This window comes from Streptomyces sp. 130, assembly GCF_007096885.1.
In the GTDB taxonomy this organism is placed as follows: Bacteria; Actinomycetota; Actinomycetes; order Streptomycetales; family Streptomycetaceae; genus Streptomyces.
Map to the genome: position 1 here is coordinate 171,742 of NZ_VJNO01000003.1, position 53,907 is coordinate 225,648.

57 protein-coding genes (1 of these 57 only partly in view) are annotated in these 53,907 nt (G+C 73.3%); 32 read left to right on the top strand and 25 right to left on the bottom strand.

All coding sequences use genetic code 11. The annotated features are described in order from the left end of the window. Both FKN01_RS04665 and FKN01_RS32440 read right to left on the bottom strand, forming a co-directional pair. A protein-coding gene (locus FKN01_RS04665; RefSeq protein ID WP_143616646.1) for an ABC transporter substrate-binding protein crosses the window boundary here: on the bottom strand, positions 1 to 694 show its 5' portion. The gene continues 350 nt to the left of window position 1, outside the view; only the first 694 of its 1,044 coding nucleotides appear in the window; it begins with the start codon at positions 692 to 694; its stop codon lies beyond the left edge, outside the window. A gap of 79 nt (positions 695 to 773) precedes the next feature. Further along, positions 774 to 941: a hypothetical protein gene (locus tag FKN01_RS32440; RefSeq protein ID WP_185992742.1), complete on the bottom strand. Its 168-nt coding sequence runs from the start codon at positions 939 to 941 to the stop codon at positions 774 to 776. A 268-nt stretch (positions 942 to 1,209) separates the two neighbouring features. On the opposite strand from FKN01_RS32440, the gene crtI reads away from it, so the two are divergent. From crtI to FKN01_RS04680, 3 genes are read left to right on the top strand one after another with little or no spacing between them, the layout of a single operon-like run. After that, a complete protein-coding gene (gene crtI, locus FKN01_RS04670; RefSeq protein WP_143616648.1) occupies positions 1,210 to 2,757 on the top strand; it encodes a phytoene desaturase family protein in 1,548 nt (515 codons plus the stop codon). Continuing rightward, positions 2,744 to 3,736, top strand: coding sequence for a phytoene/squalene synthase family protein (locus FKN01_RS04675; RefSeq protein WP_143616650.1), 993 nt, complete (start codon positions 2,744 to 2,746; stop codon positions 3,734 to 3,736). The genes crtI and FKN01_RS04675 overlap by 14 nt, the downstream gene beginning before the upstream one ends. Next, the gene (locus FKN01_RS04680) at positions 3,733 to 4,740 is read left to right on the top strand and encodes a DUF5914 domain-containing protein (protein WP_143616653.1); all 1,008 of its coding nucleotides are present in this window, start codon (positions 3,733 to 3,735) and stop codon (positions 4,738 to 4,740) included. The genes FKN01_RS04675 and FKN01_RS04680 overlap by 4 nt, the downstream gene beginning before the upstream one ends. A 6-nt stretch (positions 4,741 to 4,746) precedes the next feature. Here the strand turns inward: FKN01_RS04680 and FKN01_RS04685 are convergent, their stop codons facing one another. The 5 genes from FKN01_RS04685 to FKN01_RS04705 all read right to left on the bottom strand — a co-directional run bounded on the left by FKN01_RS04685 (position 4,747) and on the right by FKN01_RS04705 (position 11,724). Next, positions 4,747 to 6,300 carry an FAD-dependent oxidoreductase gene (locus tag FKN01_RS04685; RefSeq protein ID WP_143616655.1) on the bottom strand — a complete coding sequence of 518 codons (1,554 nt, stop codon included), beginning with the start codon at positions 6,298 to 6,300 and terminating at the stop codon, positions 4,747 to 4,749. Next, on the bottom strand, positions 6,297 to 7,031 hold the full coding sequence (locus tag FKN01_RS04690; RefSeq protein WP_143616657.1) for a class I SAM-dependent methyltransferase: 735 nt from the start codon (positions 7,029 to 7,031) through the stop codon (positions 6,297 to 6,299). Before FKN01_RS04690 ends, FKN01_RS04685 begins: the two co-directional genes overlap by 4 nt. Next, a complete protein-coding gene (locus tag FKN01_RS04695; RefSeq protein ID WP_143616659.1) occupies positions 7,028 to 8,227 on the bottom strand; it encodes a lycopene cyclase family protein in 1,200 nt (399 codons plus the stop codon). The genes FKN01_RS04690 and FKN01_RS04695 overlap by 4 nt, the downstream gene beginning before the upstream one ends. Beyond that, complete coding sequence (locus FKN01_RS04700; protein ID WP_143616661.1) at positions 8,224 to 9,474, bottom strand: NAD(P)/FAD-dependent oxidoreductase; 1,251 nt, start codon at positions 9,472 to 9,474, stop codon at positions 8,224 to 8,226. The genes FKN01_RS04695 and FKN01_RS04700 overlap by 4 nt, the downstream gene beginning before the upstream one ends. 135 nt (positions 9,475 to 9,609) lie before the next feature. After that, positions 9,610 to 11,724 carry a cellulose binding domain-containing protein gene (locus FKN01_RS04705; RefSeq protein WP_143616663.1) on the bottom strand — a complete coding sequence of 705 codons (2,115 nt, stop codon included), beginning with the start codon at positions 11,722 to 11,724 and terminating at the stop codon, positions 9,610 to 9,612. 295 nt (positions 11,725 to 12,019) lie between these two features. Between FKN01_RS04705 and FKN01_RS04710 the strand changes: the two genes are divergently transcribed. Further along, the gene (locus tag FKN01_RS04710; RefSeq protein WP_398931083.1) at positions 12,020 to 12,214 is read left to right on the top strand and encodes a hypothetical protein; all 195 of its coding nucleotides are present in this window, start codon (positions 12,020 to 12,022) and stop codon (positions 12,212 to 12,214) included. Between the two features lie 92 nt (positions 12,215 to 12,306). On the opposite strand, the gene FKN01_RS04715 is transcribed toward FKN01_RS04710, so the two are convergent. Both FKN01_RS04715 and FKN01_RS04720 read right to left on the bottom strand, forming a co-directional pair. Beyond that, entirely contained in the window at positions 12,307 to 12,963 is a 657-nt protein-coding gene (locus tag FKN01_RS04715) for a DUF6461 domain-containing protein (RefSeq protein WP_143616667.1), read from the bottom strand. 23 nt (positions 12,964 to 12,986) lie between these two features. Further along, positions 12,987 to 13,250 carry a hypothetical protein gene (locus tag FKN01_RS04720; RefSeq protein ID WP_143616669.1) on the bottom strand — a complete coding sequence of 88 codons (264 nt, stop codon included), beginning with the start codon at positions 13,248 to 13,250 and terminating at the stop codon, positions 12,987 to 12,989. A gap of 173 nt (positions 13,251 to 13,423) precedes the next feature. Here FKN01_RS04720 and FKN01_RS04725 point away from each other — a divergent pair, with 173 nt between their 5' ends. From FKN01_RS04725 to FKN01_RS04740, 4 genes are all read left to right on the top strand, one after another. Further along, positions 13,424 to 13,945, top strand: coding sequence for a helix-turn-helix transcriptional regulator (locus FKN01_RS04725; protein WP_143616671.1), 522 nt, complete (start codon positions 13,424 to 13,426; stop codon positions 13,943 to 13,945). A gap of 5 nt (positions 13,946 to 13,950) precedes the next feature. Then, on the top strand, positions 13,951 to 14,604 hold the full coding sequence (locus tag FKN01_RS04730; RefSeq protein WP_185992743.1) for a glyoxalase: 654 nt from the start codon (positions 13,951 to 13,953) through the stop codon (positions 14,602 to 14,604). A 47-nt stretch (positions 14,605 to 14,651) separates the two neighbouring features. Beyond that, positions 14,652 to 15,113, top strand: coding sequence for an iron chaperone (locus tag FKN01_RS04735; protein ID WP_143616675.1), 462 nt, complete (start codon positions 14,652 to 14,654; stop codon positions 15,111 to 15,113). A gap of 88 nt (positions 15,114 to 15,201) precedes the next feature. After that, entirely contained in the window at positions 15,202 to 15,456 is a 255-nt protein-coding gene (locus FKN01_RS04740; RefSeq protein ID WP_143616677.1) for a DUF6332 family protein, read from the top strand. Positions 15,457 to 15,466: 10 nt separating this feature from the next. Here FKN01_RS04740 and FKN01_RS04745 read toward each other — a convergent pair whose 3' ends face one another. Next, positions 15,467 to 16,114, bottom strand: a complete 648-nt coding sequence (locus FKN01_RS04745) for a TetR/AcrR family transcriptional regulator (RefSeq protein ID WP_143616822.1) — start codon at positions 16,112 to 16,114, stop codon at positions 15,467 to 15,469. A gap of 157 nt (positions 16,115 to 16,271) precedes the next feature. Between FKN01_RS04745 and FKN01_RS04750 the strand changes: the two genes are divergently transcribed. Further along, the gene (locus tag FKN01_RS04750) at positions 16,272 to 17,741 is read left to right on the top strand and encodes an MFS transporter (protein ID WP_143616679.1); all 1,470 of its coding nucleotides are present in this window, start codon (positions 16,272 to 16,274) and stop codon (positions 17,739 to 17,741) included. Positions 17,742 to 17,777: 36 nt separating this feature from the next. Here FKN01_RS04750 and FKN01_RS04755 read toward each other — a convergent pair whose 3' ends face one another. Continuing rightward, positions 17,778 to 18,473 (bottom strand): hypothetical protein, encoded by a 696-nt coding sequence (locus tag FKN01_RS04755; RefSeq protein ID WP_260696766.1) that lies wholly within the window; start codon positions 18,471 to 18,473, stop codon positions 17,778 to 17,780. A 211-nt stretch (positions 18,474 to 18,684) separates the two neighbouring features. Between FKN01_RS04755 and FKN01_RS04760 the strand changes: the two genes are divergently transcribed. After that, on the top strand, positions 18,685 to 19,086 hold the full coding sequence (locus tag FKN01_RS04760; RefSeq protein WP_260696767.1) for a hypothetical protein: 402 nt from the start codon (positions 18,685 to 18,687) through the stop codon (positions 19,084 to 19,086). A gap of 124 nt (positions 19,087 to 19,210) precedes the next feature. Here the strand turns inward: FKN01_RS04760 and FKN01_RS04765 are convergent, their stop codons facing one another. Then, positions 19,211 to 19,747 (bottom strand): hypothetical protein, encoded by a 537-nt coding sequence (locus FKN01_RS04765; RefSeq protein WP_143616683.1) that lies wholly within the window; start codon positions 19,745 to 19,747, stop codon positions 19,211 to 19,213. A gap of 60 nt (positions 19,748 to 19,807) precedes the next feature. Between FKN01_RS04765 and FKN01_RS04770 the strand changes: the two genes are divergently transcribed. Then, positions 19,808 to 20,398: a S1 RNA-binding domain-containing protein gene (locus FKN01_RS04770; RefSeq protein WP_143616685.1), complete on the top strand. Its 591-nt coding sequence runs from the start codon at positions 19,808 to 19,810 to the stop codon at positions 20,396 to 20,398. Between the two features lie 207 nt (positions 20,399 to 20,605). On the opposite strand, the gene FKN01_RS04775 is transcribed toward FKN01_RS04770, so the two are convergent. Both FKN01_RS04775 and FKN01_RS04780 read right to left on the bottom strand, forming a co-directional pair. After that, the gene (locus tag FKN01_RS04775; RefSeq protein ID WP_143616687.1) at positions 20,606 to 21,460 is read right to left on the bottom strand and encodes a M23 family metallopeptidase; all 855 of its coding nucleotides are present in this window, start codon (positions 21,458 to 21,460) and stop codon (positions 20,606 to 20,608) included. A 58-nt stretch (positions 21,461 to 21,518) separates the two neighbouring features. Beyond that, positions 21,519 to 22,025 (bottom strand): helix-turn-helix transcriptional regulator, encoded by a 507-nt coding sequence (locus FKN01_RS04780; RefSeq protein ID WP_143616689.1) that lies wholly within the window; start codon positions 22,023 to 22,025, stop codon positions 21,519 to 21,521. Between the two features lie 261 nt (positions 22,026 to 22,286). Between FKN01_RS04780 and FKN01_RS04785 the strand changes: the two genes are divergently transcribed. Together FKN01_RS04785 and dhaL are read left to right on the top strand one after the other, a co-directional pair. Continuing rightward, entirely contained in the window at positions 22,287 to 23,285 is a 999-nt protein-coding gene (locus FKN01_RS04785) for a dihydroxyacetone kinase subunit DhaK (protein ID WP_143616691.1), read from the top strand. A 40-nt stretch (positions 23,286 to 23,325) separates the two neighbouring features. Next, the gene (gene dhaL / locus FKN01_RS04790) at positions 23,326 to 23,988 is read left to right on the top strand and encodes a dihydroxyacetone kinase subunit DhaL (protein WP_143616693.1); all 663 of its coding nucleotides are present in this window, start codon (positions 23,326 to 23,328) and stop codon (positions 23,986 to 23,988) included. Between the two features lie 13 nt (positions 23,989 to 24,001). Here dhaL and FKN01_RS04795 read toward each other — a convergent pair whose 3' ends face one another. Beyond that, positions 24,002 to 24,682: an HAD family phosphatase gene (locus FKN01_RS04795; protein WP_143616695.1), complete on the bottom strand. Its 681-nt coding sequence runs from the start codon at positions 24,680 to 24,682 to the stop codon at positions 24,002 to 24,004. A gap of 383 nt (positions 24,683 to 25,065) precedes the next feature. Between FKN01_RS04795 and FKN01_RS04800 the strand changes: the two genes are divergently transcribed. From FKN01_RS04800 to FKN01_RS04850, 11 genes are all read left to right on the top strand, one after another. Then, a complete protein-coding gene (locus tag FKN01_RS04800; RefSeq protein WP_260696768.1) occupies positions 25,066 to 25,746 on the top strand; it encodes a ScbR family autoregulator-binding transcription factor in 681 nt (226 codons plus the stop codon). Between the two features lie 123 nt (positions 25,747 to 25,869). After that, positions 25,870 to 26,889 (top strand): LacI family DNA-binding transcriptional regulator, encoded by a 1,020-nt coding sequence (locus FKN01_RS04805; protein WP_143616697.1) that lies wholly within the window; start codon positions 25,870 to 25,872, stop codon positions 26,887 to 26,889. 90 nt (positions 26,890 to 26,979) lie between these two features. Beyond that, positions 26,980 to 28,272 carry an extracellular solute-binding protein gene (locus FKN01_RS04810; RefSeq protein ID WP_143616699.1) on the top strand — a complete coding sequence of 431 codons (1,293 nt, stop codon included), beginning with the start codon at positions 26,980 to 26,982 and terminating at the stop codon, positions 28,270 to 28,272. Then, positions 28,269 to 29,207: a carbohydrate ABC transporter permease gene (locus FKN01_RS04815; protein ID WP_143616702.1), complete on the top strand. Its 939-nt coding sequence runs from the start codon at positions 28,269 to 28,271 to the stop codon at positions 29,205 to 29,207. Before FKN01_RS04810 ends, FKN01_RS04815 begins: the two co-directional genes overlap by 4 nt. A 1-nt stretch (position 29,208) precedes the next feature. Then, entirely contained in the window at positions 29,209 to 30,066 is an 858-nt protein-coding gene (locus FKN01_RS04820) for a carbohydrate ABC transporter permease (protein WP_143616704.1), read from the top strand. Positions 30,067 to 30,071: 5 nt separating this feature from the next. After that, positions 30,072 to 31,151 (top strand): glycosidase, encoded by a 1,080-nt coding sequence (locus tag FKN01_RS04825; RefSeq protein WP_143616706.1) that lies wholly within the window; start codon positions 30,072 to 30,074, stop codon positions 31,149 to 31,151. Continuing rightward, positions 31,148 to 32,368 carry a Gfo/Idh/MocA family protein gene (locus tag FKN01_RS04830; RefSeq protein WP_143616708.1) on the top strand — a complete coding sequence of 407 codons (1,221 nt, stop codon included), beginning with the start codon at positions 31,148 to 31,150 and terminating at the stop codon, positions 32,366 to 32,368. The genes FKN01_RS04825 and FKN01_RS04830 overlap by 4 nt, the downstream gene beginning before the upstream one ends. Beyond that, on the top strand, positions 32,365 to 33,972 hold the full coding sequence (locus tag FKN01_RS04835; RefSeq protein WP_143616710.1) for a glycoside hydrolase family 13 protein: 1,608 nt from the start codon (positions 32,365 to 32,367) through the stop codon (positions 33,970 to 33,972). The genes FKN01_RS04830 and FKN01_RS04835 overlap by 4 nt, the downstream gene beginning before the upstream one ends. Continuing rightward, positions 33,941 to 35,344 carry a phosphomannomutase/phosphoglucomutase gene (locus FKN01_RS04840; protein ID WP_143616712.1) on the top strand — a complete coding sequence of 468 codons (1,404 nt, stop codon included), beginning with the start codon at positions 33,941 to 33,943 and terminating at the stop codon, positions 35,342 to 35,344. The genes FKN01_RS04835 and FKN01_RS04840 overlap by 32 nt, the downstream gene beginning before the upstream one ends. A 27-nt stretch (positions 35,345 to 35,371) precedes the next feature. Beyond that, complete coding sequence (locus FKN01_RS04845; RefSeq protein ID WP_143616714.1) at positions 35,372 to 35,767, top strand: hypothetical protein; 396 nt, start codon at positions 35,372 to 35,374, stop codon at positions 35,765 to 35,767. Between the two features lie 76 nt (positions 35,768 to 35,843). After that, on the top strand, positions 35,844 to 36,293 hold the full coding sequence (locus tag FKN01_RS04850) for a GNAT family N-acetyltransferase (protein WP_143616716.1): 450 nt from the start codon (positions 35,844 to 35,846) through the stop codon (positions 36,291 to 36,293). A gap of 13 nt (positions 36,294 to 36,306) precedes the next feature. Here the strand turns inward: FKN01_RS04850 and FKN01_RS04855 are convergent, their stop codons facing one another. Next, positions 36,307 to 36,870 carry a TetR/AcrR family transcriptional regulator gene (locus FKN01_RS04855; RefSeq protein WP_260696776.1) on the bottom strand — a complete coding sequence of 188 codons (564 nt, stop codon included), beginning with the start codon at positions 36,868 to 36,870 and terminating at the stop codon, positions 36,307 to 36,309. Between the two features lie 318 nt (positions 36,871 to 37,188). Between FKN01_RS04855 and FKN01_RS04860 the strand changes: the two genes are divergently transcribed. Then, the gene (locus tag FKN01_RS04860) at positions 37,189 to 39,090 is read left to right on the top strand and encodes an RICIN domain-containing protein (RefSeq protein ID WP_143616718.1); all 1,902 of its coding nucleotides are present in this window, start codon (positions 37,189 to 37,191) and stop codon (positions 39,088 to 39,090) included. Between the two features lie 65 nt (positions 39,091 to 39,155). On the opposite strand, the gene FKN01_RS04865 is transcribed toward FKN01_RS04860, so the two are convergent. Continuing rightward, positions 39,156 to 39,443: a hypothetical protein gene (locus FKN01_RS04865; RefSeq protein ID WP_143616720.1), complete on the bottom strand. Its 288-nt coding sequence runs from the start codon at positions 39,441 to 39,443 to the stop codon at positions 39,156 to 39,158. Between the two features lie 173 nt (positions 39,444 to 39,616). Here FKN01_RS04865 and FKN01_RS04870 point away from each other — a divergent pair, with 173 nt between their 5' ends. The 4 genes from FKN01_RS04870 to FKN01_RS04885 are packed head-to-tail and all read left to right on the top strand — an operon-like array spanning position 39,617 to position 43,804. Further along, complete coding sequence (locus FKN01_RS04870) at positions 39,617 to 40,372, top strand: (5-formylfuran-3-yl)methyl phosphate synthase (protein ID WP_143616722.1); 756 nt, start codon at positions 39,617 to 39,619, stop codon at positions 40,370 to 40,372. Between the two features lie 8 nt (positions 40,373 to 40,380). Next, positions 40,381 to 41,781 carry an aldehyde dehydrogenase family protein gene (locus FKN01_RS04875; protein WP_143616724.1) on the top strand — a complete coding sequence of 467 codons (1,401 nt, stop codon included), beginning with the start codon at positions 40,381 to 40,383 and terminating at the stop codon, positions 41,779 to 41,781. Then, positions 41,778 to 42,890 (top strand): NAD(P)-dependent alcohol dehydrogenase, encoded by a 1,113-nt coding sequence (locus tag FKN01_RS04880; protein WP_260696769.1) that lies wholly within the window; start codon positions 41,778 to 41,780, stop codon positions 42,888 to 42,890. Before FKN01_RS04875 ends, FKN01_RS04880 begins: the two co-directional genes overlap by 4 nt. Then, positions 42,887 to 43,804 carry a class I SAM-dependent methyltransferase gene (locus tag FKN01_RS04885; RefSeq protein WP_143616726.1) on the top strand — a complete coding sequence of 306 codons (918 nt, stop codon included), beginning with the start codon at positions 42,887 to 42,889 and terminating at the stop codon, positions 43,802 to 43,804. The genes FKN01_RS04880 and FKN01_RS04885 overlap by 4 nt, the downstream gene beginning before the upstream one ends. A gap of 167 nt (positions 43,805 to 43,971) precedes the next feature. On the opposite strand, the gene FKN01_RS04890 is transcribed toward FKN01_RS04885, so the two are convergent. The 5 genes from FKN01_RS04890 to FKN01_RS04910 all read right to left on the bottom strand — a co-directional run bounded on the left by FKN01_RS04890 (position 43,972) and on the right by FKN01_RS04910 (position 47,948). Next, positions 43,972 to 44,475 (bottom strand): GNAT family N-acetyltransferase, encoded by a 504-nt coding sequence (locus FKN01_RS04890; protein WP_143616728.1) that lies wholly within the window; start codon positions 44,473 to 44,475, stop codon positions 43,972 to 43,974. An 85-nt stretch (positions 44,476 to 44,560) separates the two neighbouring features. After that, complete coding sequence (locus FKN01_RS04895; protein ID WP_143616730.1) at positions 44,561 to 45,163, bottom strand: hypothetical protein; 603 nt, start codon at positions 45,161 to 45,163, stop codon at positions 44,561 to 44,563. Between the two features lie 153 nt (positions 45,164 to 45,316). After that, the gene (locus FKN01_RS04900) at positions 45,317 to 46,111 is read right to left on the bottom strand and encodes an SDR family NAD(P)-dependent oxidoreductase (protein ID WP_143616732.1); all 795 of its coding nucleotides are present in this window, start codon (positions 46,109 to 46,111) and stop codon (positions 45,317 to 45,319) included. 88 nt (positions 46,112 to 46,199) lie between these two features. Continuing rightward, positions 46,200 to 47,024 carry an aldo/keto reductase gene (locus FKN01_RS04905; RefSeq protein WP_143616734.1) on the bottom strand — a complete coding sequence of 275 codons (825 nt, stop codon included), beginning with the start codon at positions 47,022 to 47,024 and terminating at the stop codon, positions 46,200 to 46,202. A 144-nt stretch (positions 47,025 to 47,168) separates the two neighbouring features. Then, positions 47,169 to 47,948, bottom strand: a complete 780-nt coding sequence (locus FKN01_RS04910) for an NAD(P)H-dependent oxidoreductase (protein ID WP_143616736.1) — start codon at positions 47,946 to 47,948, stop codon at positions 47,169 to 47,171. A gap of 144 nt (positions 47,949 to 48,092) precedes the next feature. On the opposite strand from FKN01_RS04910, the gene FKN01_RS04915 reads away from it, so the two are divergent. Next, entirely contained in the window at positions 48,093 to 48,989 is an 897-nt protein-coding gene (locus tag FKN01_RS04915; RefSeq protein ID WP_143616738.1) for a helix-turn-helix transcriptional regulator, read from the top strand. Here the strand turns inward: FKN01_RS04915 and FKN01_RS04920 are convergent. Then, a complete protein-coding gene (locus tag FKN01_RS04920) occupies positions 48,949 to 49,896 on the bottom strand; it encodes an aldo/keto reductase (protein WP_143616740.1) in 948 nt (315 codons plus the stop codon). The two genes, FKN01_RS04915 and FKN01_RS04920, sit on opposite strands and share 41 nt — an antisense overlap. A gap of 68 nt (positions 49,897 to 49,964) precedes the next feature. Between FKN01_RS04920 and FKN01_RS04925 the strand changes: the two genes are divergently transcribed. Together FKN01_RS04925 and FKN01_RS04930 are read left to right on the top strand one after the other, a co-directional pair. Further along, positions 49,965 to 50,765: a GNAT family N-acetyltransferase gene (locus tag FKN01_RS04925; RefSeq protein ID WP_143616742.1), complete on the top strand. Its 801-nt coding sequence runs from the start codon at positions 49,965 to 49,967 to the stop codon at positions 50,763 to 50,765. Positions 50,766 to 50,920: 155 nt separating this feature from the next. Continuing rightward, on the top strand, positions 50,921 to 52,108 hold the full coding sequence (locus FKN01_RS04930; protein ID WP_143616744.1) for a hypothetical protein: 1,188 nt from the start codon (positions 50,921 to 50,923) through the stop codon (positions 52,106 to 52,108). 175 nt (positions 52,109 to 52,283) lie between these two features. On the opposite strand, the gene FKN01_RS04940 is transcribed toward FKN01_RS04930, so the two are convergent. Both FKN01_RS04940 and FKN01_RS04945 read right to left on the bottom strand, forming a co-directional pair. Next, positions 52,284 to 53,012, bottom strand: a complete 729-nt coding sequence (locus FKN01_RS04940; RefSeq protein ID WP_143616746.1) for a triacylglycerol lipase — start codon at positions 53,010 to 53,012, stop codon at positions 52,284 to 52,286. A 152-nt stretch (positions 53,013 to 53,164) separates the two neighbouring features. Beyond that, complete coding sequence (locus FKN01_RS04945) at positions 53,165 to 53,758, bottom strand: VOC family protein (RefSeq protein WP_143616748.1); 594 nt, start codon at positions 53,756 to 53,758, stop codon at positions 53,165 to 53,167. Positions 53,759 to 53,907 lie beyond the last annotated feature (149 nt).

Below are 53,907 nucleotides of genomic sequence, written 5' to 3' on the forward strand. Positions count from 1 at the left end.
AGCGCACCATGGACACGGTCGGCTTGTCGGCGCCGAGGCGGGCCGCGAGGTCCTTCGTCTTCGCCTCGTACGCGGCGAGGTTCTTCTCGGCCGCGGCCGTCTTGTCGAGGGCGGCGGCGTTGAGGAGGTAGTTCTCCTTCCACGTGAAGCCGGGGCGGATGGAGAAGACGGTCGGCGCGATCTGCGACAGCTCGTCGTAGGACTTGGCGGCGCGCAGCTGGCTGCCCAGGATGAGGTCGGGCTTGAGCGCGGCGATGGCCTCCAGATTGAGGCTGTTGATGGTGCCGACGTTCGCCGGCTTGCCCGCGTCGTCCTTGAGATAGGCGGGCAGTTCGGGGGAGCCCTCGCTCGGGGCGAGGCCGACCGGCTTCACGCCGAGCGAGACAACGTTATCGAGCTCACCGACGTCCAGGACGACCACGCGTTCGGGGCGGTGCTCGACGACCGTGCTGCCCATGGCGTGGCGGATCGTCCGCGGCCACTGACCGGGCTTGGCGTCCGTGCCCATCGCGGCGGTCTCCGCCGCCGCGTCGCCGAAGTCCTTGCCGCCCTGGGCCACCGACTTCGAGTCCTTGGCCGCCCCGGAGGCGGTGGATCCGCTCGCCGGGCCGCTGTCGCTGCCGCAGGCCGACAGGGAGGCCAGGGCCACCAGGACGACGGAAGCCGCGGCCAGACCGTGCCTTCGGAAGAGCATGAGTACTCCAAGAGCGTCGCTTGTTCAGCGTTGAACCGTTAGGTAAGGCACACCTTATACGCATCTCACTTGGGTGAATTCACCCACCCAGCCGGCCGAGGCACGCCTCCGGGCGAGTGATCAGCGCCCAGCCCCCCGACCGGGCGCGGCGCACGTCGTCGGCGCGGAGGCACACCGGCAGGCCGTAGGCGGTGCGCAGGCGTTCGGCGCAGCCGATGCGGTCGAGGCCGCCGCGGGCCGGCCCCACCCGGCCCCGGCAGGCCGCGCTCCGTGCCGCACTCGGCAGCCCGGCGGTGGCGTAGGGCCTTCCGGTACGCGAAGAGCCCGTGCCCGGCTCCCCCGCTCCCTGGACGTACGCCGACCGGAGGACGCGTGGGGCGACACGGCGCCCCGGGCCCCGCATTCGCGGGCGGCCGGGGTGAGATCGCCCGATACGCGTTCCGGCAGGAGGCCGGTGGGCGTGCGAGAGCGAAGAGGGGGGCCGCGCATGCCCGGCCCGCCGGACGGGAGGCCGTGTGAAGGCCGTGCCGGGGCCCACGGGCCATGTCGTCGTGGTGGGCGCGGGCCTGTCCGGACTGGCCTGCGCCCTGCATCTGCTGGGGGCCGGCCGCCGGGTCACCGTGGTCGAACGGGACGCGGGTCCCGGGGGCCGGGCGGGGCGGGTGCGGCTGGGCGGGTTCGAGATCGACACCGGCCCCACGGTCCTGACGATGCCGCACCTGGCGGACGAGGCGTTCGCCGCCGTGGGTGACAGCCTGTACCGCCGGGTCGAACTGACCGCCCTGCGTCCGGCGTACCGGGCCTGCTTCGCGGACGGGTCCTCGCTGGACGTGCACACCGACGGCGAGGCGATGGAAGCGGAGGTGCGGCGCTTCGCCGGACCGGCGGAGGCGGCGGGCTACCGCGACCTGCGGCGGTGGCTGGAACGCCTGTACCGGGCGCAGATGAGCCGTTTCATCGACACGAACTTCGACTCGCCGTTCGGGCTGCTGCACCCGGACCTGGCCCGGCTCGCGGCGCTGGGCGGGTTCGGACGCCTCGACGGCCGGATCGGCCGCTTCCTCTCCGACGAACGGCTGCGGCGCGTCTTCTCCTTCCAGGCGCTGTACGCGGGTGTGGCCCCGGCCAGGGCGCTCGCCGCCTATGCCGTGATCGCCTACATGGACACCGTGGCCGGCGTCTGGTTCCCGAAGGGCGGGATGCACGCACTGCCCCGGGCCATGGCCGACGCGGCGGCCGAGGCGGGCGCCGATCTGCGGTGGGCGGCCGAGGTGAGCGCACTGGAGCGTTCGGCCGGACGGGTAAGGGCCGTGCGCCTGGCCTCCGGCGAGCGCGTGCCCTGCGACGCGGTGGTGCTGACCTGCGAACCGGCCGCCGCCTACCGGCTGCTGGGGCGCCGCCCGCTGCGTCCGGTCCGGCCGCGCCACTCGCCGTCCGCCGTGGTCCTGCACGCCGGGACCGGCCGCACCTGGCCGCACCTCGCGCACCACACCCTCTCCTTCGGCGCCGCCTGGGAGCGGACGTTCGAGGAGCTGACCCGTACGGGCAAGCTGATGAGCGACCCCTCGCTGCTGATCACCCGCCCCACGGCGCACGACCCGTCCCTGGCGCCCCCGGGCCGCCATCTGCACTACGTCCTCGCCCCGTGTCCCAACACCACGGCCGGCCCCCCGGCCACCGCGTGGGCGGAACTCGGCCCGCGCTACCGCGACACCCTGGTCCGCGAACTCGAACGCCGGGGCCTGGACGGGTTCGCGGACAGCATCGAGGAGGAGCTCCTGGTGACCCCGCTCGACTGGACGGCCCGGGGCCACGCCGCCGGCAGCCCGTTCTCCCTGTCGCACACCTTCGCCCAGACCGGTCCGTTCCGTCCGCGCAACCTGGTGCGGGGGACGGAGAACGCGGTGCTCGCGGGGTGCGGCACGACTCCCGGTGTCGGCGTGCCGACGGTGCTCATCAGCGGCAAGCTGGCCGCCGCCCGGATCACCGGCGCCGCCGGGCTCCGGCCGCGCCCGGCACGCACCACCCCGCTGGCCAGGGCAGGTGCCGATGACCCGTCGTGAACTGGACGCGGCCGGCATCACCGACCCGGGCCTGCGCACCGCGTACGCCCGGTGCCGGGAGCTCAACGCCCGCCACGGCCGTACGTACTTCCTGGCCACCCGCCTGCTGCCGCCCGAGCGGCGGTCCGCGGTGCACGCCCTCTACGGCTTCGCCCGCTGGGCCGACGACATCGTCGACGACCTGGACCGGCACCGGACGCCCGCCGAACGCGACCGGCTGCTGCTGCGCCTCGAACGCGACCTGGCGCACGGCCTGAGGACCGGCACGGGCGACGAACCGGTGGTCCGGGCCGTGGCCGACACCGCCGCGCGGTACGAGATCGGCCACGGCCTCTTCGCCGACTTCCTGTCCTCGATACGGGCCGACCTGACCGTCACCCACTACCCCACCTATGCCGACCTGCAGAGGTATGTGCACGGTTCGGCCGCGGTGATCGGTCTGCAGATGCTGCCGGTACTCGGTACGGTCGTGCCCCGCCAGGAGGCGGAGCCGCACGCCGCCGCGCTCGGGGTGGCGTTCCAGCTCACCAACTTCGTACGTGACGTGGGCGAGGACCTCGACCGGGGCCGCGTCTACCTGCCCGGCGACCTGCTGTCCGCCCACGGCGTGGACCGGACGCTGCTGGAGTGGAGCCGGCGCACCGGGCGCGGCGACCCGCGCATCAGGGCCGCCCTGGTGGCCGCGACGGAGCTGACGCGGGGGGTGTACCGGACGGCGGAGCCGGGCATCGGCATGCTCGATCCACGGGTGCGCCCGTGCATCCGCGCGGCGTTCACCCTCTACGGCGGAATCCTCGACGCGGTCGCCGGGCAGGACTACCGCGTCCTGCACCGCCGTGCCGTCGTCTCCCGGCGACGGCGGGCCGCCACGGCCGCCGTCGGGGTGCTGCGCGTGGCCGGGGCCCGGTGGAGTGCGCGCGGCCGTGGCGGGGCGGTGGCCCACGGACCGGAAGCCGGGCGGAAGGAGCCGGTGCGATGAGCCGGCGGAACGGGAGGCGGTGGTCGCCGCCGCTGCGGTGGCGGGGTTCCGGCCCCGGCTGGGCGGCGCAGGAGCCCACGTGGCGGGATGCGCGGCCGGCGCTCGTCGCCGCGGCGCTGAAGCGGGCGACGGCGCGCCCGTCCGGCAACTGGTACGTGGTGGGCGCCTCCCGCGAAGTGCGCGTCGGCGACCGCCCGTACGGCCGGACGGTCGGCGGCACGGAGGTCGTGCTCTGGCGCACGGAGGGCGGTGAGCTGCGGGCCGGGTCCGGGATCTGCCCGCACCTGGGCGCACCGCTGCGGGACAGCCGGGTGGTCTGCGGCACACTGGTGTGCCACTGGCACGGACTCGCCCTGGACGGGGCCCCGTTCGCCGGCTGGCAGCCCTTCCCGGTGCACGACGACGGCGTACTCGTGTGGGTGCGGCTGGACGAGGTGGGCGGCGAGGAGCCCACCGAGCGGCCCCTGGTGCCGGTACGGCCCGCACGCGGTGGGGCGGTGGACGCGGTGTTCACGGCGGTCGGGCGGTGCGAACCGCAGGATGTGGTGGCCAACCGGCTCGACCCGTGGCACGGCTCCTGGTTCCACCCGTACTCGTTCCTCGATCTGTCGGTCGTGCGTGAGCCGGGGGGCGACGAGGAAGACGCCTTCGTGGTCGACGTCTCCTTCCGGGTGGGCGGGCGCCTGGTGGTCCCGGTGCGGGCCGAGTTCACGGCGCCGGGGCCGCGTACCGTCGTCATGCGCATCACGGACGGCGAGGGCGTGTCCTCCGTCGTGGAGACGCACGCGACGCCCTTGACCCGCCCGGACCACGGGCACCCGCGCACCGCCGTCGTCGAGGCGACGCTCGCCACCTCGGACCGGCCGGGCTTCGCGGTCGCGCGGGCCGCCGCCCCGGTGCTGAGGCCGCTGATGCGGCACACGGCCGGGCGGTTGTGGGTGGACGACCTGGCGTACGCGGAGCGGCGCTGGGCGCTGCGCAGCACGGGGCGCTTCCCGGGCTGACGCGCTTCAGGCCCGCCCCGCGGCGGCGAGCGCCCGCAGTGCGCGGGAGCGCCCCCGCCGTGGCACCGTCCACAGCACCTGGCCCCGGACACCCCGGTCGGCGAGGAGGGTGTTCGCCGCCAGGAAGCCGGTGGTCGCGGCCCGTTCCATGAGGGCGACGGGCAGGTCGCAGCGGACCGCGTCCCCCGCGAGGGCCAGCCAGGAGTGCGGGGTGCGCACGGTGGGGCGCAGGTGGTGGGTGCCGGCCTCGAAGAGCGGGCAGTCCGAGCGCCACTCGTGCCGCGAGTCGACCACGCCCGCGTCCCGGGTCTCCGGGTACACCCGGTGCAGCCGGTCGACGAGCCGTTCCTGCACCTCCTTGTGCTCGGCGCCGGGATCGACGGCGTACGCGTGCAGTTCCACGACGGAGCCGCCGGTCCGCGCGGCCCACCGGGCGGCCTCGCCCTCGTAGCGTTCCAGGACGCTGATGTTGTCGAGGCCGTCGTAGCCGCTGGTGCCGAGGAAGCCGGGCCGGTCCGTGCGGACGGGCCGGTCGAGCCAGAGCCGGGAGACGAGGAAGGGCGGTGCCGTGCGCAGGGCGGCGATCCGGGCGCGCCAGCGCGCGGTGCCGAGGCGGGGGGACGCGGCGACGGTGTGCCGCAGGCCGTCGGTGTCGAGGGCGAGCAGCACGGCGTCGTGCGGGTGGGCGCCGGTCCCGGTGTGTACGTGGGCTCCGCCGCTGTCCCGAGGGGCGATCCGGTGCACGGGCGTCCCGGTGCGCAGGTCCGCGCCGAGGCCCTCCACGTACCCGGCGAGCGGTTCCCAGAGCGCCTGGGGGAAGGGCTCGGCCGGTACGTCGAAGAGCAGGCCCTCGGACGAGCCGAGGAAATAGATGTGGAACATCAGCAGCAGTTCGGCGGCGGACAGCCGGCGCGGGTCGGCGAAGAAGCTGCGGGAGAACACCTCGAACGCGAGATGGTGGGCGGCCCGCGGGAAGCGGACGCTCTCCAGGAAGGCGGTCGCGCCGACGCCGTCGAAGCGCTCGTACACCTCGGGGACCCGGACGTCGAGGAGGGGGAGCGCGGCCCGGGGGTCCATGGCGGCCAGGTCCCGCCATCCGAAGGTGGGGCTGAGCGCGACGAAGCCGAGCGCGCTCAGCGGCGGCGTCCTCGGCACCCGGGCGAAACTGTCGGTCAGGCCGCCGCCGTGCCGCAGGGGGTAGTCGGGCAGCGGGACGAGCCGTGTGAGGGCGGGGTCGGTACGCCGGAGCAGACCGCGCAGGTTGTAGTACTGGCGGAAGAACGCGTGGAAGCCGCGGCTCATCGTCACCCGTGAGCCGTCGGCCAGCACGGTGCGGTGGCCGGAGAGCCGGCCGCCGAGCGCGTCGTCCTTCTCGTACAGCGTCACCCGGGCCCCGCGCTCGGCCAGCAGGGTCGCCGCGGCCAGGCCGGCGATGCCGCCCCCGACGACGGCGACGGACGGCGCGTCGCCCCGTCGGAAGCGTGCCGCTCCGGGCGCGGGCAGGAGGACTTCGGCCTTGCGGTCGCGGCCTCGTCGGGCGGCGGGGGGTCGGGCGCTCACGGGGTGTGCTCCGGTGTCGTGGCCGGACGGCCGTTGCGGGCGAGGAAGGTGTGCACGATGCCGGTCTGCCATCCGGCGACGGGGGCGATCCGCACCGAGGTCAGACCGGCCAGGGCGAGCCGGCCGGCGAAGGCGGGCGCGGTGTCGAAGGAGGTGACGCTGCGCCAGAGGTGGCGGTAGAGGGCGCGGTCGCCGGTGAGCGTGCCCGCGGGGATGATCACCCCGTGGCAGACGGCGGTCCACAGCGCCCGGTGCGCCCGGGAGCCGCTGAGGCTGTACTCGTGGGCGGCGAAGCGTCCGCCCGGCGCCAGCAGGGCCCGGACGGACCCGAGGACCGCGTCCGGATCGGTGACGTTGCGGAACAGGTAGGCGGCGAACACCGCGTCGAAGGGCCCCTCGCCGGCCGTGGTCAGCTCCTCCGCGGTGAGGTGGAGGAAGCGCACGCCGGCCGGCCACGGCTTGGCCAGGGCCCGGCGCAGCATGCCCGCCGACGCGTCCACGGCGGTGATCCTGGCCAGGGGCGCGGCGGTGAGCAGGGCGCGGGTGGAGGCGCCGGTGCCGCAGCCGAGGTCGAGGAGGTGCAGTCCGGCGCCGCCGCCGGGGAGGCGCAGGCGGCGGGCCGAGCGCAGGAGGTCGGTGCGGTAGCCGGGGTTGAGGGAGGTCAGGCCGTCGTAGGTGCGGGAGGCGTGGTCGAAGGCGCGGGCCAGGTCGTGGTCCCGCAGAAGGGTCATCGGTGGGTCTCTCCGTCTCTGGCGGCGGACCGGGTCCGGCGCGGGATGAAGGGCAGTTCGGCGGCGGTGGCGAGCATCGGCCGGACGGGGGTGCGCAGTCCGATGCCCCACTCCTCGCGGAGCGAGGCCGTGCCGTCGAGGAACCTCAGCAGCCGTTCGGCGGGGACCCGGCGGAACAGGCCGGTGAAGAAGTCCGGACCGTCGATCCGGCCGGTGTCCAGCGCGCGGAGCACGATGGCGTCCATGGCGAGCGCCCGCCGGCCGTGCGGCGCGGGAACGGCCACCCGCCCCTCGCGCAGGGCGGCGGCGATGGCCCGGCTCTGCCGTTGTACGGCGGCGAAGGTGTAGCCGGTGGCCGGGCGGGTGGCGCCGCCCGCGGTGCCGATGCGGAACACCGACCGCCCGGCCCGGTGCGGGAAGCGGGCGTCGGTCATGGGGATGACGCCCTGCTCCGTACGCTCCACGGTGAAGGCGCCGAGTCCGAGGACGTCGCGGCAGTAGTGGCCGAGCGCCGACTCGTAGGCCTGGGTCGTCAGCGGGCGGCGGGAGAACTCGGTGTACTCCACGAGCGCCCGGTCCGGGGCCAGGGGCAGCACGTAGCCGAACGCGAGTCCGTGGGCCGGCTGGGGGACGCGGAAGTCCATCAGATCGGCGACCCCGGGATCGAACCGGCCGGCGGCGGTGCGGACGAACCAGCCCCGGAAGTGCTGGAGCAGCTGGGTGCGCGCGGGCGGCAGGGCGGGCAGGGGGCGGGAGTCGAACACCCGGCGGGCGCGCACGTCGGCCGTGGACCCGTCGGGCAGCGTGCAGCGGACCTCGGCGCCGCCTGGCACCTCGCGGACCGCGTGCGCCGTGGCCCGCAGGACGTGTGCGCCGTCCGCTCGGGCCAGGCGGCGGTGGACCAGGCGTTCGAAGTCGGCCGAGCGCACCATGCGGTAGGTGAAGGGGGCCGGTTCGACGGTGACCGGGCGCCCGTCGGCGCCGTGCACGCGCAGCACGGACCAGGAGGCGCTGACGGCGTCGGCGAGGCCGTCAGCCTCCGCGTGCCAGTAGCACCAGGTCCGTTCCGCCGGGCGCGGCGGGCCGTCCGGCGGCTCGATCACGGTCACGGCCGCGGCACGGGTCTCCGTCAGGCGGTGCGCGAGGCTGAGCCCGGCCGCGCCGCCCCCGACGACGGCCACGTCGCAGCGGTTCATGTCCGGCGCGCCAGGTCCGCGGCCACCTCCCGGGCGGCCCGGGTGCCCGAGGCGAGGGCGCCCTGGACGGAGCCGGTGGCCCGGTGGTCCCCGCACACGTACCGGCCGGGGCGCACGCGGGTGGTGCGGCTCAGCGGCCAGGGCGGGCGCATGGCCGGAAGGGCGCCTTCGACGGTGCGGGCGGCGATCCGCGTCCAGCCGCCGGTGCCGGTGGCGTACAGGTCGGCCAGGCGTCGCAGCACCGCCCCCTCCCGGCCCGGCAGGTCGGCGCCCAGCACGGAGGTCGAGATCAGCGCGGCGCCGGGCGGCGCGTACGTGGGGGCGACCTCGCTGAGCACGCAGGTGTTCAGGACCGGTCCGGTGCTGTCCACGAGCAGGGTCGGCTCGGCGAGCGGGGTGCGGTCGGTGGCGTGGTGGTACGTCGTGACGGTGCGGGTGTCCGGCACGGTCAGGCCCGGCAGCAGGCGGGCGGCGGCCTCGGGGTCCGTCGCCACCACGACGACGCTCGCGGGTACTTCGCTCCCGTCCGCCAGGGCGGCCCCCGTGTCGGTGATCTCCGCGACGGGGGCGCCGAGCCGCAGGACGCCGTCGGGGAGGTTCTGGGCGAGCTGGTGGGGTACGGCGCCGATGCCCTGGGCGGGCAGGCACAGCGTCCCGCGCACCATGCTCCGCCAGACGAGGTGGAAGAAGCGGGCGGAGGTCTCCAGACCGTCCTCCAGGAACACCCCCGCCAGGAACGGCCGCAGTACGTCGGTGATCACCTCGTCCGACAGCCCGGCCCGGAACAGCGCCGCCGAGGTGGTTTCGTCGCGGCGGCGCCTGACCGAGGAGGCGGGGAGCATCGCGTCGCGTGCCGTGAGCGCCGCGAGGATGCCCAGATCGCGGGCGGTGAGGACCCGGCCCGGCAGCAGGGCCCCGACCGCGCCCTGTTCGCGCGTCGGGTCGGCGAGGCGGACGGGGCCCGTCCGGGTGTGGGCGATGATGCCCGCGGTGAACGGCCGCAGGCGCAGGCTTCGCAGGTCCAGGCGCCGCTTCACCTGCGGATACGCGGTGTTGAACACCTGGAAACCGCGGTCGAGCAGGAATCCGTCCCGGCGGTCCGTGCGCATCCGGCCGCCCACCGAGTCGGACGCCTCCAGGAGGGCCACCTTGAGGCCGGAGCGGCACAGATCCAGGGCGCAGGCCAGTCCGGCCAGGCCCGCTCCGACGACGACGGCGTCCGTGGGCCGGCGGTGCTCGTCGGTCATGCTGCTCCTCGCCCCGGCGCGGTCGTTCGGTCCAGCGGACCATGTTCCGCGGGCCGATGCGAGGAGCCACGCATGGGCGGACCGGGTGACGTGCGGGGAGCCCCCGGGCCGGAGGGGGCTCCCCTTGCGTGGGCGTCAGCCGCCCGAGCAGACCGCGCCGTTCAGGCGGAAGACGGCCGGGTCGGGGTTGGGGCCGTCGTTGGCGCCGACGAACCCGAAGGAGGCGGTCGAACCGCCGTCCGGCGCCAGCGCGCCGGCGCCGTCGGGCGCGGTCACCCGCACATGGGAACCGGTCTGGTGGAACGTGGCGTTCCAGCCGGAGTCCACGGACTGGCCCGTGGTCGGCCAGTCCCAGTCCACCGTCCAGCCCGTGATCGGCGTGCCCGCCAGGTTCCGCACGGTCACGGTGGTCACGAAGCCGTTGCCCCAGCTGGTGTCACGGTGGTACGTCACCGAGCAGACGGCGTCCGCCGGGGTGCCGGTGGTGAAGGTCAGGGGCGAGGACGCGCCGGAGAGCCGCCCCGCCGAGTCCGCCGCCAGCACGTTGACCGTGTGGCTGCTGCCCGGCGGCAGGTTCCGCAGGGTGACGGAGGTGCCGGTGGTCTCGCCGACCAGGCGGGTGTGGGCGCCGTCGCGCTCCTGGACCAGATAGCGGGTCGCGCCCGTCGCACCGTCCCAGGTCAGGCGCGCGGTGGTGTCGGTGACCGCGTCCAGGCGCGGGGTGCCCGGGGTGCTCGCGGCCGAAGCGGCCGGGCCGGTCCCGGTCTTCGGTTCGAGGGTCACGGTGAGCAGTGCGTACGGGGGCACGGTGACCCGGGACGCGGACGCGCCGCCGTCGGTGACCTGGGTGATGTCGCTGTCGCCGCGTGCGTAGCGGCTGACCTTCGGCGCGGTGGCGGACGGGGTGAAGCCCGCGTAGTCGAGGGAGACGGTCCGCGCGGCGTCCGGGTCCTTGTTGACGAGCATGACGCTCAGCCGCCCGTCGTCGCGGAGCACGGCGTGCGCCGAGACGTCCTGCGCGGAGGACTGGGCGGCGACCATCGTGTCGCCCGCGGTGCCCAGTTCGGCGGTCATCTTCATCCCGTAGTACGGGTGGAACGGGGTGTTCGGCGCCGGTTCGCAGACGTCACCGGTGCAGGCGCCGCTGGACAGCATGCCCATGTCGCCGTAGTCGGTCTCACCGTCGACGGTGGTGATCTCCCCCGCGCCGTTGTGGGTGTTCCACCAGTCGACGTTGAACACGCCGTTCTCCAGCGCCGTCATGAACGCGTCGGCGGCGAACAGCCCGTTGGGGCGGGCGGTGAGCCGTGCGCCGCCGGTGTTGGTGTTGATCTCGGTGAGCGCGATCTCGATGTCCGGTGAGTGCGTGCCCGCGACCCGGTCGATCTGGTTGCGGACCTCACGGAGTTCCCCGGGCAGTTTGGCCAGCCTGGACATGGCGGCGTCGGCGGTGGTGTCCGATCCGCCCGCGTACCAGTGGACGCTGACGAAGTCGATGACGTCGGCCACCGCCGGGAGAACGGTGTGGTTCCAGTCGCCGGAATCGCCGTCTCCGACGACTCCGTCAGGCCACTCCCCCGGGCTGGTGAGGACCGCGCCGATCTTGACCGTGGGGTCGACGGCCTTCATCGCCGCCGCGTAGGCGCGCACCTCACGCGCGTACTGCTGCGGGCTCTTGTCCTCGTGCTCGTCGTTCTCCCAGCCGCTGCCGTAGTGGCCGTTGCCGTAGATCTCGTTGCCGATCTCCCAGTACTTCGCGCCGTACTTCTTGGTGACGTTCGCGTACCTGACCCAGCCGGCCGCCTCCTCCGGGGTGCCGGAACCGTAGTTGGCGATGAGGATCGGCTGCGCCCCGGCGGCGCGGACGGTGCCCATGAAGGCGTCGAAGCCGGTGCCGGGGGCGACGTAGCCGCCGGGTGCCGTGTGCGTCTCCCAGTGGTAGATGTCCGCGTACGAACCTCCCGGGTAGCGCATCGCCCCGACATCGGCCGCCGCCATCAGGTCCGCCACTTCGGGATCGTTCATGTGCGAGTCCCAGATGGCGGTGTTGACCCCGCGGGCGGCGCTGGTCAGCGTGCCCAGCGCCGCCTGGGCGTTCACCTGCACGTCGACGTCCGCGTCGGCGGCGGCCCGCGGCGCGGCGGGGGCCGCACCGGTCAGCGAGGCCACCACGGCCAGCGAGGCGGCCAGGACGGCGGTGGCGCGCGCGAGGGGGCGCAAGCCGCGCGGGGGTCTGTGGGATGGCGCCATGGGGGGATCCTCCCTGGGATCTCGGCGGCACGGGCGGGTGGGGCGGTGCGTGCCGCCGGACGCGCGAAGTCCGTTGCGGCTAGGGGGTGTTGCTCGTGGGAGCGCTCCCATAATGGGAGGGGGGCGACCCGGTGTCAACGGCGCGGCACGCACCCGCGCGATCACTTCTCCACCTCTTCTGCGGCGCATCCGCCCTGATCGGCCGAATGGAGTCTTCCGGAGCGGCGGCGGCCTTCCCTACTGTCGATGACCGGCTCATCCGGAACTGCTGGGAGATCATGTGAAGCCTCAGACCTTGTTCTGTTATACGTGCGATTCCGACGAGATGCACCGGCCCCTGACCGACGACGAGAAGACCTGGCTGAAGGGCGAGACGGGGCGGACGAAGGTGGACGAGTTCTTCATGTGCGAGGCGCCGACGTGCCGCAACGTCCGCAGCGGGTTCCACAAGCGACCGTTCCACCCGGTCATCCGCGTTCCGGCGCCCTGACGCCCGGGATGGTCCGCGCGGCACTCCGGGTCGCTCCGGCTCGGCGTGCCCTCCGCGCTCGAAGCCCGGCCGCCCGTCGCGCTCGGCACGTGTTACGGCAGCCAGGCCGCCTCGGACCGGCCGAAGAGCTCGGAGTCCGGGGTGAGCAGCACGGTGCGGAGAGGGGCGGTCAGCCAGGCTGGGTCGATGGCCACCCCCATGATGTGTTCCGCGAGCGCCAAGGACTCGGCGCCCAGGGTCTCTCCGTGGAAGTCGACTCCTTCCGCCCAGACGGGGGCCTCCGGTTCCGGGTCCGTCCAGGCCGCGTCCTCGAGCTCGGAGGGGTCGAACATGCCGTCCACACTGCCGTCCAGGGCGTGCATCACCTGGTAGCCGGCGTTGACGCTCGTGTAGAGGCTGAAGAACTCGCCGCCGTCGGCCGAGGCCCGACGGGCGATCTCCGGGATGCCGCCGTAGTAGCCCGATTCGATGGCCACGACGTTCCGGCCGGCCGTCACCACGCCGAGCAGCGTGTGGTCCTGGTACAGGTGGGCCGCCTGCTCGGCCGCGGCCTCGTCGAAGGTCATCGGCCGCGAGGCCCCGGGGTCGCCGCCGAAGGCCCGTATGACCTCGTCCTCCGTCTTTCCGGCGATGACGGAGAACGTGAACGCGATCGGCTCGTCGGCGTCGGCCCAGGCGTACCTGGTGACGAGTTCGTCCCATCTCGCCGGGTCGGGCGGTGCCGCTGGGCGGGATACGTCGCGCGTCATGACACCGCACCGTACAGGGGGGCTTACGCACGCATCACGGCCGGCGGCAGCGAAGGGAGGGCGGGCGCCGCCTCCACCGCACGGCCGTCGTCGGCGGCGGGCGACTCCTCGATGACCGCGGGTGGCAGGGCCGGACGGCCGGCAGCGACGGGCCTCGCCCGTACGCCGCCCGGTGCCGGCACCGGATCGCGGCGCTGGGCGACCCGCGTGCGCGCGGCCGGTTCAGCGACACCCCCGGCCTCACGCTGCTCGCCGCGCACCCCGTGCTGGTCACCGCCGGGCCGCACTGGCCGCCGCCCTGGCCCTGTCCCGGGGCGCCGGCCCCTGGCCGCCCCTTGCCGTCGCATGGAAAGGGCTGGTCATCGCGGGCGGAAGCGGCGGGCCGTCCGACGGCGCGTCCCGGCCGGCTCGTCAGGAATCGAGAAGCAGGGGCCGCCCGGTCGTACCTAGCCTGCTCGACATGGACATCTCACCCACACGAGACACTTCCGGGAAGCGTGCGCACGCCGAGTCGCGGCACCCGGCCGACGTGGTGCGGCTGCGCCGCGTCCGCGACCTGATCGACCGGACCTACGCCGCACCGCTGGACGTGGCGGCGCTCGCGCGCGGGGCGGACATGGCCCCCGGCCGTCTCAGCCGGCAGTTCCGGGACGTCTACGGGCAGTCCCCGTACGCCTATCTGACGGCACGTCGCGTGGACCGCGCGACGCTGCTGCTGCGGGGCGACCTCGGCGTCGACGCCGTGTGCGCGGCGGTCGGCTGCGCGACGCCGGGGATATTCGCCGCCCGTTTCACCGAGCTGGTCGGCCTGACGCCGGAGCGGTTCCGCCGGGCGGCACAGGACGCGGCGAGCACCGCGGACCCGGCCGCCGGCGCGGCGGTGGCGCCCGGCGTCGAGGGGCTGCCGGCCTGCCTGGCGCAACGGGTCGCGAGAGCGGTCAGGAATCAAGAAGCCCCGGCTCCGGCCCGGCCCCTAACGTGAAGTCCATGGACACCACGACAGACACCGAGCCGGCCGTCGCCCTCTCCCGCGTCACCCTCGAGGTGGCCGACGTCGAGGAGGCCCGCCGCTTCTACGCCGCCCTCGGTGTGGACACGCGCATCCGGCTGCGGGCCCGCGCGGCCCAGGGCACCGGATTCTGTGGCTTCACCCTGGCGCTGACCGTGTCCGGGCCTGCCGCCGTCGACGGCTTCGTCGCCGCCGCGGTCGGCGCCGGTGCCACCGTGCTTAAGCCGGCCGCCAAGTCGCTGTGGGGGTACGGGGGCGTGGTGCAGGCCCCGGACGGCACGATCTGGAAGATCGCGACCTCCTCCAAGAAGGACACCGGGCCCGCCACCCGTGAGATCGACGAGTTCGTCCTGCTGATCGGCGTGCGGGACGTGAAGGCCGCCAAACAGTTCTACGTGGACCGGGGCCTGGCCGTGGGCAAGAGCTTCGGCGGGAAGTACGCCGAATTCCTGCCCGGCGGGCCCGGCGCCGTCAAGCCGGCCCTGTACGAGCGCCGCGCCCTCGCCAAGGACCTCGGCGTCCCGGACGAAGCGGCCGGCTCCCACCGAATCGTCCTCGGCGGCACCGCCGGGGCCTTCACCGACCCGGACGGCTTCGTCCGGGAGCCCGCCGCCTCCGCCGCCCACGCCTGAGCCCGCACGCCCGCCGCGCTCTGCCCCGTACGAAAGGAACCCCTGCCATGCCGATGTCGAAGTCCACCGAGAACTACAGCGGATTCACCGCCGAGGAGCGGGCCGCGATGAAGGAGCACGCGCGAGAGGAGAAGAAGGCGGCTTCGCGGCGCGGCGCGTCCCGGGCCGAGAAGGAGGCGGCGGCGGAGCGGGACGTCCTCGAGAAGATCGCCGAGATGCAGGACACCGACCGCACCCTCGCCGAGCGCATCCACAAGATCATCAGAGCGGCCGCTCCGGAACTCGCCCCGAAGCTCTGGTACGGCATGCCCGCCTACGCCAGGGACGGCAAGGTCGTCTGCCACTTCCAGAGCGCGGAGAAGTTCAAGTCGAGGTACGCGACACTGGGCTTCAGCGATCAGGCGGCGCTGGACGACGGCGTCATGTGGCCGGCCGCGTACGCCCTGACCGAGCTGACCGCCGCCGCCGAGGAGCAGATCACCGCGCTCGTCCGGAAGGCGGTGGGCTGAGTCTTCCGCACTCCCCCGCGGCCCGCCCCTGCCGCCGGACCGTTCCCGGTCCGGCGGCAGGGGTTGACGGCGATGTGAGACTTGCGCCATGGACATGGGGCGTGAGTCGCGGTGGGAGAAGGACGCGATGACGGTGGAGATCGTCTTCGCCCTGGTGACGGCCACCGCGCTGGGGGCGGTCGTCTTCGCCGCGTGCTTCGCGCTCACCCTGGCGCTCGACGTCACCGGCCCGGCGCGTGAGAACACGCTGACCGCGGGCGCGCTGCTCGCAGCCGCGGCCGGGGTGTGGCGCACGGTGCGCGTGCTGCGCCGGTTCGACGCGCGGCGCCGTCAGGGCCACTGAGCCGGCCGCTCTACGCTCCGGCCTGCAGCCGCAGGCCCGCCAGGGTCAGGTCCAGCGCGGAGCGGAACTGGTCCACGTCGTCGTGGCCGTCGAACTCGTCGACGATCTCGTGGACGAAGGGGTAGTCCTCCGGATCGAGCCCCCGCCAGGCCGTGGCGAACCGGCCGAGGTATTCCTCGCGGTCCACGGCCCCGTCAAGGACCTCCTCCGGCGGTTCCTGCCCCATGTCGACGGCGGAGCCGACCACGACACCGACGACCGCGGAGACGGCGTGGAACCGCTGACGCGCGTCGAGCTCGAGGCGAAGGGTCTGCCGGCCCAGCTTCTCGTACACGCGCAGGGAGTTGCTCTGCACATCGGTGTTGCGCATGAAGTACGCGCCGAGCCAGGGCCTCTCCACGACCGCGTCGAACAGCGTCACGGCCATCGCGCGCAGGTCGTCGACGGGGTCGTCGCTCTCCGGAAGCTTCTCGATCTCGGCGAGGACGGTGCCCATCACGTGGTCGGTGGCGCGGTCGAGCAGTTCGTCCTTGCTCGCGACATACCAGTAGATGCTGGCGACGCCGCCGCCGAGGCGCTGCGCGAGCGCGCGGAACGTCAGCGCGGGCGCGCCGGCCTCGTCCAGCAGGGCCACCGCCTCGGTCAGCACGGACTCCATCGAGTGCGAAGCCCGGCGACGTCCTCCGTCGGACCGGCGCCGCTGCTGTGCCATGCCTGCTTCCTCCCGCTCTTTGCACCTCATCGAACGTTGTTCTATCGTAGCGCATCGTACGGCGTTCGATAGCCGAACGATGTTCGATCGAAGGGACCGCGCCATGACTACCGCCCCACCCGGAAACGGGACCCGCTCCTATCCCTCGCTGCGCGCGGCGTGGATGCCGCTGGCCGCCCTGTGCCTGGCCTTCTTCGTCGAGATGGTCGACAACACCCTGCTGTCCATCGCCCTGCCCACGATCGGCCGCGACCTGGGCAGCGGCACGACCGCGTTGCAGTGGGTCACCGGCGCGTACTCGCTGACGTTCGGCGGCCTTCTGCTGACCGCCGGATCGATGGCGGACCGGCTCGGCCGCCGCCGGGTGCTGCTCATCGGGCTCACCGTGTTCGGGGCGCTGAGTCTGTGCGTCGCCCTCGTCTCCACCGCGGGCGAGCTGATCGCCCTGCGGGCCGCGCTCGGCGTGGCGGCCGCCGCGATGGCCCCGATCACGAACTCCCTGGTCTTCCGCCTGTTCGACGACAAGGCCCTGCGGATGCGCGCGATGACCGTCATGATCACCGTGGGCATGTCCGGCTTCGTTCTCGGCCCGCTGCTCGGCGGTACCGCGCTGGCGCACGTGCGGTGGGAATGGCTGCTGCTCGTCAACGCCCCGATCGCGCTGATCGCCTGCGTCGGCGTCCGGCTCGGCGTACCGGCGGACCGCCCGGAGGATCTGACCGAGGACGCGCTCGACGTGCCGGGGGCGCTGCTGAGCGTCGTCGCCATCGGGCTCGCCTGCTACTCGCTGACCAGCGGGGTCGAGCACGGCTGGCTGTCCGGGATCACCCTCGCGTCGATCGTGGGCGCGGTCGCCGCCGCGTACGCCTTCGTCCGGCACGAGCGGCGCAGCGCGTCGCCCATGCTGGACCTCCGGGTCTTCTCGAACGGCACGGTGCGGGGGGCCGCCCTCGCGCAGATCGGAACGTCCATCGCGATGGCCAGTGTGATGTTCGGGCTGATCCTGCACTTCCAGTACGCGTACGGGTGGAGCCCGGTCCGGGCCGGCCTGGCCAACCTGCCCATCATCGTGACGATGCTCATGGCCACCCCGCTGTCCGAATGGCTGGCCCGCCGCTTCGGGCACCGCGTCGCCTGTCTGGTGGGCGCGGCCTGTCTGGCGGGGGCGCTGGCCGGTCTCGCCTGGGGCGTCGAGCACGGGTACGCCGTGATCGCGGTGTGCATGGTGCTCATGACCGTGGGGCTGCGCACGGTCATGACGATCTGCGCGGTGGCCCTCGTGGACGCGATGCCCGGCAACCGCACCTCGATCGCCGCCGCCCTGAACGACACCGCCCAGGAGGTCGGCTCCAGCGTCGGCACGGCGGTGGTCGGCACCCTGATCGCCGCGCTGGTCACCACGTCGCTGCCCGCCGGGGTGTGGAGCGGCGACCTCGTCGCGTCGTTCTTCCACGGCGAACGGATCACCTACGCGCTGCTCGCCGTCGTCGTCGGGCTGATCGCGGCCGGTGGCGCGCTGAGCCTCACCGACTCCCGCAGCGTCGAGGAACACCCCGTCGAGGAGCCCGCCTGACGCGCGCACCGGCAGCCGGGCCCGTCGGTCCCGGGCTCAGTTGCCGGGCGGCAGCAGATTCCTGGTCAGGTCGAAGGCGGACGTCGCGGTGGCGAGGAGGGCGTTGACCCGGCCGAGCACCCGGTTGGCGCGGTCGGTGTCCTGTGCGCCGGCCGCGTCCGACAGGTCCTCCGCGTATTCGCGAGCCCTGACCGCCTCCTCGGGCGTGGCGCCCTCCGAGTCCGCCCGGAGGGCGGTCGCCAGCTGGTGGTACGAGATGCCGGACAGGTCGGCGCTGCTGTCCCGCCCGCTGCTCTGGGCCACGCCGTGCGGGCTGTTGACGTTGACTGCCGCGAAGCCGCCCTCCGAGGCCGTTATGTGCATCGACTCGTCACTGCTCCCTGTCCACATGAAGTGCTTCCGGTATTCGCGCCACCCCTTGCGGGTGAGGGCGTAGGAGCCGAACCTCCAGCCTTCGACGCGCAGGAGTCTGTGCTTGACGGGTTCCGCGAGGACGAGCAGGGCGTCGGCGCGGTTCCAGTTCCGCTCGGCGAAGTAGGGCCCCAGGTGGACCCGCGCGCCCAGGCTGGGGGACCTGCGGCAGATCTCCTGGAACGCCTGCTTCTGGTAGATGTCCAGCCTGTCCATGCTGATGGACAGGGCGGGCAGCTTCCGCCTGTGGACGACGGTCCGGAGCCTCAGGAACAGCCAGTACACGGCCGCGACGCACAGCAGCAGGAGAAGGGGTTCCACTCGGGCTCCTGATTCTCTCGCGCCAGCAAGTCCCATGATTTTACGCGGAGTTGGCGCGCCCTGGAATGCCCGAGCCGGCCACCGGAGAGAGCGCTGCCCGTGGGTGTGCCACTGAAGTCTCACGGCCGGGTCGGCTCCACGGCATGACGCCGCCGGCACGGCCTTGCCCCTACCGTCCGGTCATCGCGCCGAACCCGAGAAGGGGCTCCCCATGGCGCTCGCACCCGACGTCCTCCCCGCACGCCGCCGACCGCTGCCGCTGCGGGCGGGCCCGCTCCTGGTCCATGCGCTGCCGGCGCTGCCCGCCACCGTCCTCGCTCTGCTGCCGGCCCTGACCGGCAACGCGTCGGCCGCCGGCCGGCTGCAACGGCGCCTCACGTCCTTCGGCGGGCCGACCGGGTCCCCGTCGGCCGCGCCTCTTCCGCCCGAGCCGGACCGCTTCCGGACCGTCGTCGGTCGTGCCCTCCGCGGCCTCCCGGCAAACGCCCTCGCCTCGGCCCCGGCCGCCCCCTCCGTGCTCCTTCTCCTCACCCGCGGCCTGCTCCATCCGCTGGCAACGGCAGGTGAGGACACGTCCCACGCCTGGGGCGGCCCCACTCCGGCGGGCGCCTGAATAGCCCACTTCGCGATCGCCCTGGCCGTGGTCGCGGTGGTAGCGGCACTCCTCGCCGCCACCCGACGCCCGCACCGGTGGTGACCACCGGGAACAGTCCCGGCCCCGCACCGGCCCCCCGGCATCAACCGGCCGCGCCCTCGACCACCCCGGTCAACGCGTCGGCGGACTCCGGCGTCAGACGGTAGAAGCCCTGAAGGCTGACCGAGTTCTCGAGGCGGCCGTCCACCACGTACTTCAGGACACGTGTCCGGCCTCGGCGGTTCTGCCAGGTCAGTCGGGGAAGCAGGTCACCGGGGACCGGCACGTCGAAGCGTACGGGGGTCGCCGCCACGTGCACCGCCTCCGCGCCGCAGCCACCCGCACCGAGCATCGCCCAGTCGTCGTGGCCCGGAAAGGCGGGGTCCTGCCACGTGACGGGAGGCGTGCCGCAGCAGGTGCCTCGTTCCCTGTCGACCACGCGCAGCCGGCTCACCACGTAGACCTGGCGTTGGTTGACGTGCAGCGCGTAGACCGTGTCCCCGGTGTTGGCGCCCGCCCAGCGGGGCAGGGAGGAGTGCGCGCCGCTGAAGGCGACGGGCGGTCGCTCGCCCGCCCGGCCCGCCTTGCGCAGCGCCCGGCAGACGTCGTGGGTCCACAGGACCGTGAAGGCTTCGGACATGGCGTGATCCTACGAACAGGGACTGACATCGCAGGCCGTGGCCGTGCCAGGGTATGCGGCATGAACTGGCAGGCCGAGAGCCCGGAATTGTGGACGTTTCTGGGCTCATTGCACCGCGGCGAGATCCTTACCGGCACCGTCGCCTCGATCGAGAGGTTCGGCGTCTTCGTCGCACTGGACGAGGGCCCCGCGCACCCCGTCTTCCCCGGCGTCGGGTTCCTCACGGCGCCCGAGTTGTCGTGGCGGCCGCTCCGCGATCCGGAGGACATCGTGCGGGTCGGGCAACGGGTCACATGCGAGTTCCTCGGCTTCGACACCCACAACGCGGAGGCCAGGCTGTCCTTGCGGGCCCTGCAAGCCGATCCGTTCGCGGCGCTCGCCTACCGCACCGAAGTCGGCCACATCCTGCGCGGAACGGTGACCGCGGTGCGGTCCATCGGCGTGTTCGTCGATGTCGGGGACGGGGTCGTCGGACTGGTGCCGTTCAGGGAGAATTACGGTCTCGCGGAGGTGCCCGGTCTCCCCTCGTCCGCCCGGTCGGACGACTTCGAGGCCGGTGCGGACATCACCATCGCCGTTCTGGACATCGACCTGCCGCGGAGACGGCTGCTGTTCGCCCAGGCGGACGGCGTCGGGTCGGCCCCGCGATGAGTTGGCGGAACGGCGGCGGTCGTCACCGGGACACACCGATCGTGTGCGGACAGTCCGACGCGTACCCCGGCGTCCGCCTCAATCCGGTCGAGAGCCGTACCTTCGACGCGCTGCTCCAGGCTGGAGTACGTCGCACCCATCCCCGACGGGCCGCCGGCGTGACCGGCGGCGGCGCCGGGCCGGCGGGTGGGACGCCGGTGGTCCGGGTCAGGCGTCCTGGGGGCGCGCCGGGGCGGTGGCGTCCGCGTCGACGGTGAACGTCTCACCGCCGGCCGGCACGCCGACTCCGTGCCATGTGAACGGAATGCCGCGCGCCGTCTCCGGGTCGGGCCCGTCCATCAGCTGGAAGTGCACATGGGGCTCGGTCGAGTTGCCCGAATTGCCGCAGCGGCCGAGCAGGCGGCCCGACTCGACCCTGTCCCCCGGCCGGACGCACAGGGAGCCGCGCTGGACGTGGGCGTACATGGCGTACTTTCCGTCGCCCAGGTCGAGGACTATGTGGTTGCCCACGACGCGGCGGCTGCCGCCGATGGTCCGGCCCACCCCCTCGACCACCCAGAAGTACAGGACCCCCGCGAGCGAGCTGCGGCTCAGGTGGTCGCGCTGGCCGTCCTCCGCGTGCACGACGGTCGCGTCGGCGACCGCGTACAGGGGCGCGCCGAAGGCGGGATAGTCCCGGTTGCGCCGGGCGACGGGCCAGAACCAGACGGGTGTGGGGCGGGCGGGCCCGCCGGCGGGCTCGGCCACGACATCGATGGCGTAGGTCTGCGCCAGGCCGTGCGTTCCGTGGCTCGGGACCTTGTCGGCCGGGCTGTTGACCGCGGACCAGCGGCCGGTGACCGGGGGCGCCACCGCGACGGGCGCCGGGGGGCGGCTCTTGATCCGGTGGCGGGCGGAGCGGGCCGTCACCAGGCCGATCCCCAGCGCACCGAGCGCCGGAAGCCAGCTCAGCCAGTAGTTGTACGGCAGCTCCACGAACGACCCGACGACGATCTGGGCGAAGAAGATCACCCACAGCGCGTACTGGGACTTCGCGGCGATCTTCCGGCGGTCCACGGACATGCTCTCCCCCTTGTACGTAAGCGGTGCACGCTTGCACGCCAGCGGTGCACGCAAGCGGTCAGGTCACGGGGCGTGCGGCGGTGAGCACCACGAGGAGCGGCACGACCCGCCCCGGTGGTATCTCGTAGCGGCCGCGCTCCGGTGAGTGCAGCCAGCCGGCGCCCGTCAGCTGACGCAGATGGTGGTAGACCTGGCCGGTCGTCCCGACTCCGTCGAGCGCGGCCAGTTCGGCGGCGGTGCGCAGGCCGCCCAGGACCTCGCGCAGCAGTGTGAGCCGCACGGGATGGCCGAGCGCGGCGAACGACGTGGCGGCCTCCGACCAGTCGTCGTCCAGCACCGTCTCGGTCAGCAGCCCGTACTGCCACTCGTAGCGGTGCCCGGTCGGCACGCGCACCGCGCCGGTGAACAGCACGGCCCCATCCGTCTCCTCCGTCACCGGGTGCCGCGCCTTCAGCGCGTCGAGCGCCCAGAAGTCGCCCTCCGCGACGGAGGGCGCGGCGGGGGCCGCCTCCACCAGCTCGGCCAGGCGTCGTTCGAGCGCGGTGACACGCGCCTCCAGATCCATACGACGAGGTTACGTAATTACGGAGTTGCGTGCAAGGGTGTTCCCGGGGTGCCGCGCGGGACATTCGGATCACGCGTCCCGGCCCGCCGCCTCCCCGCTCACCGACTCCGCGGCGCCCAGCTCGTCGGCGCGGAAATCGATCGCCCGCCCCCGAAAACACGCTCCGCGAGTTGCCACGCGCGTACCGTTACCCACACCATGGGATTATCGTCCGGGTCGGCTCGTACGGCCTCACCGCCAGGGACGGGATGGGTACGGCTTATGGCCAGGTACTTCGAGAACGGTGCCGGGGAACTCGTGTCCGACGCGCTGTCCGGCTTCGCCCGCGCGCACGCGGATCTGGTGCGGTACGACGCGGCGGACGGTTTCGTCACCGCCCGGCACACCGCGCCGACGCGGCGGGTGGGGCTGCTGTCGGGGGGCGGGTCCGGGCACGAGCCGCTGCACGCGGGGTTCGTCGGTGCGGGGATGCTCGATGCCGCGTGCCCGGGCAGGGTGTTCGCCTCGCCGCACAACCGGCAGATCTTCCGGGCATCACGCGCGGTGGCGGGGCCCGGGGGCGTCCTGCACATCGTGAAGAACTACACGGGCGACCGGATCAACTTCGGCATCGCGGCCGAGCGCCTCGCCGACGCGGGGATCGCCTGTGCGCGGGTCCTCGTGGACGACGACCTGGCGACCGACTCGGAGGACATCGCCGCGGGACGGCGTGGCACCGGCGCCACCGTGCTGCTGGAGAAGGTCCTGGGCGCCGCCGCCGACACCGGGATGGGGCTCGACGAGCTGGTGGAGCTGGGCACGGGCCTCGCGGCCCGGTGCCGCACGCTCGCCGTCGCCTCGGCCGCGCACCACGCGCCGGCCACCGGCGAGCCCGCGTTCGAACTGCCGCCCGGCGAGCTGGAGTACGGCGTCGGAATCCACGGGGAGCGCGCCGCCCGGACCCGGGAACAGGCGCCCCTGGGCGCGTTGGTGGAGGAGATGACGGGGGCCCTGCTGGACGCGCTGCGGCCGGGGGCCGAGGAGTCCGCCGTCGCCCTGGTCAACGGGCTGGGCTCGGTCACCTCGCTGGAACTCTATGCGGTCTTCGGGGAGCTGGGGCGGGTGCTCGACGCCCGCGGGGTGCGGCTCGCGCGCCATCTGGTGGGCGACTATGTGACGGCGCTGGACATGCGGGGGTTCTCCCTCACGCTGATGGTCGCCGACCGGGCCGCCCTGGACTTCTACGACGCACCCGTGCACACCCCGGCACTGCGGTGGTGACCGGTCAGCCCCCTGCGGGACGAACGTACGAGGAGGGCCCATGACGAGCGACGCCCTGGACGGCACGCGCACCCGCGAGTGGGCGGAGTGCTTCGCGCAGTCCGTCCACGCGACGGAGGCCGAGCTGACGGAGCTCGACCAGCAGGCGGGCGACGGCGACTTCGGCGCCAACCTGACCGCCGGGGTCCGGGCCGCCGGTCCGCTCCTCGACCGGGTGGCGCGGCCGGCCGGACCCGGTGAGTACCTCGGCGCTCTGGCCACCGCCTTCCTGGACGAGGTCGGCGGGACGAGCGGCCCGCTGTTCGGCCTGCTGTTCCAGGCGTTGGGCCGGGCCGCCGGGTCCGGACCGGAGCTGACGACGGGCGCGCTCGCCGAGGGCGCCGCCGAGGGCCTGGCCGCCATCCGCCGCGTCGGGGACGCGGCGCCCGGCGACAAGACGCTGGTCGACGCGCTGTCCCCGGCCGCCGCCGCACTGCGGGCGGCCGGGGACGCGCCCCCCGCCGACGCCCTGGCCGCCGCTGCGGACGAGGCGTGGCGGGGGGTACGGGAGACCGCCTCCCAGGCGGCCCGCATGGGGCGGGCCAGCTATCTGGGCGAGCGGGCCACCGGCGTCCCGGACCCGGGGGCCGTGGGCATGGCGCTGTTCTTCGCGTCGGCGGCCGGCACGGTGCGGACGCTGGCGCCGCACCTCGCCGGAGACTGATCCGCCCCGCCGGTCAGGGGCCGAGGCGGCTGCGGGCCCAGCTGAGGAGTTCCGGGTCGGCCAGGCTCGTCACCCACAGGTCGGCCTGCTCGCCGTCCGGGTCCGGCGGACGCGTCCCGAGGCCGACCACGCGGAGGCCCGCCCGGCGCGCCGACTCCATGCCGGTCAGCGAGTCCTCCACGGCCATGGCCTCCTCGGGAGGTACGCCGCAGAGGCGGGCGGCCGCCCGGTAGACGTCCGGCTCGGGCTTCGGCCGTACCTCCTCACCGGCGACCACGACGTGCTGGAAGCAGCCGAGGCGCCCGGCGCGCCGACGGCACGACTCCACCGTGGACCGGGGGCAGTTGCTGGCCACCGCGAGGGGGCGGTGGCGGGCGGCCAGCCGGACCAGTGAGGCGGCGCCGGGCATGGTGACCGGGTCCTCCTCGACCAGCGCGGTGAAGGTGCTCAGCAGGGTGTCGGCGAAGTCCTCGGCCAGATCGGGCTTCCCGGTCTCCTGAGCCATCAGGGCGCCGCATTCGATGTAGTGCACGCCTTTCGCCCGGTCGGCGAACCCGGCGGGCGGGGTGAGGCCGAAGAAGCGGAAGGTGATGTTGCGGGCTTCCTGCCAGTGCCTTTCCGTATCCATCAGGGTGCCGTCGCAGTCGAAGACGATGGCGGACGGGGACCAGGAAAGAATGCGATGAGCTGTCATGTAACCGCCGTTCTGAGAGGCTGCGCCGACCGGTGAGGAACGAGGGCGCAGACATGTGCCGGAAGGCACACCTGTGGAAGGGGGGAATCGGACGCGGGCGTCGCTCCGTGATCGCGGCGGCCAGGTCGATTCCGCCGGCGCCGCAACGGACTTGAGACCCCGAGGGTCAGCCCGTCCGAAACATCATGGTGATTACGTTATTTCGGCGGCCCCGAATTCCGCAATCACCGATTCGAGTGCACTGGAATGTGTGAAGAAGCACCGGCCGCGCGTACCGGGCGATGAATAATAGGATCGTCGCGCGATGCGACTGCACCCCTTACGAAGGGGCGCGGCGGCCTTTCACGTCGCACCGCTAGCACGTTTGAGCGAAGGTGGAACAGGTGCAGGACAGGGCGCGCGAAACCCGCAAAGTGCTGCTGGAATCGGCGGCACATCTATTCGTAGAACGGGGATATACGGGCACGAGTGTCAATGACATAAGTGACCACTCGGGAAAGACCAGCGGGGCGATCTACTTCCATTACTCCAGCAAGGAGAAGCTCGCGCTGGCCGTCGTCCGGGCGGAGTTCGCCACCTGGCCGCAGCTCGCCGCCGCGTACGCCGCGCCCGGCGTCCCGCCACTGGAGAAGCTGGTCGCGCTCAGCTTCCGCGTCGCCCAGTCCCTCCGCGAGGACGTCGTCGCGCGGGCCGGTGCGCGGCTGTGGGCGGAGCGCCGCGCCATCGGGGCGCCGGTGCCGACACCGTTCGGCGCCTGGGCGGCGGCCTGCGCCCGGCTCCTCGCCCAGGCCCGGACCCGGGGCGAACTCGCCGACGGGGTCGAGCCGTCGGCAGCCGCCGTGGCGCTGGTGTGCGGGTTCTACGGGCACTGCACCCTGACCGACGAGATGCCGGGCAAGCGGGGCTGGACGCAACGGCTGGAGCAGTGGTGGCGGATGGCCCTCGTCTCGCTCCAGGCGGACCCCGATCCGGCGGCCCTGCTCGCCCGGGCCCGCGCCCGCATCCCCACCCAGGCGGACGCCTCGCGGGCCGGGCGGGCGGGTGTTCCGACCGCGTCGCGGTGACGGGCATCACAGGCGCCGACCTCTTGACGCCCCCCTTTCAAACCGGTTTGGTTGTCCTCGTTCGAGCAGTCAAACCGGTTTGAAGGCACGCGCCTTCGGCCGTCGGCAAGAAGGTCCAGGCACATGGCACGCAAGCCCACCATCGCGGATGTCGCCCGGCGGGCCGGTGTCTCACGTGCCACGGTCTCCTTCGCTCTGAACGACCGGCCCGGTGTCGCCGAGGAGACGAAGCTGCGGGTCCTCCAGGCGAGCCGGGAGCTCGGCTGGACCCCGAGCCGTCAGGCCCGGGCCCTCTCGCTCGGCAAGGCCGGTGCCTTCGGGCTCGTCCTCGCCCGCGACGCGGAGCAGGTCGGGGCCGACCCCTTCTTCCCGGCGTTCATCGCCGGGGTGGAGGCGGTGATCGGGCAGCGCGGCGACGGGCTGATGATCCATGTGACCTCGCCGGAGAACGAGCAGGGCGTCTACCGGCGCCTCGCCTCCGAGCAGCAGGTGGACGGGGTCCTCCTCACCGACCTGCGCCGCGACGACCCGCGTCCCGCGCTGCTGCGGGAACTCGGTCTGCCGGCCGTCGTGGTCGGACAGCCCGAGTGGGGCGACGGCCTGACGGCGGTGAGCCTGGACGACGAGCCGGCGTACACGGCCGCCGTCCGCCACCTCGCGGAGCTGGGCCACCGGCGCATCGCCCACGTCGAGGGGCCGCAGGAGCTGCTGCACGCCCATCGGCGCCGGACCGCGTGGGAGCAGACGCTGCGCGCGCTCGGGCTACCCGAAGCCCCCGTGCTGCCCGGCGGGTTCACGCCCGAGGGCGGCGCGCTGGCGACCAGGCGGCTGCTAGCCTCGGCCGAGCCGCCGACCGCGATCGTCTACGGCAACGACCTGGCCGCGATGGCCGGGCTCTCGGTCGCCCAGGAGCTGGGTGTCCGGGTGCCCGACCAGTTGTCGCTGGTCGGTTACGACGACGCGCCCCTGACGCGGTACAGCTACCCGCCGCTCGCCTCCGCCCGTGCCGATGCGCGGGGCTGGGGCGAGGCGGCGGCCCGCGCTCTCGACGCGGTCATCGCCGAGGGCGCCGCCGACCATGTTCGGCTGGCACCGGCCCAGTTCGTGCCCCGCGCGTCGATGGGGCCCGCGCCCCGCCGGTGACGTAACGGGGGCAATCGACCGGTCGTGCTCGCACCGACCGGGAATTCCGTGCGGCGACGAGGCCGCGCGTGAACAGTTCGGAGATCAATCATGCTGAGGAGAACGGCGTACGCGCTGCTCGTGCTCGCTCTCGCGGGCACGGCGACGGCCTGCGGCCGGTCGGCTCCCGATCCGGCCACCGCCGCAACGGCGCGCGGCCCGATCACGGTCTGGCTTTCCAACAACGCGCAGGAGGTGCAGTGGGGCAAGGCGATGGTCGCCGCCTGGAACAAGGCCCATCCCGACCAGCACGTCACCGCGCAGCAGATTCCGGCCGGCAAGACCTCGGAGGAGGCCATCAGCGCCTCGATCATCGCGGGGACGACGGCCTGTCTCGCCTTCAACACCTCACCGGCGGCGGTGCCGACGTTCCAGAAGCAGAACGGACTCGTCTCCCTCAGTGACTTCCCGGACGGCGAGAAGTACATCACCGGTCGCGGCGGCTCCCTCACCGACCAGTACCGCTCCGCCGACGGCGAGTTCTACCAGCTGCCGTGGAAGAGCAACCCGGTGATGATCCTCTACAACAAGAAGCTGTTCGCGAAGGCCGGTCTCGATCCCGAGCACCCGAAGCTGGCCACGTACAAGGAATTCCTCGAGACCTCCCGGACGCTCGTGCGCAGCGGTGCCGCGAAGGCGGCGATATGGCCGTCGCCGAGCAGTGACTTCTTCCAGCCCTGGTACGACTTCTATCCGGCGTTCGCCGCGCAGAGCGGCGGCAAGCAGCTGATCGAGGACGGCAAACCGCAGTTCGACTCGGCGGCGGGCCGTCAGGTCGCGGCGTTCTGGCGCACGCTGTACGCGGAGAAGCTGGCGCCCCAGGAGCAGTATCCGGGCGACTCGCTCAACGACGGCAAGGCCGCCATGGCGACCGTCGGCGCGTGGGCGGTGGCCGCTTACAAGGACAGTGTGGACATCGGTGTGGTGCCGGTGCCGACCGCCGACGGCGGCAGCGGCAAGCACTCGTTCAGCGACGAGAAGTCCGCGGCGATGTTCAGTGCCTGCGAGAACCGGGCCACCGCCTGGGACGTGCTGAAGTTCGCGAGCTCCGCCGCGCAGGACGGAAAGTTCCTGGAGACCACCGGCCAGATGCCGATGCGTGAGGACCTGACGGCGAAGTATCCCGCCTACTTCGCGAAGAACCCGACCTACAAGGCCTTCGCCGACCAGGCGGAACGCGTGGTCGAGGTGCCGAACGTGCCGGGCTCCATCGACATCTGGCAGGCGTTCCGCGACGAGTGGACGAAGTCGGTCGTGTTCGGCCGCGAGTCCACGGACGCGGGGCTGCGCAACGCGTCCTCCGAGATCACCGACCTGCTGAACGAGTACGGGGACCCGTCATGAGCGTGAACACGGATGCGGCGCCCGGCGCCGTGCGCACCAGCGGCCCCGCCCCGCACGGCAAGGCGCGGCGCGGTCTGTCACGGGCCGGCGCGCTGTTCGTCTCGCCGTACGTGCTGTTCGTCGTGGTGGTCTTCGCGGTCCCGCTGGTCTACACGGTGTGGATCTCCTTCCACCGCTTCTACTTCACCGCGCCGGGCACACACATCGACTCGCCGTGGGTGGGTCTGTCGAACTACCGGGACGTCTTCACGGACCCGGTCGTCGGGCAGGCGTTCCTCAACATCCTGATCTTCCTCGTCATCAACGTGCCGCTGACGGTGGGCCTCTCGCTGGTGCTGGCGAGCGCGCTGAACGCGAAGATCCGGGGGCGTGCGTTCTTCCGCGCCGCGTTCTACGTGCCGTATGTGACGGCGAGCGTGGCCCTGGTCGCCGTATGGCAGTTCCTCTTCGGCTCGGACGGCTTCGTCAACCACCTGCTCGGCTCGCACGCCCCGGACCCGTCGTGGCTGGTCAACTCGCATCTCGCGATGCCGATGATCGCCGTGTTCGTGACCTGGAAGCAGCTCGGCTTCTTCGTGATGCTGTACCTGGCGTCGCTGCAGAACGTCGGCAAGGAGCTGTACGAGGCGTCCGCCATGGACGGCGCGGGCAAGGTGCGGCAGTTCTTCTCGGTGACCGTGCCCGGCGTACGGCCGGCGACGACGCTCGTCGTGATCTACGCGATCATCACCGGCGCCAACCTGTTCAGCGAGCCGTATCTGCTCACCGGGGGCGGCGGCCCCGACCACGCCTCCACCTCGCCCGTCCTGCTGATGTACCAGAAGGGCATCGAGCAGGGGCATCCCGACTTCGCGGCGGCCCTGGGCGTCGTTCTCGTCGCCTTCGTGATGGTCGTGTCGATCGCCGCCCGCAAGCTCACCGAGAGGGGCGACTGACATGAGCGCCACCAACCCCGGGCCCGCCCGCCGCTTCTCCGCGGGCAGCGCCGTCCGCTACGTGCTGCTGTCACTGGGCGCCGTCGCCTTCCTGTTCCCCTTCTACTACATGATCGTCGGCTCGCTGCGCGGGCAGACGGTCGGCGACCTGTCGGCGGCGGTCCCGTCCGGGCTGACCGGTGACAACTACGCGGCGGTCAACAGCGCGATCTCGCTGGGCCGGTCCCTGCTCAACTCGGGGATCATGACCATCGGGGTGCTGATCTGCACGCTGGTGTTCGGGGTCCTCGCCGGGTACGCGCTGGCACAGCTGCGCTTCCGGGGCAAGGGGGCGGTCTTCGCGGCCCTCCTGCTCGTGCAGATGGTCCCGTTCCAGCTGCTGACGCTGCCGCTGTACGTCCTGGTCGTCCGCGACTACGGGCTCGGCGACAACTACCTGGGCATGATCCTGCCCTTCGCGATCAACTCGACGGCCGTGTTCCTGTTCCGCCAGTTCTTCGCGCAGATGCCGCAGTCCCTCTTCGAGGCGGCCCGCATCGACGGCGCGAGCGAGCTGCGCATCCTGTGGCGGATCGCGCTGCCGATGGCCCGGCCGGCCGTGCTGAGCGCGCTGCTGCTGACGTTCATCGGTCCGTGGAACGAGTTCCTGTGGCCCTTCCTCGTCACCAAGAACGCGGACATGCAGCCGCTGGCCGTCTCGCTCGCGAGCTTCCTCTCCAACCTCCAGGGCACGGTGGCCAACCCGGCCGGAGCCCTGCTGGCCGGCGCCTGTGTGCTGGCCGTCCCCGCGGTGGTCCTGTTCCTCCTGTTCCAGCGCCACTTCACCTCAACCGACATCGATTCCGGAGTAAAGGGCTAAACGCCATGAGCAACACCACCACCGCCACCCACATCCCCTACCGCATGGTGCGCAAGGGTGTGGTCATGTCCCCGCTGGCCGGTGAGGCGAACGAGGTCGAGGGCGTCCTGAACCCCGCCTCCGGCCGCACCCCGGACGGCACGCTGCACCTGCTGCCGCGCCTGGTCGCCGAGGGCAACGTCTCCCGCGTCGGCCTCGCCGAGGTCACCTTCGACGAGGCGGGCGTGCCGAACGGCGTCGAGCGCCGCGGCACCGTGCTCGCCCCCGACGAGGGCTGGGAGCGCGGCAAGAACAACGCCGGGGTCGAGGACCCGCGCATCACCTGGATACCGTCGCTCGGCAAGCACGTCATGAGCTACGTGGCCTACGGCCCGCTCGGCCCGAAGCCGGCGCTCGCCGTGTCCGAGAACCTCACCGACTGGACCCGTCTCGGTCCGATCCAGTTCGCCTACCAGCCGGACCTGGACACCGACCTCAACCTCTTCCCGAACAAGGACGTCGTCCACTTCCCCGAGCCGGTCCCGGGCCCGGACGGCGAGCCGGCGTACGCGATGCTGCACCGCCCGATGTGGGACCTCGGCTGGTTCCGCCCCGGCGAGGGCGTCCACCTGCCCGCCGGTGTCACCGACGAGCGGCCCGGCATCTGGATCAGCTACGTCCCGGCCGCCGAGGTCGAGGCCGACATCACCGCGCTTGCCCGGCCCCGCTGCCACAAGCTGCTGGCCCTGTCCGAGTTCCCGTGGGAGTCGTTGAAGATCGGCGGCGGCCCCGCCCCGATCCGGGTCCCCGAGGGCTGGCTGCTCATCCACCACGGCGTGTCCGGCACCATCGAGGACCCGTGGGCGCAGAACCAGGACGTCTCGTACGCGGCCGGCGCGATGATCCTCGACCCGGCCGACCCGTCCCGTGTCATCGCCCGGTCGGACCAGCCGCTGATGGCGCCGGAGACCGAGGAGGAGCGCTCGGGCACCGTCCCGAACGTCGTCTTCCCGACGGCGATCGAGGAGATCGACGGCGAGCTGTACGTGTTCTACGGCATGGCCGACGCGCACATCGGCGTGGCCCTCCTGGAGCGCACGGCATGACGGACGGCGCCCTGGGTATCGGCCTGGCCGGCTGCGGCGGGTTCGCGGAGTTCGTCCTGGACGCGATCGCCGGTCTGCCCGGTCTGCGGCTCGCGGCGGTCGCCGACCCCTCGCGCGAGCGGGCCCGGCTGCTCGGCGAGCGGCACGGCGTCCCGGCGCTGGGCTCGCTGGACGAGCTCCTTCAGCGGGACGACGTGGAGGCCGTGCTGATCGCCACGCCGCCCGCCGGCCACGCCGCGATGGCCACGGCCGCGCTGCGCGCGGGGCGCCACGTCTTCTGCGAGAAGCCTCTCGCCACCACGACCGAGGACGCGTCGGCGGTCGTCGACGAGGCGCGGCGCGCCGGGCGTGCCCTGGTGGTGGACCATGTGCTGCGCTACAACCCGCTGCTGCGGGCGGTGGAGCGGCTGACCGGGCGGGGGCTGCTCGCGCCGCCGCGCCGGTTCCTGTTCGAGAACGACGCGTCCGACGAGGACCTGGGCCCCGGGCACTGGTTCTGGGACCCGGCGCACAGCGGCGGCATCTTCATCGAGCACGGCGTCCACTTCTTCGACGCCGCCCGCGCGCTGCTCGGCTCCGACCCGGTCAGCGTGCGGGCCACCGCGGTCGCCCGGCCCGGCGGCCCGGTCGACATGGTCAGCGCCGATGTGGTGCACCCCGGGGGCGCGCTCGCCTCGCACCTCCACTCCTTCACCCACGCCCACCGCGCCGAGCGGCAGCTGATGCGCCTGGACCACGGGTTCGCGGAGTCGCGGATCAGCGGCTGGATACCCGTACACGCGGAGATCACGGCGTGGACGGACGAGGCGGGCGCCCGCGCCTGGGAGGAGCTGCCGGAGCTGCGGGACGAGCTGCTGGCCGTCGAGGGGTTCCGGCCCGGCGGCGGCGAGCGGATCACCGTGCGCGTGGAGCGGGGCGCCGCCCCGGCCGCGCCGGCCCGCGGCCGGGGCGAGGAGCGGACCGTGCCGCACCGGGTGACCGCGGTGCTGGACCTCGGCGGCGAACCGCGCAAGCCGTATGTGTACGCGCAGAGCGTGCGCGCGGCGATGGCCGACCTGGTGCGCTCGGCCCGTACGGGCGAACCGCCGGTGGCCGGCCCGGTCAGCGGTTTCGCGGCGGTCGCGGTCGCCGAGGCGGCCACGGTCGCCGCCGCGACCGGCACCGAGCAGCACGTCCTGTCCCCCGGCCGGGCCCTTACCGAAGGAGTCTCCGCATGAGCTGGTGGCAGGACATGGTCTGCTACGAGGTGTACCCCCGGGCCTTCGCCGACTCGGACGGGGACGGGACCGGCGACCTCGCGGGCCTGACCGCGCGCCTGGAGCACATCCGGGACCTGGGCGCGGACGCGGTGTGGTGCACCCCGTTCTATCCGTCCCCGCTCGCCGACGGCGGCTACGACATCTCCGACTACACGGGTGTCGCCGAGGACCTGGGGACGGACGCGGACGCCGGACGGCTGACCGCCCGCGCCCACGAGCTGGGCCTCAAGCTCATCGTGGACCTCGTCCCGAACCACACGTCGGACCGCCACCCGTGGTTCCTGGACGCGCTCGCGGCGGGCCCGGGATCGGCGGAGCGGGAGAGGTACCTGTTCCGGGCGGGCCGGGGCGAGGCCGGCGAACTGCCCCCGAACGACTGGCAGTCGGCGTTCGGCGGTCCGGCCTGGACGCGCGTCGCGGACGGCGAGTGGTACTGCCATCTGCACGCCCCCGAGCAGCCCGACCTGAACTGGCGCAACCCGAAGGTGCGCGACGCGTTCGCGGACGTCCTGCGCCACTGGCTGGACCGGGGTGTGGACGGCTTCCGGGTGGACGTGGCGCACGCCCTCTTCAAGGCGGAGGGCCTGCCGGACGCGGGGCCCGGGCAGCACGCCGACCCGCTGCGCAACCACCTGATGCCGTACTACGACCAGGAGGAGCTGCACCCGCTGTACCGCGAGTGGCGGGCGCTGCTCGACACCCATCCGGCGCCGCCGGGGGCGGTGGCGCCGCACGACCGGGTGATGGTCGCGGAGTCGGCCGTCTTCGACCCGGCCCGGCTGGCCCGCTACATCCGGCCCGACGAAATGCACCAGGCGTTCAACTTCGCCTTCCTGGAGGCGGCGTGGGACCCGGCGGAGCTGCGCCGCGTCATCGACGACTCGTTCGGCGTGCCGGGCGCGGCCGTCACCTGGCTGCTCTCCAGCCATGACGCGGTGCGTCCGGTCACCCGGTACGGCTCCCCGGAGCGGGCCCGCGCCGCCGCGCTGCTGATGCTGGCCCTGCCGGGGTCCGCGTATCTGTACCAGGGGGAGGAGCTGGGCCTGCCCCAGGCCGAGGTGCCCGTCGACCGCATCCTCGACCCGCTGTGGGAGCGTTCGGGCCGCACCGAGCGCGGGCGCGACGGGGCGCGGGTGCCGTTGCCGTGGTCCGGCGCCCGGGCGCCGTACGGCTTCACCACGGCGGACGCCGGGGCCACCTGGCTGCCGCAGCCCGCGGACTGGGCCGGTCTCACCGTCACCGCGCAGGAGGCGGACCCCGGCTCCACCCTCGCCCTGTACCGGGCGGCGCTTCGGCTGCGCCGCGCCCATCCGGCCCCGGACCCGGCGGCGCCGCCCGTCTGGCTCTCGGAGCCGGGCGCGCCCGTTCTCGCGTTCCGGCGCGGGGAGTTGGTGTGCGCCGTCAATCTGGGCGACGAGCCCGTGCGTACGCCCGGCCGCCCGCTGCTCAGCAGCGGACCGCTCGACGGGGACGCGCTGCCGCCCGACACGGCCGTCTGGTTCCTCGCCCCGCCCTCTTCCCGTACCGCCCATGGAGACACCTGTGACGACACCCGTGACTGACCCGACGCCCCGCACCGACCTGTCGGGGCTCGTCAAGGCTTACGACGTACGCGGTGTGGTGCCGGACCAGTGGGACGAGACGACGGCGGAGCTGTTCGGCGCCGCGTTCGTGCACGTCACCGGTGCGGGCGCGATCGTGACGGGGCACGACATGCGGCCCTCCTCCCCCGGTCTCGCCCGGGCGTTCGCCCGCGGAGCCGCGGCGCGGGGCGCGGACGTCACGGAGATCGGGCTCTGCTCGACGGACCAGCTGTACTACGCGTCGGGCTCGCTGGGCCTCGCCGGTGCGATGTTCACCGCGTCTCACAACCCGGCCCGCTACAACGGCATCAAGCTGTGCCGGGCCGGTGCGGAGCCGGTGGGCCAGGACACCGGTCTCGCCGAGATCCGCGCCCTGGTCGAGCGGTGGACGGACCACGGGGCGCCGGCCCCGGCCGCCCGCCCGGGCGCCGTCACCGGGCGGGACACCCTGGACGGGTACGCCGCGTATCTGCGCTCCCTGGTGGACCTGTCCGCGATCCGCCCGCTGAAGGTGGTGGTGGACGCGGGCAACGGCATGGGCGGTCACACGGTCCCGACGGTGCTCGCGGGTCTGCCGCTGACGGTGGTGCCGATGTACTTCGAGCTGGACGGTACGTTCCCGAACCACGAGGCCAATCCGCTGGAGCCGGCCAACATCGTGGACCTCCAGGCGCGGGTGCGTGCCGAGGGTGCCGATCTCGGGCTCGCCTTCGACGGCGACGCGGACCGCTGCTTCGTCGTGGACGAGAACGGCGACCCGGTCTCGCCGTCGGCGATCACGGCCCTGGTCGCCTCGCGCGAGCTGGCGCGGCACCCGGGCGCGACCGTCATCCACAACCTGATCACCTCGCGCGCCGTGCCCGAGGTGATCCGTGAGGCGGGCGGCACACCGGTCCGTACCCGGGTCGGCCACTCGTTCATCAAGGCGGAGATGGCCCGTACCGGTGCCGTGTTCGGCGGCGAGCACTCCGCGCACTACTACTTCCGCGACTTCTGGAACGCGGACACGGGCATGCTGGCCGCGCTGCACGTGCTCGCCGCACTCGGCGGCCAGGACGGCCCGCTGTCCGCGCTGACCCGCCGCTTCGAGCGGTACGCCGCGTCGGGCGAGATCAACTCCGCGGTCACCGACCAGGCCGCCCGCACGGCGGCGGTCCGGGCGGCGTGGGAGTCCCGTCCCGGCGTGTCGGCCGACACCCTGGACGGGCTCACCGTCAGCGGCGCGGACTGGTGGTTCAACCTCCGCCCGTCGAACACGGAACCGCTGCTGCGGCTCAACGTGGAGGCCCGCACCGAGGAGTCGATGCGGCGGGTCCGGGACGAGGTGCTCGCGACGGTGCGCGAGGCCTGACGGACGCCGCCGGGCACAATGCGGCCCATGAGCCTGCACTACGAAGTCGTCTTCACCTGCTTCCTCCGCGAGGACACCCCCGCCCCGGTGCTCGACGCCCTGCGGTGGCACCTCGGCCTGCCCGGGGAGCCGCCGCAGGGGTACGGCGCGGACGAGTACGCGTATCCGCTGCTCAGCCCGGACCCGCACAGCCGCCTGCCGGGCGGGGACTTCGCGTCCTTGCGGCTCCAGGACGCGGGGTGGGGGCTGTACAGCCGCAACTACTGGCTGGACGACGACCTGGGCGAACTGGTCACGGTCCTGGACCTGCTGGCCCCGCACGTAGCGCGCCCCGGCCCCGGCGGCTTCTTCCGCGAGGAGGACGAGCTGCGGCCGACGGTCTTCACGTTCCGGGACGGCGGTTACGACGCGCTGGAGCCGTGAGCGCCGCCCGGGCTGCCCGGCGCCTCCTGGCAGGGCGACGGAGTCACCGAGGGGCGCCCGTGCCAGGGTTGAGCGTATGGAGATCACCGTACGCACCGCCGTCGAGCGGGACCTTTCCTCGCTGCTCGCCCTCTACCGCGAGCTGAACCCCGACGACGCGGCCCTGTCGCAGGAGGCGGCCCGGGGTGTGTGGGAGCGCATCGCGGCGCAGCAGGGGCGGACCGTTCTCGTCGCCGAGGGCGGTGGGGCCGTCGTCGGGACGGCCGACTGCGTCGTCATGCCGAACCTGACCCGGGGCGGCCGGGGCATCCTCTTCGTGGAGAACGTCGTGGTCGCCGGGGCCGGCCGCCGGCGGGGCGTCGGACGGCGTCTGCTGGAGGCGGTGGTGGGCGTCGCCGAGGAGGCCGGCTGCTACAAGGTGCAGCTGCTCGCCGCCGATGACGCGTATGTGCACACCTTCTACGAGTCGTGCGGTTTTGAACCGCGGGCCCAAGGGTTCAGGCGCTACCTCGGGCGCGAGGCGTGACCCGTGGCGCTGTTCAGCCGCCGGCGCCGAAGCGGTCCGGGGCCAGCGTCCTGAGCAGGGCGTCTACCACCAGGTCCGTCGAAGCGGCCATGTCCACGGCGCCGGGGGCCAGCAGCCACTGGACCTGGAGGCCGTCCATCACGGCGATGACCGCGTTGGCCGCGTGCTCGACCTTCTCCGTGCCGTCGTCGGGGAGGCCGCACGCCTCGCGGAGGGCGTCGGCGACGAAGCCCCGCAGTCCGTCGTAGCGGTCCCGGAAGTAGTCCTGCGCCGGGTGGTCGTCCGTGACGGACTCCGCCGACAGGACGGCGTACAGGCGGACGATGCCCTCGCGTTCGGCGTTGCGAATCGCGGTGTCGACCAGGTGGCGCAGGAACGCCAGACCCCGCGGGCGGTCCGGGCCCAGCTGCTCGATGTCCGACTGGTCGCGCAGTTCGAGGACGCTGGTGAGCAGGAGCGCCTTGGACCGGAAGTAGTGCAGGACGCCGGCCTGGGTGAGGCCGACCCGGTCGGCGATCTCGGCGAGCGAGGCGTTGTTGTAGCCACGGGCGGCGAAGGTGTCCATCGCGATGTGCAGGATGTCCCGCTGCCGCTGCCGGGCTTCGGCGCTCCTGGGCGTGCGGGGCCTGGCCGGCCGGCCGGGCCCGCCTGCTGAGTGGTGGGTCACCGGCACAGCTTAGACCGGCCGGAACGCGGGCCGGCGGGTGTGTCCGGGCCGCTGACCTGGGGGCGGCGGGCGTGCGGGGACCGCCCGCACCAAAGCACGCCCGACTACTTACTAACCACTTAGTGGGTGTGCTTTCATATCGCCGTCGTCCACGGAGCCGCGCCCCGCCACGGCGTCCGAGGGGACGCGCCATGTCCTCCCCCAGGCATGACCGAAGGAGAGCCGCACATGTCCCACGACACTCCCCCGCGCCCACGGGCGCGCGCCGCGGTCGCGGCCCTGGCGATGGCCGTCGCGGCCGTCGGTCTGGCCGGCAGCGGTACGGCCGCGCGGGCCGCCGACCCCACGGCTCAGGTATGGGTCACCACTCCCGACGGCGCGAAGAGGCTGTCCGCCGAGGGCACCGTCGCCTTCACGGGCTCGCCGCAGAGCATCGACATCCGCGTGGACGCCGGCAGCAGGGGCCAGAGGTTCACCGGGGCGGGCGCCTCGGTGACCGGGGCCTCGGCCCACCTCATCCAGGGCCTGCCGCAGGACAGGCGGAGCGCGTTGATGACCTCGCTGTTCTCGGCCTCCGGCGACGGGATCGGGCTCAGCTATCTGCGCCAGCCGCTCGGCAGCAGCGACTTCAACGCCGACGGCAGCCTCTACACGTACGAGGACACGCCCGGCTCCTTCTCCATCGACCGGGACAAGGCCGAGATCATCCCGGTCCTGAAGCAGGCCACCTCGGTCAACCCGGCCATCCGCTTCATGGGCACCCCCTGGTCCCCGCCCGCCTGGATGAAGACCAACAACGCGCTGAACGGCGGCAGCCTCAAGCCGGAGAGCTACCAGTCGTACGCCGACTACCTGGTCAAGGCGATCAAGGCGTACGGGCAGCAGGGCATCGTGCTGACCGACCTCACCGTGCAGAACGAGCCGCAGTTCGCGGCGAGTTACCCGTCGATGACCATGACCGCGTCCCAGCAGGCGGACTTCTTCAAGGTGCTCGACCGTACGCTGACGGCGGCGGGCCTGCCGACGAACCTGCTGGCCTTCGACCACAACTGGGACCACCCGGACTATCCGTTGGAGGTGTTCGCCGGGACCCCGGGCACGAGCCGGGTGATCGGCGCCGCGTTCCACTGCTACGGCGGTGACCCCTCCGCCCAGCAGCAGGTCGTCGACGCCGGGAAGCGGGTGTTCTTCACCGAGTGCTCCGGTACGGAGAGCGCCGACCGGTCCGCCACCTTCGCCGACACCCTCAAGTGGCACGCCGCGAACCTCGTCGTGCGCAACATGCGCAACGGCGGCGAGACGGTCATCGACTGGAACCTGGCCCTGGACCAGAACGGCGGCCCGCACCAGGGCGGTTGCGCGGACCGCTGCAACGGAGTCGTGGAGATCGCGAACGGCACTGTGACGCGCAACGCCGAGTATTACGTACTGGGGCAGCTCGCCAAGTTCGTCGTGCCCGGCGCCACCCGCATCGGCTCGACCAGCCAGGGCGGCGGAGGGGTGGAGAACGTCGCCTTCCAGAATCCGGACGGCTCCCGGGCCGCGTACGTCGTCAACTCGGCCGCGAGCGCGCAGCGGTTCTCGCTGACCGACGACGGCAGGTCGCTGGTCTACACGCTGCCCGCGGGCGCGGTCGCCACCTTCGTGTGGAACGGCACCGACGGCGGCACCACGGAGCCGCCCGCCGGCTCCGTCGACCCGTCCGTCTGGTACCGGGTGAAGAACGCCGGCAGCGGTGCCTGTCTGGACGCCGCCGACTGGGGCACCGCCGACGGGACCGCGCTCCAGCAGTGGAGCTGCACCACCGGCGCCAACCAGAGCTGGCAGTTCCGGCCCGCGGGTGACGGCGCCTACCAGGTCGTCAGCCGGCACAACGGCAAGGTGTGGGACGTCGACGGCGGGCCCGGCGCGACCGCCTCCGGCACCCGCGTGCACCTGTGGTCCTACGTGGGCGGCACCAACCAGCAGTGGCGGGCGGAGCCCCTGGGCGCGGCCGGCCGCTACCGCTTCGTCGCCCGCAACAGCGGCAAGTGCCTGGCCGTGGACGGGGCGTCCACCGCCAACGGCGCGCACCTCTCGCAGCAGCCGTGCGACGGATCGGCGGCGCAGGCGTTCTCGCTGGAGAGCTGAGCACCCCGGGCCGGTGCCCCCGCGAGCGGTCCGCTCGCGGGGGCGGCAGGCCTACGCCACCGGGCTCAGCCGAGGCCGCGATGGGCGGCCCACAGCGTCCCGGCGCGGCTCGCCCCTTCGGCGATCAGGGCCGCCAGTTCGGGCCGGTCGGGCACCGGGAACGAGACGTACGCGCCCCGTCCGCCCTCCACCGGCCGGCCGTACGCCTTCGCGGCGAGGCGGCCGTCGGGGAGGAGCCGGATGTTGAGGGTGGTCAGCTGGAACTCCGTCCCGCGCCGGGTGTCGGTCCAGCGGAGCTCCGCCGGGATCGTGATGTTGACCGCCAGCGCGCTCACTTCCAGGTCACTGCTCATCCACGCATGATCCCACGGTGCTCCCATGCGCCGGGGTGTGCGGCGCGTTGCCGTGGGGCGCCGTGCTCCCAGGGGGCCCCGCGCGCTCTACCGGGGCCCGGGGGCGGCGGAAATGATGAGCACACCGCAGGTCAACCTGGTGATCCGCACCCCTGCGGCGGAAGGAGCCCAAGGTGTTGCTTCTCATCTCCCCGGACAGCGTCGAGGAAGCCGTCGACTGCGCGAAGGCGGCGGAGTACCTCGACATCGTCGACGTGAAGAAGCCCGACGAGGGGTCGCTCGGCGCCAACTTCCCCTGGGTCATCCGGGAGATCCGGGAGGCGGTCCCGGCCGGCAAGCCGGTGTCCGCGACCGTGGGCGACGTCCCGTACAAGCCCGGCACGGTGGCCCAGGCGGCGCTGGGGGCCGTCGTCTCGGGTGCCACGTACATCAAGGTCGGGCTCTACGGGTGCACGACGCCCGACCAGGGGATCGACGTCATGCGGGCGGTCGTCCGGGCGGTGAAGGACTACCGTCCGGAGGCCCTGGTCGTCGCCTCCGGTTACGCCGACGCGCATCGCGTCGGGTGTGTCAACCCACTCGCACTGCCCGACATCGCGGCCCGGTCCGGTGCCGACGCGGCCATGCTCGACACGGCCATCAAGGACGGTTCCCGGCTGTTCGACCACGTACCGCCGGACGTCTGCGCCGAGTTCGTCGGTCTCGCCCACGCCTCCGGACTGCTCGCGGCCCTCGCGGGCAGCGTGAAGCAGGACGACCTCGCCACGCTGACCCGGATCGGCACGGACATCGTGGGGGTGCGCGGGGCGGTCTGCGAGGGCGGTGACCGCAACGCAGGAAGGATTCAGCCGCACCTGGTGGCCGCGTTCCGGGCGGAGATGGACCGGCATGCCCGGGAGTTCGCGGCCGGCGTCACCCTCGCGGGCTGACCGCCGGGATGCGGACATCGGACGAGGCGGGGCGCGGCGCCCGGGGCGCGTCGTTCTCCGTGGCCGACCCGGCCACCGGGGAGATCTGCGGCGAGGCCCCCGACATGCGGCCGGACGAGCTGGACGCGGTGATCGGCCGGGCCCACCGGGCCTGGCCCGGGTGGCGGGCCGACGCCGCCGCCCGGACCCGGGCGCTGCTCGGCGCGGCCGACGCCGTGGAAGCGGCCGGTGACGACCTGGCGCCCCTGCTCACCCGGGAGCAGGGCAAGCCGCTGGCCGAGTCGTACGCGGAGGTCGCCCGCACGGCGGCCCGGCTGCGCTACTTCGCGGACCTCGCCCCGAGGACGCGGCGGATCAGCGACGGGCGGCCGGTGCGCAGCGAGGTCCGCTGGCGCCCGGTCGGGCCGGTGGCCGCGATCGTGCCGTGGAACTTCCCGCTGCAACTGGCGGCGGCGAAGTTCGCGCCCGCGCTCGCGGCGGGCAACACCATGGTCCTCAAGCCGTCGCCGTACACCCCGCTGGCCACCCGGCTGCTGGGGTCCGTCCTGGCGGCCGCCCTGCCCGAGGACGTGCTGACCGTGGTAACCGGGCGCGAACCCCTCGGGGCGCGGCTCGCGTCGCACCCGGGCATCCGGCACGTCACCTTCACCGGTTCGGTACCCACCGGACGGGCGGTCGCCGAGGGGGCGGCGGCATCCCTCGCCCGGGTCACCCTGGAACTGGGCGGCAACGACGCGGCCGTCCTGCTGGACGACGTCGATGTGGAGGCGGTCGCGGACCGGTTGTTCTGGGCCGCCTTCCGCAACTGCGGGCAGGTCTGCATGGCCGTCAAGCGGGTCTACGCGCCCGCGCGGCTGCACGCGGAGGTGGTCGAGGCGCTGGCCCAGCGCGCGAAGTCCGTCGCGGTGGGCAGCGGTCTCGACCCGGACACCCGGATCGGCCCGGTCAACAACGCCCCGCAGCTGGCCCGGGTGGCGGAGCTCACCGAGCGGGCCCTGGCCGACGGTGCCCGGGCCGCGGCCGGCGGGCACCGGCTGGACGGCCCGGGCCACTTCTTCGCCCCGACGGTCCTCACCGGCGTGCCGCCCGGGAGCGCGGTGGTGACGGAGGAGCAGTTCGGGCCGGTCCTGCCGGTGCTGCCGTACGGAAGCGTCGACGAGGCGGTCGACGCGGCCAACGGCACCGGCTTCGGGCTCGGCGGCTCGGTCTGGGGCACCGACCTGGACCGGGCGGAGGCGGTGGCGGACCGGCTGGAGTGCGGGACGGCCTGGATCAACCATCACGCCGAACTGTCGCTCGCCCAGCCGTTCGCCGGGATCAAGGACAGCGGGGTCGGCGTCGCGGGCGGCCCCTGGGGGCTGTACGGAAACCTGCGGCCGTTCGTCGTCCACCGCCCGGAGGGACCGTGACCAGGAGATTCAGGGCGGCGGTGCTGCGCTCGTACGAGGAGCCGTTCGCGGTCGAGGACGTCGTCCTGCGGACGGCACCCGCCGCCGGTGAGCTGCTGGTGGAGATCGCGGGCGCCGGGATGTGCCGGACCGACCTCGCGGTGCGCCGGTCGGCCGGCCGCAGCCCGCTGCCGGCGGTCCTCGGCCACGAGGGGGCCGGGGTCGTCGTGGAAACGGGCGGCGGGCCCGGTACGGGGATCGGCGTCGGCGACCACGTGGTGCTGAGCTTCGACTCCTGCGGGCTGTGCCGCAACTGCCGGGGCGCGGCCCCCGCGTACTGCGACTCCTTCGCCTCGCTCAACCTCTTCGGAGGGCGTGCGCAGGAGCCGCCCCGGCTCGGCGACGCGGACGGGAAGGCGCTGGCGCCCCGGTGGTTCGGCCAGTCCTCGTTCGCCGAGTACGCGCTCGTGTCCGCCCGCAACGCCGTCCGCGTCGACCCCGCGCTCCCCGTCGAGCTGCTCGGGCCGCTCGGCTGCGGCTTCCTCACCGGGGCCGGGGCGGTGCTGAACACCTTCCGCGCCGGTCCGGCCGACCCGCTGGTGGTCCTCGGAGCCGGGGCGGTGGGGCTGGCGGCGGTGATGGCGGCGGGGGCGGCCGGGGTGCCGGTCGTGGCGGTGGACCGGTACCCCCGGCGGCTGGAGCTCGCCGAGCGGTACGGTGCCGTCGCGCTGAGCGCCGGCCCGGCCGGGCTGCCGGAGCGCATCCGCCGGCTGACGGACGGCGGCGCGCGGTACGCGCTGGACACGACGGCGTCGCCCGCACTGATCAACGACGCGCTCCGGGCGCTCCGCCCGACCGGGACGCTGGGCCTGGTGGCGCGGCTGCACAGCGCCCTGCCGCTGGAGCCGGGCACCCTGGACCGGGGCCGCAGCGTGCGCCACATCTGCGAGGGGGACGCGGTGCCCGGGCTGCTGATCCCGGTACTGACGGAGCTGTGGCGGGCCGGGCGGTTCCCCTTCGACCAGCTGATCCGTACCTATCCCCTGGCCGGCGTCAACGAGGCCGAACGCGACTGCGACGCGGGCCGGGTGGTCAAACCCGTCCTGATCCCGGAGGGAAGAAGCCGATGAACGAGGCATGCGGTACAACACCCCAGGACCTGGGGGCGGCGGAGGGTGTGGACGGCGGTGTGGGGCTGACCGCCCTGCTGGTCGCCGCCGCCCGCGCGATCGAGACCCGTCGCCATGACAGCCTGGCCCGTGACGTCTACGCCGAGCACTTCGTGCGGGCCGCGCCGGCGTGCGCCGGGTGGCCCGTGCGCATCGAGGAGGTGCCCGACGGGGACGACAACGCGCTGTGGGGCCGGTTCGCCCGCTACTTCGGGCTGCGGACCCGGGTCCTGGACGACTTCGTCGTGCGGTCGGTGCTCACGGGCGCCCGCCAGGTGGTGCTCCTGGGGGCCGGGCTGGACACCCGGGCGTTCCGGCTGGACTGGCCGTCGGACTGCGTGTTCTTCGAGATCGACCGGGCGGGCGTGCTGGCCTTCAAGCACCAGGTGCTGACGGACCTGTCGGCGGCGCCGCGGGTCAAACGCGTGCTGGTTCCGGCCGATCTGCGCGACGACTGGGTCAGCGCGCTGACCGCCTCGGGCTTCGACCCCGGGGCACCGAGCGTCTGGCTGGCGGAGGGCTTGCTGTTCTATCTGCCGGGCCCGGCAGAAACGTATCTCGTGGACACCGTGGACTTGCTGGCCGCCGAGGGCAGCGCCCTGGCCTTCGAGGCGAAGCTGGAGGCTGACCTTCTGGCGTACCGGGACAGCGCGACCTACACGGCGACACGCGAGCAGATCGGCATCGACCTGCTCGACCTGTTCGACAAGGGCCCGCGTCCCGACTCCGCGGGCCGTCTCGCCGCGCGGGGCTGGTCCGCCTCGACGCACACGCCTTTCGAGTTCACCCGCCGCCACGGACGCGGCCCGCTGCCGGAGGCGAACGACGCGCTGGAGGGCAACCGGTGGATCTTCGCGTACCGGCGCCGCACCTAAGGGCTGTCCCGTAATCCCTGGCGGGCGTGCGACGACAGCCACGGCACCTCGCCGCGTTGTCGGAACGCCCGAATACACCCAGTATTCGGGCGTCCCTCCGCCTTGCGATGCACCGCGTCTGACGCCGCACGCTGATCCACCAGGGATTACGGGACAGCCCTTAGCGTCTACGGCAACTCGCGGGTGAGCCAGACGACTTCGCCGTTCTCCTCGGTGGAGAGGTGGTCCCGTACGAAGTCGAGCTTCTCCAGGACGCGGAGCGAGGGCGCGTTCCACGTGCCCACGGTCGACCAGAGCAGCCGCCGCCCGGTCGCGGCGGCGGCTGCGACCACGGCGCGGGCGGCCTCGGTGGCGTAACCCCGGTTGTGCGCACGCCGGAACAGCTCGTAGGCGATCTCCGGCTCCTCCAGGGTGGAGCGGCCGATGATCAGTCCGCAGTAGCCGATGAAGTCGCCCTCGTCGCGGCGCTGGATGGGAAGGAGCGCGATGCCGGTGTTCTCCGTACCGGCGAGGAGACCGGCGATGCCCTTGCGGGCCCGCTCCACCGTGTAGGTCTCCTCGCCGCGTTCGGAAAGGAGTTCGCTGAAGTCGCCGGCGTCGGATTCGGCCCAGGGGCGCAGAATCAGCCGCTCGGTCTCCAGGTGGTACGGCATGGTCGCGTAGGTCGGCATGCCCCTACTCTGCCGTACGGCCACGTGCCTTCCGCCGGTGCGGGGGAACTCTCTGTGACGCGGCGACGGGCCGCGTCCCTGCCCCTCACCCGGTGCCGGGGTCCGGCCAGGCCGCGACCAGGGTGTCCACGTCCGGGAAGCGGGGGCCGCCGATCGGCTCCCGGAGCGTTTCGCCGTTGAGCCAGCACACCTCGCCGGGGCTGCCGTCGCCGATGTCGAACAGGCAGCACACTCCCCCGGCGTCCGCCGTGAGGCCGGTGAACGCCTCCCGGACCGTGGCGGAGTGTTCGAAGAGACGGCTCATCGCCGAGGTCGCGGCCCAGAACTCCATGGACGCGTAGTCCGGGTGATGGCCGGACCTGAAGCGGACCGTGGCGTAGATGTAGCCGACCCGCAGCCGCCCGTCGGCCGGGGGTGCGTAACCGGGCCGGTCGGCGTACGCGCGTACCGCGTCGTCCAGGCCGAACACGAGGGAGGTGTCGAGGTCGAGCGTGCCGCCTCCGGAGCAGTCGACCGGGGCGCTTTCGAAGTTCGAGGTGAACGGAAGGGCGATCCGGTCACCTCCGGGCAACGTGACGTGGAGCGGGGGCCCACCGGGGTCCGGCGCGGCCAGATCCGCCAGCGCGGTCAGCGCCCCGGCGACGTTCCGCGGGCGCAGGTAGATGTCGTAGCTGTAGGTCAGCCCCATGAGCGATGCCCCTCCCCCTCGGCTCTGCGGGATGGCAGCCTCTCATGAACATGCTGCCGGGCCCTGGCGTTTTCCCCCGGGCCCGGGTCCTGTCAGGCCGGTGCGGGGCCGGCCGCGTACGCCGGCGGCCACGAGCGGTAGCGGCCGGCGCGCTCAGGGCAGGATCGAGTCGACGTAGCCGCCGTCGGCGCGGAGGGCGCCGCCCGTGGTGGCGGAGGCGTACGGCGAGGCGAGGTAGACGACCATGTGGGCGATCTCCTCGGGCTCGATGAGGCGTTGCAGCAGGGACTGGGGGCGGTGCTTCACCATGAACTCGTGCTGGGCTTCGTCCCAGGGCAGGTCGTCGCCCACGAGTTCGCGGACGAAGTCCTCGACGCCGCCGGTGTGGGTGGGGCCGGCGATGACGGAGTTGACCGTGACTCCGGTGCCCGCGGCCTCCTTGGCGAAGCCCCGGGAGACCGCGAGCAGCGAGGTCTTGGTCATGCCGTAGTGGATCATCTCGGCGGGGATGACTACGGCCGAGTCGCTGGCGATGTTGAGGACGCGGCCCCAGCCGTTGTCCTTCATGCGCGGCAGGTAGGCGCGGATGAGGCGCACCGCGGAGAGGACGTTGACCTCGAAGTAGCGGCGCCACTCCGCGTCCTCGATCTCCAGCGGGGCGGCGGCCCCGAAGACGCCGAGGCTGTTGACCAGGATGTCGACCGTCGGCGCGGCCTGCAGGACGGCCGCGGTGCCGTGCTCGGTCGCGAGGTCGCCCGCCGCACCGGTGACCTCGTCGTTGCCGGAGGCGGTCCGCACGGCGTGCACGGCCTCGGCGACGCGTTCCTGGCCGCGTCCGTTCACGACGACGTGGGCCCCGGCGCGGGCCAGCCCGACGGCGATGGCCTCGCCGATGCCCTGGGTGGAGCCGGTGACCAGGGCGGTGCGGCCGGAGAGATCGATGTGCATGGCGGTCCTCCTCACGCCCGGGGCGCTGCCCGCCCGGGCGGGTGGTCGGCGGGAGCGTCCGGCCGGCCGGACGGACGCCGCGCTGGGTTCAGTTGAGGGTGTCGGGGTCCGGTCCCGTGCGCAGTCCCCGGTCGAGGTCGGCGAGGGCGGCCAGGTCGGCGTCGGTCAGGTCGAACCCGAAGACGTCGAGGTTCTGCCGGATGCGGGCGGGGGTGACGGACTTGGGGATCACGATGTTGCCCGTGGCCAGGTGCCAGCGCAGCACGACCTGCGCGGGCGTTACGCCGTTGGCCTGAGCGATGCGCACGACCGCCTCGTCGTCCAGCACCGCGCCCTGGGCCAGCGGGCTCCACGCCTCGGTCGCGATGCCGTGCTCGGCGTGGAAGGCGCGCAGTTCCCGCTGCTGGAGGCCGGGGTGCAGCTCGACCTGGTTGACGGCGGGGACGGTGCCGGTGTGCTCCATGAGCCGCCGCAGATGGGGGACCTGGAAGTTGGAGACACCGATGGCGCGGGCGCGGCCGTCGGCGAGGATCTTCTCCAGCGCCCTGTACGTCTCGACGTACAGCTCCCGGGCGGGGGTGGGCCAGTGGATGAGGTAGAGGTCCACGTGGTCCAGGCCGAGCTTGTCCAGGGAGGCGTCGAAGGCGGCAAGGGTCCGGTCGTGACCCTGGTCGGCGTTCCACAGCTTGGTGGTGACGAAGAGCTCCTCGCGCGGCAGGCCGGAGTCGGCGACGGCCCGGCCGACACCCCGTTCGTTGCCGTAGACCGCGGCGGTGTCGATGCTGCGGTAGCCGGCGTCCAGGGCGTGCCCGACCGCGGTGGCGGTCTCGTCGTCGGGCACCTGGAAGACACCGAAGCCGAGCTGGGGCATGCGGACGCCGTTGTTGAGCGTGATGTGGGGAACGGAAGTCACGGGGGTGGTCCTTTATGTGTTCGTCGTACGCCGTGCGGCGAACCGGGCCGGGCCGGCTCGCCGCATATGCATGCAGGCGCGCCTTACTTGCATCGACAATACTTGCACACGCCTATTAATGCAACCGATGACTTCCCGCGTCGGTCACCCTGCCAGATGCAGTGCGAAGCCCGAGCGGCCCACCGCTTCCAGGCCCTCCTTGAGGTGCAGCGAGGGGATCTCGTAGTCGCCGAAGTTCTGGCGGCGGTACGGGATCGGGGCGGTCGATTCCAGCGTGAGCAGGCGCTCCTGCCACGCCTTGGCCGCTTCCCGGTAGTCCGTGGCGGCCATCCGGTCGCTGCCGTACAGGACGAACGGCGGCAGCACCTCCAGGCCGGGGTAGTGGAGGATGCCGTGCTGGATCGGGAACAGCAGGTCGTCGATGGGGCCGTTGATGCCCCGGGGCGAGTAGTGGGATTCCAGTCCCCCGACGGTCACCGAGAGGAGGGCGCGACGGCCCGCGAGGGTGCCCTCGCCGTAGCGCTCGCCGTACTTGGTGTCGCTGTGCTCGCCGACGCCGTACGCGAAGTGGTACGTGAAGACGCGGTCCACCCAGCCCTTGAGGATCGCCGGCATCGTGTACCACCACAGGGGGAACTGGAAGATGACGGTGTCCGCCCACAGCAGCTTCTCCTGTTCGGCGCGCACGTCCGGGGTGAGTGCGCCGGCGTCGAAGGCCCGGCCGGAGTCGCGGGCCGGCTTGAGCGGGTCCGAGGCGTGGGGCCCGTAGTCCGCCGCGTCGACGGTCGCCTTCCAGTCCATCGCGTACAGGTCGCTCACCCGCACCTCGTGCCCGGCCGCCTCCAGGGTCGAGACCGCGAGGTCCTTGAGCGAGCCGTTGAGCGACTTCGGCTCGGGGTGGGCGTGGACGATGAGCGTCTTCATGGGAAACGCACTCCTTCGGATCGGATGGTCTCGATCCTGGACGCCCGGGCGCCCGGTGTTCAGGGGCGCCGCTTCCGTCGGACCGGGCTTCCTGGTACCGGCAGGGCCACCCTCGCGCGAGGCGGGCGTGGTCATACTGGGGGCATGGACGATCTCGCGGGATTCCTGCGGACCCGGCGCGCCCGGGTCGACCCGGCCTCGGCCGGCATCTCCGCCGGCGGCCGGCGCCGGGTCGCCGGACTGCGCCGGGAGGAGGTCGCACACCTGTCCGGGGTGAGTGTCGACTACTACGTACGCCTGGAGCAGGGGCGTGCGACCCAGCCCTCCGAGCAGGTGCTGGACGCGCTCGCCCGGGTCCTCGGCCTGGACGAGACCGAGCGCGACCACCTCGACCGGCTCGCCCGGCAGCGGCGCCGGCGCGCGAAGACGCCCGGGGGGCGGGTGCGGCCGGAGCTGCTGCGCGTGCTCGGTCTGGTCACCGACGCACCCGCGCTGCTCATGGACCACCGCATGGACGTCCTGGCGGGCAACCGCCTGGCCCGGCTGCTGTACGGCCGGCCGCTGCCGGGCATGAACACCGCCCGGCATCTCTTCCTGGAGGAGGCCGAACGGGGTCTGTACGCGGAGTGGGAGCAGTGCACCCTGGACGCGGTCGGCCACCTGCGGCTGGCCGCCGGCAAGTTCCCCGACGACGCGCGTCTGGCCTCGCTCATCGGGGAGCTCTCGATGGGCAGCGACCGGTTCCGCCGGCTGTGGGCCCGTGCGGACGTGCGCTGCCGCACGCACGGCCGCAAGGTGTACCGGCATCCGCTCGTCGGCGTGCTGGAGCTGCACCAGGAGAATTTCTCCCTGCCGGACGCGCCGGACCGGGAGCTGATCGTGCTGTCGGCGGCGCCCGGCAGTCCGGCGGAGGACGGGCTGCGGCTGCTGGCCGGGCTGGGCGCCGACGCGGAGGCCGGCGAGGCACCCGGCCGGCCCCGCGCCCGCGAGGAGGACCCCGCTAGCGCGCCGCCTCGAAGCGCGCCAGGTGGTCGTCGCTGAGCCGGATGTCCCGGGCCGCGAGGGCTTCCTCCACGTGTCGCACGCGGCTCACGCCGACGATCGGGGCGATGCCCTGGTGCAGCAGCCACGCCAGGACGACCTGGTTCTTCGTCGCGGAGACCTCGCGGGCCACCTCGTCCAGGACGGCGAGCACCCTGGCGGTGCCGGGGTGGTCGTACGTGTCCGGGAACGGCTTGTCCGGGCGCGTGTAGGAGCCCCAGAGCAGGGAGCTGTACGCCCACACCTCCAGCCCTTCCGCCTCGGCCAGGTCCAGGTCCTCGGCGGTGAGCAAGCGGTGGCCGCCCTCGGCGAGCGGGGTGAGGGGGCGCGGCTGGACGAGGGAGTGGCGCAGTTGCAGGGCGGACCACGGCTCCGCGCCCTGCTCGCGGGCCAGCGACCGGGCCCGCTCGACGCGCCAGGCGGTGTGGTTCGCGGCGCCGACCCGCAGCGCCACGCCCTTGGTGACCAGTTCGCCGAAGGCCCCGACCGTCTCCGCCAGGGGCACGCCGCGGTCCTCCGCGTGGGCCCACAGCAGGTCGACGTGGTCGACGCCGAGACGTTCCAGGCTCTGCGCCACGCCCGCGTGGACGGCGCGGGCGGACAGGCCCTCGGCGCTCTGCGGCCAGGAGTGCGGGACGAGCGGGTTCTGCCGCACCTTGGTCGCGATGCGCACGGCGTCGCGGGCGCCGGGGCGGGCCGCGAGCCAGGCGCCTATGACGCGCTCGCTGGCGCCGCCGGTGCCGCTGGGGTCGGCCCAGAACGAGTAGCAGTTGGCGGTGTCGAGCCATTCGCCGCCACCGGCGACGAAGGCGTCGAGGACGGCGAAGGACGTGCCGGGGTCGACCTGCGTGCCGAAGCCCATGGTGCCGAGGACGATCCGGCGGTTCGTGTTGTCGGTGTTGTTCATGTCCGCCATGCTCGGCGTTGAAGTGCGCTTCAGGTCAAGCCCGTTGTTCGAAACCCTCAGGAGGCGTGGTGGCGGATCTCGCGGAATCGGTCGAGTCGGTGGAACAACTCGCCGTGGGCTGGCGGACCATGGTGCTCGACCGGGACCCCGGCGCGGACGTACGGGACCTGCCCGGGATCGCCGTGCGCTGGGCCGACTGCGGCTTCGCGTTCTGGAACTGCGTCACCCTGACCGACGCCGGCGCGGACGCGGCGCTCGCCGCCCGGCGCATGCGTGAGGCGGCCGGCATCATGCGGGCGAAGACGCGTCCCGGCTTCCTCTGGGTCTTCGAGGGGCTGCTCGACGCGGAGGCGGTCTCCTCTCTGGACGCGGCGGCCGAGCGCGCCGGTCTCGCGTACGCCTTCCCCGGGACGGGCATGGCGGGCGACCTGTTCCCGCTGCCCGAACCGGTCCACCCGGAGCTGGAGTTCGTCCGGGTCCGCGAGGACGACCAGCTGCTGGCGTACGCGGATCTGAACTCGCGCGCCTACGGCTTCCCCCTGGAAGCGGGCCGCGACGGGCTGGCGGGGTCCTCGCTGTGGAAGAGCGGGGTGCACGCGTATCTGGGGCTGCGGCAGGGTGTGCCGGTGACGTGTGCCGCGACGGTGGAGACGGCGGGCCGGCTCTTCGTCGTGCTGGTGGCCACCGATCCGGCGTGGGAGCGCCGGGGGTACGGCGAGGCGGTGACGCGCAAGGCGCTGTACGAGGGCGCCCGCGCGACCGGGCTGACCCGCGCCACCCTGCACGCGACGGCGGCGGGTGCTCCGGTGTACCCCCGGATCGGCTTCACCCCGAATTCGGCCATCCGCTTCTACGGGCTGCGGGAATGAGGTGCCCCGGGGCGCTGTCACAGAACCATGACACACGGGGTCACAACCCGGGGCCCGGGTGGCCTGTCCAACTGGGTGGGACGACGGGCTGATCCACCCGTCGCCGACGGGACGCGGCAACCGGCCGCGCGCCCACACGCCTTGGGGGGACAACCTTGAACACCACCGCCCGTACCCTGCGTTCGGCCTTCATCGCCTCGGCCGCGGGGCTCGTGCTGACCGTCACCGGCGCCGCCCTGGCGCCGGCCGCCCTGGCCGACACCGGCATGCCCGAGCTGACCGTGGCCACCGACGCGCCCGCGATGATCGGGGGCGGCGGCCTGCCCGTCGCCTTCACCACCACGGCCTCCAACACCGGTTCGAAGGACACGTCGTCGGCGCGCCTCATCTACCGCATCGACGGCGGCCCCGGTCTGCCCCAGAACCCCCTGAGCCTGGAGTACCGGCTCGACGGGACGACCTGGAAGGCCGTACCGCTGGAGGTCGTCGAGGGCTCCGTGTACGGCGGCGAGCTGCCCGAGCAGTTCCCGCTGGCCGCCGGGAAGTCGCGGACCGTGGAGCTGCGGCTCGGGCTTCCCATGGGCACCCCGCACAACGGCTCCACCAACGGGGGCACCGACCACCTCAAGCTGACGACGATGATCTCCTACGGTGCCGCGGGCGCCGCCAACGACACCGATGTGGACGACGTGGCGGTCAAGGGGCTGAGCACCCACCTGTCCGGCGTGCCCGCGACCGCCACGGCCGGCGGCCCCGCGGTCACCTTCGAGGCCACCGTCGACAACCCGACGCCGTCCGCGTACGAGAACGTCACGGATGTGCTGTTCACCAACCGGTACACCACCGTCCAGGTGCGGCGCTCGGGCATTTGGACGACGCTGAAGCCGATCACGTCGAACGCCGAGCCGGACGTGTACGGGTACTACGTGATCGGCAAGGACGCCTCCCTCGCGGCGCACGGCAGCGCCTCGGTCGAGATCCGCGTGACCTACCGCAAGGACGCTCCGCTGGGGAAGACCGAGGTCTCCCCGTGCGCGATCGTCAACGAGGGTTCGACCCCGTTCAGGGGCATCACCAGCTGCGGCGACGGAGCCACGATCACCGTGGAGAAGGCCGCGGCCGCCTCCGGGGCCCCGTCCCCCTCCGCCTCCGCCACGGCGTCGCCCTCCCCCGCCGCGACGGGCACCGGTACCGGCGCGGCGTCGTCCGGCATGACCGCGCAGCTCGCGGAGACCGGCGGCAGCGGCCTGTCGGCGACGGCGGTGGGCGCGGCGGGACTCGTCGCCGCCGGGGCGGGCGCCGTGGGCTTCACCGCGGTGCGCCGCCGGCGCGGCCGGGCCTGAGCCGCCGGGGGGGGGGGGGGGGGGGCGGGGGCGGGGGGGGGGGGGGGGGGGGGCGCGGCGGGGGGCGGGGGGGGGGGGGGGGGGGGGGGGGGGGGGGGGGGGGGGCGGGGGGGGGGGGGGGGGGCGGGCCGGGGGGGGGGGGGGGGGGCCCGGCACCCGTCCGGGTCACGCGGGGTCAGGAGGCGATGAACCGCGCTATCTGCCCGAGGACGACCGTGTCGGCCAGGTACCCGATGTGGGTCTGGCAGAGCACGTTGTTGTTCGTCGCGCCGCTCAGGCGGGTGCTGGTGTACGGGAGGATGATGCCGTCGCACGCCGAGTACCAGGTGGCGTACTCGGTGTCGCCGGGGGTCTCGTCACCGGAGCTGATCTGCGAGATGAACGACGAGCCCGGGTACATCTGCCGGCAGGTGGTGTAGATCAGGCAGGCCCCGGCGAACGTGGTGCCGTGGTTGGCGCCGGCGATGGACGCGAGGTGGCTGACGCTGGTGTGTCCGCCGAGCACCTTCAGGTAGTACTGGCTGACGAGACCGCCCATGGAGTGGTTGACGATCGCGACCTTGCTCGCCCCGGTCCGGGACTTCACGTTGTTGACGAAGGCGGCGAGGCCCTGGGCGTTGGTGATGTTGTCGCCGTAGGAGTCGTACTCGTACGCGAACAGGTTGGAGCTCGACCAGCCGTTGAGGCGGAAGACGCTCATGGCGGTGACCCAGTTGGAGGCGCTGCCGGTGTAGCCGTGCACGAAGACGACCGGGGTGCTGGTCGACAGCGGCTGCACCGCGGCCGTGCGGGCCGGGGCGGGCGTCTCGGCGGCACCGGCCGTGGACGCCGAGGAGAACAGGGAGAACGCGACCGTGACGGCCGCGAGGACGCCGAGGAGCCGGCGCGGTGAACGACGAGGCATGAGGCACTCCTGTGGGAAACGCGGGGATGTGGTTGCCTGCCCGCACAAGGTGCCGGGCACAAGGGGCCCGCGCCATCGGCTAATTCACCGGTGTCGGCCGCCGGCCGGTCCCGGTGCGGGACGCTCGCCGGCGGCGGGGTGCCTCGCCTGTGTCAGCCGCCGACGTGGAAGGTGTTCCCGCCGGGATCGCGGTGGGTGCCCGGTTCGACGCCGGGCCGGCTGACGAGGAGGCGCATCCGGTCCCGCCCGGCCCCCGGCGCGGCGGGTGGACCCATCACGAGCGAGACCGGGGCGGCGGGGGCCCGGCGCAGGCGCACGCACCGGTCGCGGTCCTCCTCCACGGGCCAGCCGGACCAGGTCGCCCAGAAGTCCCGCTGCACCGCGCGTTCCTCCTCGGTGACGTCGAGGCAGACCGCGACGATCCCGGAGCCGGCGCGCACGCCCGGGTGCCCGGGGCGCAGGAGACAGAACTCGTTGCCTTCCGGATCGGCCAGCACGTCCCACGGCACGTCGCCCTGGCCGATGTCGGCCCGGGTCGCTCCGAGTGCGAGCAGGCGCGCGGCCTCCGCCTCCCAGCGCGGTCCGCCGGCCAGGTCGAGGTGCAGGCGGTTCTTGTGCGCCGGCTTCGGCCGGTCGGCCTGCTCGCAGCGCAGTCGGAGCCCGCCGGTGCGCCCCCGGGTCGCGTCGGCCCAGAAGCGGGCCATGCCCCTCACGTCGCAGGCGTCGATCACGACACCGGTCAGCATTCCGTCCCCCAGTCCTGCGCGGCCTCGTCCGCCCAGTGTGCCGCCACCCCTGTCGTGGCGTGAACTCGGGTCCGCTGTCGGCCATATGGACACCGCGCCATGGGCGTGCTCTCATTCCCCTTGCACTTTTCCAACGATGCACAACGAGC

Bases quoted from the DNA above. Each gene is read 5' to 3' on its own strand.
- FKN01_RS04675 (WP_143616650.1), top strand. From the start codon at position 2,744: ATGACCCGTCGTGAACTGGACGCGGCCGGCATCACCGACCCGGGCCTG.
- FKN01_RS04680 (WP_143616653.1), top strand. From the start codon at position 3,733: ATGAGCCGGCGGAACGGGAGGCGGTGGTCGCCGCCGCTGCGGTGGCGG.
- FKN01_RS04690 (WP_143616657.1), bottom strand. From the start codon at position 7,031: ATGACCCTTCTGCGGGACCACGACCTGGCCCGCGCCTTCGACCACGCC.
- FKN01_RS04695 (WP_143616659.1), bottom strand. From the start codon at position 8,227: ATGAACCGCTGCGACGTGGCCGTCGTCGGGGGCGGCGCGGCCGGGCTC.
- FKN01_RS04700 (WP_143616661.1), bottom strand. From the start codon at position 9,474: ATGACCGACGAGCACCGCCGGCCCACGGACGCCGTCGTCGTCGGAGCG.
- FKN01_RS04705 (WP_143616663.1), bottom strand. From the start codon at position 11,724: ATGGCGCCATCCCACAGACCCCCGCGCGGCTTGCGCCCCCTCGCGCGC.
- FKN01_RS04715 (WP_143616667.1), bottom strand. From the start codon at position 12,963: ATGACGCGCGACGTATCCCGCCCAGCGGCACCGCCCGACCCGGCGAGA.
- FKN01_RS04725 (WP_143616671.1), top strand. From the start codon at position 13,424: ATGGACATCTCACCCACACGAGACACTTCCGGGAAGCGTGCGCACGCC.
- FKN01_RS04730 (WP_185992743.1), top strand. From the start codon at position 13,951: ATGGACACCACGACAGACACCGAGCCGGCCGTCGCCCTCTCCCGCGTC.
- FKN01_RS04735 (WP_143616675.1), top strand. From the start codon at position 14,652: ATGCCGATGTCGAAGTCCACCGAGAACTACAGCGGATTCACCGCCGAG.
- FKN01_RS04740 (WP_143616677.1), top strand. From the start codon at position 15,202: ATGGACATGGGGCGTGAGTCGCGGTGGGAGAAGGACGCGATGACGGTG.
- FKN01_RS04745 (WP_143616822.1), bottom strand. From the start codon at position 16,114: ATGGAGTCCGTGCTGACCGAGGCGGTGGCCCTGCTGGACGAGGCCGGC.
- FKN01_RS04750 (WP_143616679.1), top strand. From the start codon at position 16,272: ATGACTACCGCCCCACCCGGAAACGGGACCCGCTCCTATCCCTCGCTG.
- FKN01_RS04760 (WP_260696767.1), top strand. From the start codon at position 18,685: ATGGCGCTCGCACCCGACGTCCTCCCCGCACGCCGCCGACCGCTGCCG.
- FKN01_RS04765 (WP_143616683.1), bottom strand. From the start codon at position 19,747: ATGTCCGAAGCCTTCACGGTCCTGTGGACCCACGACGTCTGCCGGGCG.
- FKN01_RS04770 (WP_143616685.1), top strand. From the start codon at position 19,808: ATGAACTGGCAGGCCGAGAGCCCGGAATTGTGGACGTTTCTGGGCTCA.
- FKN01_RS04775 (WP_143616687.1), bottom strand. From the start codon at position 21,460: ATGTCCGTGGACCGCCGGAAGATCGCCGCGAAGTCCCAGTACGCGCTG.
- FKN01_RS04780 (WP_143616689.1), bottom strand. From the start codon at position 22,025: ATGGATCTGGAGGCGCGTGTCACCGCGCTCGAACGACGCCTGGCCGAG.
- FKN01_RS04785 (WP_143616691.1), top strand. From the start codon at position 22,287: ATGGCCAGGTACTTCGAGAACGGTGCCGGGGAACTCGTGTCCGACGCG.
- dhaL (WP_143616693.1), top strand. From the start codon at position 23,326: ATGACGAGCGACGCCCTGGACGGCACGCGCACCCGCGAGTGGGCGGAG.
- FKN01_RS04795 (WP_143616695.1), bottom strand. From the start codon at position 24,682: ATGACAGCTCATCGCATTCTTTCCTGGTCCCCGTCCGCCATCGTCTTC.
- FKN01_RS04805 (WP_143616697.1), top strand. From the start codon at position 25,870: ATGGCACGCAAGCCCACCATCGCGGATGTCGCCCGGCGGGCCGGTGTC.
- FKN01_RS04810 (WP_143616699.1), top strand. From the start codon at position 26,980: ATGCTGAGGAGAACGGCGTACGCGCTGCTCGTGCTCGCTCTCGCGGGC.
- FKN01_RS04815 (WP_143616702.1), top strand. From the start codon at position 28,269: ATGAGCGTGAACACGGATGCGGCGCCCGGCGCCGTGCGCACCAGCGGC.
- FKN01_RS04820 (WP_143616704.1), top strand. From the start codon at position 29,209: ATGAGCGCCACCAACCCCGGGCCCGCCCGCCGCTTCTCCGCGGGCAGC.
- FKN01_RS04825 (WP_143616706.1), top strand. From the start codon at position 30,072: ATGAGCAACACCACCACCGCCACCCACATCCCCTACCGCATGGTGCGC.
- FKN01_RS04830 (WP_143616708.1), top strand. From the start codon at position 31,148: ATGACGGACGGCGCCCTGGGTATCGGCCTGGCCGGCTGCGGCGGGTTC.
- FKN01_RS04835 (WP_143616710.1), top strand. From the start codon at position 32,365: ATGAGCTGGTGGCAGGACATGGTCTGCTACGAGGTGTACCCCCGGGCC.
- FKN01_RS04840 (WP_143616712.1), top strand. From the start codon at position 33,941: ATGGAGACACCTGTGACGACACCCGTGACTGACCCGACGCCCCGCACC.
- FKN01_RS04845 (WP_143616714.1), top strand. From the start codon at position 35,372: ATGAGCCTGCACTACGAAGTCGTCTTCACCTGCTTCCTCCGCGAGGAC.
- FKN01_RS04850 (WP_143616716.1), top strand. From the start codon at position 35,844: ATGGAGATCACCGTACGCACCGCCGTCGAGCGGGACCTTTCCTCGCTG.
- FKN01_RS04860 (WP_143616718.1), top strand. From the start codon at position 37,189: ATGTCCCACGACACTCCCCCGCGCCCACGGGCGCGCGCCGCGGTCGCG.
- FKN01_RS04865 (WP_143616720.1), bottom strand. From the start codon at position 39,443: ATGAGCAGTGACCTGGAAGTGAGCGCGCTGGCGGTCAACATCACGATC.
- FKN01_RS04875 (WP_143616724.1), top strand. From the start codon at position 40,381: ATGCGGACATCGGACGAGGCGGGGCGCGGCGCCCGGGGCGCGTCGTTC.
- FKN01_RS04885 (WP_143616726.1), top strand. From the start codon at position 42,887: ATGAACGAGGCATGCGGTACAACACCCCAGGACCTGGGGGCGGCGGAG.
- FKN01_RS04890 (WP_143616728.1), bottom strand. From the start codon at position 44,475: ATGCCGACCTACGCGACCATGCCGTACCACCTGGAGACCGAGCGGCTG.
- FKN01_RS04895 (WP_143616730.1), bottom strand. From the start codon at position 45,163: ATGGGGCTGACCTACAGCTACGACATCTACCTGCGCCCGCGGAACGTC.
- FKN01_RS04900 (WP_143616732.1), bottom strand. From the start codon at position 46,111: ATGCACATCGATCTCTCCGGCCGCACCGCCCTGGTCACCGGCTCCACC.
- FKN01_RS04910 (WP_143616736.1), bottom strand. From the start codon at position 47,948: ATGAAGACGCTCATCGTCCACGCCCACCCCGAGCCGAAGTCGCTCAAC.
- FKN01_RS04915 (WP_143616738.1), top strand. From the start codon at position 48,093: ATGGACGATCTCGCGGGATTCCTGCGGACCCGGCGCGCCCGGGTCGAC.
- FKN01_RS04920 (WP_143616740.1), bottom strand. From the start codon at position 49,896: ATGAACAACACCGACAACACGAACCGCCGGATCGTCCTCGGCACCATG.
- FKN01_RS04940 (WP_143616746.1), bottom strand. From the start codon at position 53,012: ATGCCTCGTCGTTCACCGCGCCGGCTCCTCGGCGTCCTCGCGGCCGTC.
- FKN01_RS04945 (WP_143616748.1), bottom strand. From the start codon at position 53,758: ATGCTGACCGGTGTCGTGATCGACGCCTGCGACGTGAGGGGCATGGCC.